Source organism: Bacillus sp. MSP13, assembly GCF_000815295.1.
Taxonomy (GTDB): domain Bacteria; phylum Bacillota; class Bacilli; order Bacillales; family Bacillaceae; genus Bacillus; species Bacillus vallismortis.
The window spans coordinates 57,407-115,077 of sequence record NZ_JXAQ01000008.1 but is presented as its reverse complement, the minus strand read 5'-3'; the positions used below and the strand labels follow the sequence as shown (position 1 = coordinate 115,077).

The window sequence follows — 57,671 nt, the reverse complement described above, 5'->3', positions numbered from 1 at the left end:
AAAATGCCTTCGTTTCGGGACAGTACTTTTTCTGTAAGCTGTGCTGCTGATAAATTATGACACACATTTGAACTTGTTAATAAAGCTTGTAAATCAGCGGTTAAATCAACTGAGTTCATATGAAACCTTCCTTTATCGTTTATTTGTGTTTTGCTAATTGTGAATTAGTATAACATATATTTTCGAATAGTCTATACTATTTATCGTTTTTTGTGTGTGCGTTTCCATTGTTTTCCCTTGATATAGGTGCCTATTTCTTCTGAATCATATTGACATTGCAAACCCTTTTACGATAAGATATTTCATTGAGCGGATACTCTTATCCCGAGCTGGCGGAGGGACAGGCCCTATGAAGCCCAGCAACCGGTTTCTCTGTTATTATTATGTTCACCCATGTGAGACAACCAAGGTGCTAACCTGTTGCAAGGTTGTATGATTCCTTGAGCGATAAGAGTGAAAGGCACAAAGACCAAACCCTTTCCTCGATGGAAAAGGTTTTTTTATTTCATAAATATGCCAATTAACATTCTCTAATATAACGTTACATTGTATAAGAGGGAGCGAGTTCCGTATCATATAGACAAGGTCTTTCGGGAGGCCTTGTGCAGGAGGAAGCAAAACATGAGTAAAAATCGTCGTTTATTTACATCAGAATCTGTTACGGAGGGACATCCGGATAAAATCTGTGACCAGATTTCTGACAGCATCTTAGATGAAATTTTAAAGAAAGACCCTAATGCGCGTGTTGCTTGTGAAACATCAGTGACAACCGGGTTGGTTCTTGTCAGTGGGGAGATCACAACATCTACGTATGTTGACATTCCAAAAACGGTTCGCCAAACCATTAAAGAAATCGGATACACACGTGCGAAATACGGATTTGATGCGGAAACTTGTGCGGTTTTAACATCAATTGACGAACAGTCTGCTGATATCGCGATGGGTGTAGACCAAGCGCTTGAAGCCCGTGAAGGCACAATGAGCGATGAAGAAATCGAAGCGATCGGTGCCGGTGACCAAGGTTTAATGTTCGGTTATGCGTGCAACGAAACGAAAGAGCTTATGCCTCTTCCGATTTCACTTGCCCATAAATTGGCCCGCCGCCTAAGTGAAGTCCGTAAAGAAGATATTCTTCCGTACCTTCGCCCTGACGGCAAAACACAGGTAACGGTTGAGTACGATGAAAATGACAAACCTGTCCGTATTGACGCGATTGTTATTTCAACTCAGCACCACCCTGAAATTACGCTTGAGCAAATCCAGCGCAACATTAAAGAACATGTCATCAATCCGGTTGTTCCTAAAGAGCTGATTGATGAAGAAACAAAATATTTCATCAACCCTACAGGACGTTTCGTTATCGGAGGCCCTCAAGGGGATGCGGGACTTACAGGGCGCAAAATCATCGTTGATACGTACGGCGGCTATGCTCGCCACGGCGGAGGCGCGTTCTCAGGCAAGGATGCGACAAAGGTAGACCGTTCTGCTGCTTATGCAGCGAGATACGTTGCGAAAAACATCGTTGCGGCTGAGCTTGCTGATTCTTGCGAAGTACAGCTTGCTTACGCGATCGGTGTTGCACAGCCTGTGTCAATCTCAATCAACACATTCGGTTCCGGAAAAGCTTCTGAAGAAAAACTGATTGAAGTTGTTCGCAATAACTTTGATTTACGACCTGCCGGCATTATCAAAATGCTTGATTTACGCCGTCCGATCTACAAACAAACTGCTGCGTACGGCCACTTTGGACGTCACGATGTTGATCTTCCGTGGGAGCGCACAGACAAAGCGGAGCAGCTGCGCAAAGAAGCGTTAGGAGAATAATTTTATAGCCGCTTACTGGTTAAGCGGCTTTCCTTTTTTGTTGTTGGATTCATGTTTGTTTTTTTATATAACTGTGAAACCAAATCCTATTCACAGCGTCTATAAATAGGGGTTCAATGATGACAATTTTAATTATGGAGGCAATACTATGTGTGGATTTGTCGGGGTTTTTAACAAGCATCCGTTAGCTCAAACCGCTGATCAAGAAGAACTAATCAAACAAATGAACCAAATGATCGTTCACCGCGGTCCTGACAGTGATGGATATTTCCATGATGAGCACGTTGGATTCGGATTCAGACGGCTCAGCATTATTGATGTAGAAAATGGCGGACAGCCTTTATCATATGAAGATGAAACCTATTGGATTATCTTTAACGGAGAAATCTATAACTATATTGAACTTAGAGAAGAACTAGAAGCAAAGGGGTATACATTCAATACAGATTCGGACACAGAAGTTCTTCTTGCGACTTATCGCCACTACAAAGAAGAAGCGGCGTCCAAACTCCGCGGGATGTTTGCCTTTCTGATTTGGAATAAAAACGATCATGTGCTATATGGAGCCAGAGATCCGTTCGGCATTAAGCCGTTGTACTACACAACGAGTAATGATCAGGTTTATTTTGCCTCAGAGAGAAAAAGTTTAATGGTTGCTCAGAATGAGATTGAAATAGACAAAGAGGCATTGCAGCAGTACATGTCTTTCCAATTTGTTCCTGAACCAAGCACGCTTGATGCTAATGTGAAAAAAGTAGAGCCGGGTTCACAGTTTACAATCCGCCCGGATGGCGATATCTCATTCAAAACGTATTTCAAAGCGAACTTCAAGCCTGTTCAGACAGAAGAAGACAAGCTAGTGAAAGAAGTCAGAGACGCGATCTATGACTCTGTAAACGTTCATATGAGAAGTGATGTTCCTGTCGGTTCATTCCTGTCTGGCGGAATTGATTCTTCCTTTATTGTATCCGTTGCGAAGGAATTGCATCCGAGCTTAAAAACATTCTCTGTCGGTTTTGAGCAGCAGGGCTTCAGTGAAGTTGATGTAGCGAAAGAAACTGCCGCGGCATTAGGTATTGAAAATATCAGCAAAGTCATTTCCCCTGAGGAATATATGAACGAGCTTCCGAAGATCGTATGGCACTTTGATGATCCGCTTGCTGATCCGGCAGCGATTCCATTGTACTTTGTTGCAAAAGAAGCGAAAAAACATGTAACGGTTGCCTTATCAGGAGAAGGTGCGGACGAGCTCTTCGGCGGATATAACATTTACCGTGAACCGCTATCCCTTAAACCGTTTGAACGCATTCCGTCCGGCCTGAAAAAGATGCTTCTGAACGTTGCGGCTGTTATGCCTGAGGGTATGAGAGGAAAGAGCCTGCTTGAACGCGGCTGCACGCCGCTCCAAGATCGTTATATCGGTAACGCGAAGATCTTTGAAGAGTCTGTCAAAAAACAGCTCCTGAAGCATTACAATCCGAACCTTTCATATCGCGATGTGACGAAGACTTACTTTACCGAGAGCAGCTCCTACAGCGATATCAACAAAATGCAGTATGTCGATATCCACACATGGATGCGCGGGGACATTTTGTTAAAAGCCGATAAAATGACGATGGCGAATTCCTTGGAACTCCGTGTGCCATTCTTGGATAAAGTTGTATTTGATGTGGCTTCAAAAATTCCTGATGAGCTGAAAACGAAGAACGGCACAACGAAATATCTTCTTCGCAAAGCCGCTGAAGGAATTGTGCCTGAACACGTATTAAACCGCAAAAAGCTTGGTTTCCCTGTACCGATCCGTCATTGGCTGAAAAACGAAATGAACGAATGGGTGCGGAACATCATTCAGGAAAGCCAAACGGATGCTTATATCCACAAGGATTATGTCCTTCAGCTTCTTGAAGACCATTGTGCGGACAAGGCTGATAACAGCCGTAAAATCTGGACTGTACTGATCTTTATGATCTGGCACAGCATCAATATCGAAAAACGCTATATGCCTGAAGAGCTGAACCATCAGCCTAAAGAAGTCATCTTTGTATAAACAGACAAGGCTTTCGATTCGTCGAAAGCCTTGTTATTATTCCTATATTTTTTCATCATCATTGATTACCCAATCCACACAAAGAATTCAGAAAAATAATTTATTTACATTTTTTTCGAGCGGGAAAGGCAGCAGGCAAAAACAAACCTGCACCGCTGACTCGAAGAAAGGCACAGTCCTTTAATGTCTTTAGAAACTGCCTTAATGTGGGGGGGCATGTTTGGCATTTGTCGTTATTCTGATGGCTTACAGTCCCGATACAAGAGTAGCCGTCATTGTCGGACTTGGTTTCTCATTTTACTTGCCGTTTATTATGCTAAAGGTTTCCACAAGAAAAATGCGGCTGCTGCCAGCGAGCGAAATATCAGTTGACCAAAAGAGCTCCCAGTGAGCTCTTTTTTTGTGTGTTCATAGAAAATCAAGAACAGGAAAGAATAGGCATATGTTTTTAACAGGTTGGCTAACGTTGCGAATCTTGTTTTATGATAAGATAAAAGTCATACGTTTGATCCCATATGTGAATGTTTTATGGAAAAATCAATACCCGAACTCTCATTACATCCGGGTCAACGATGGTTATTGCTTTCAAACATAATTTGAAAAATGGTAAAGTAAGACGAAGCAGGTCTTATGTTTGTTGAAGTGATTTATAATATTGGCCCTTCGCTACATATTCCGACCGTATTCTTTGCATATCTTGCCGGTCTTCTTCCGTCAAAGGGCGGATGACTTTTGCAGGACGGCCAAAGGCGAGATGGCCTGGCGGAATGGTTTTTCCCGGCGGGACAAGACTCCCGGCACCAATAAAGGCGCCTTCGCCAATTTCGGCTCCGTCTAAGATGATTGAGCCCATGCCGATTAAGGCGTTTTTGCGGATAACAGCGCTATGAAGTGTAACCTGATGGCCTATTGTGGCGTCATCTTCAATGAGAAGCGTCCGATTCGGGCTTTGATGGAGACAGCTTAGATCTTGGATATTGACTCTGTTTCCGATTCTGGTAGGCGCGACATCTCCCCTTATGACAACAGAAAACCAAATGCTGGACTGTTCTCCGATAATGACATCTCCGGTTATTGCTGCATTATCAGCTATAAAGGCTGTTGGGTGGATATCTGGCGTGTGTTCCTTATAAGGGTAGATCATAGTATTCATCCTTCTTTCTCTATTTAAATTTCGTATGAGGTGAAGAGCATGTGGACCTGGAAAGCAGATAGACCTGTTGCCGTGATTGTGATGATCCACGGAGCAAGTGAATATCACGGACGATATAAATGGCTGATTGAAATGTGGAGATCTTCGGGTTATCACGTTGTCATGGGCGACTTGCCGGGCCAGGGGACAACCACAAGGGCCAGAGGTCATATTCGCTCATTTCAAGAATACATTGATGAAGTAGATACTTGGATAGATAAAGCACGAACCTTTGAGCTGCCGGTTTTTCTTCTCGGCCACAGCATGGGCGGCCTGATTGCGATTGAATGGTTTAAACAGCAAAGAAATCCCCGCATTACGGGAATTATTTTATCATCACCGTGTCTCGGACTGCAAATGAAAGTCAATAAAGCGCTTGATATTGCATCAAGAGGTTTAAATGTCATCGCCCCGTCGCTTAGGGTTGATTCAGGTTTATCACTTGATATGGCGACGCGCAATGAGGACGTCATCGAGGCCGATCAAAATGACTCGTTATATGTCAGGAAAGTTTCTGTCAGATGGTACAGAGAGCTTTTAAAAACAATTGAGGCAGCAATGGTGCCGACAGAAGCGTTTTTGAGAGTGCCGCTTCTTGTGATGCAGGCCGGTGACGATAAGCTTGTTGACAAAACAATGGTCATCAAGTGGGTTAATGGTGTAGCTTCCCATAATAAAGCGTACAGAGAGTGGGAAGGGCTTTATCATGAAATATTTAATGAACCCGAAAGAGAAGATGTCTTTCAAGCAGCAAGAGCGTTTACTGATCAATATATTTGAATAAATTGGGGGTGCATGTGTTGACAGTACCGGAACATCCTTTTGGACTGATGGCAAAAGTATATCGAGATATTTTTCCGCTCGTTCATCAAGAGCTGGACATATGGAAGCGAAAATCAGAATCTATTCATAACAGTGAATTAAAAGCACAGGCAACCGCAAGTATTCGAGACAAAACGTTTCACTGTGAAGGCGGCGGCATACTGGCGTTATTGTCAGGCGATCAAAAACAGAAATGTGTCGAGTTTATTATCGCGTACCAAACGATCAGTGATTATCTGGACAATCTGTGCGACCGCAGCACATCGCTTGATCCGCGGGACTTTCGGATGCTCCACGCCTCAATGCAGGATGCGCTGACAGTGGGAGCGGAGCCGCAAAATTATTATCAATTCAGAGAAGAACAGGACGACAGCGGATATTTACATGAACTGGTCAAAACGTGTCAGCGTGTTCTTGGTTCCATTGAGCACTATGACATGATAAAACCGTATCTGCTGGAACTGTGCGGCTATTATTGCGATTTGCAGGTGCATAAGCATGTCATTGAGCACGAGCGTGTTCCGAGGCTTGAGAAGTGGTTTACTCAATATGAATCAGGGCTGCCTGAGATGGAATGGTATGAGTTTTCGGCTTGTGCAGGTTCTACATTAGGCATTTTCTGTCTTGTTGCGTATTCGTTCCAGCCTGATTTTACAGAAAACACCGCTAAAAAAATCCGCAATAGTTATTTTCCTTATATACAAGGCCTTCACATTCTGCTCGATTATTTGATTGATCAGGAGGAAGACTTGCTGGAAGGGGACTTGAATTTCTGCTCGTATTATGAGTCGCATGAAGAAATGATGAAGCGGCTTGAGCATTTTATCCAAAAAGCCGATGAACATTTGCACGGCATTCCGCATGAAAACTTCCATCGTTTAATCAATCGCGGCCTTTTGGGCGTTTATTTGTCAGATGATAAAGTGGCGGGCCAAAAGGAAATGGGGCGGCTCGCGAAGAAGCTGATCAAAGCAAGCGGAAAAACCTCCTTTTTCTTTTATATCAACGGCAGGGCCTACCGAAAATTTCAAAAAATGGCCTGGGTGAAAAACTCAAAGAAAAAAGCTCAAATCATTTGCTGATTTGAGCTTTTTTTTCGATGGCGACAATAAATGGCGGGTCATTTTGCTGATTGATAAATCCATATGTCAGCACACGGGCTGCTTGCTGATCCAAGCTTCGGCAAAAGTCGAGTACATCGTTTTTTTCAGCTTTGCCTTCAGGGTGGCCATGATAGACGACCAGAACAATCAAGCCCTCATCTTTCATAACGCTGAGAAGCTGTTCGATCGCTTTAATGGTTGACTGGCCGTTCGTCGTAACTGATTTTTCACCGCCCGGGAGATAGCCGAGGTTAAACACAGCGGCCGCCACTTTGCCGTGTGTTTCCGGCGAAAGGGATTCAGCGATTTTGTCATGGCTTTTGTGAAATAACGTTGTTCTCGCTTGATATGTCTCGCCAAGCCGTTCCTTCGTATTGGCCACGGCTGATTCTTGGATGTCGAATGCGTACACATGGCCGTTTTCACCGACGAGATCCGCTAAGAACTGCGTATCATGTCCGTTGCCCATCGTGGCATCTACGACGATATCTCCTTCTCCGGCAGCCATTTTCAGCAGTTCTTTGCTGTAAGGAAGGATTTTTTTCAATATCATAAAGCTGATTCCTCCTGAACTCGTTGAAACAACTTTCCTTGATAGCTGCCGCGGTTTTCAAGCTCTTTATGAATGGCGCCGAGCACTTCCCATTTGTTGACGCTCCACATTGGCCCGACCATCAATTCAATCGGCCCGTCACCTGTAATGCGGTGCACGATCATTTCCGGAGGAATGATTTCAAGCTGATCGCAGACGAGCTGGACATATTCATCTTGTGAAAGGAATTCGAGTTTTCCCTTTTCATATTGCTTGACCATCGGCGTGCCTTTCAATAGGTGCAGCAGATGGATTTTAATGCCTTGGACGTCCAAATCTGCGACGGCCTTAGCGGTTTCCATCATCATGTCCCGATCTTCCAACGGCAGTCCGTTAATAATATGCGAGCATACACGTATGCCGTGTTTTCTTAACTTATTGACGCCTTCCACATAGCAGTTAAAATCATGTGCGCGGTTGATGAGAAGAGCAGTCCGTTCATGAACTGTTTGAAGCCCAAGTTCGACCCACAAATATGTGCGTTCGTTCAGTTCCGCCAAATAGTCAACGACATCGTCTGGCAGACAGTCCGGACGTGTGGCGATCGAAATGCCGACCACATCATCAAGCGCGAGGACGGATTCAAATTTCTCACGAAGCACCTCAACCGGGGCGTGCGTGTTTGTGAAAGCCTGGAAATAAGCGATGTACTTGCCGTCCTTCCATTTTTCGTGCATGCGGTTTTTGATGTCGTGAAATTGCGTCATTAAATCATCGGCCCGGTTTCCGGCAAAATCGCCTGAGCCTGCTGCACTGCAAAATGTACAGCCGCCGTGGGCAACGGTGCCGTCCCGATTCGGACAGTCAAAGCCGCCGTCTAGCGCCACTTTAAACACCTTATGGCCGAAATGTTCTCTAAGATGATAATTCAATGTATGATAGCGTTTTTCCGTATTTGAATAAGGAAAAGGATTGTTCTGCATCACAATTCATGTGCCTCCTTGCGTACAATTGCATCCTAAAATTGTAGCACGAAAGAAGATACGGGACAAACTAATCCCATACATAAACGTTATAAGGAACTTGTTTTTTCTTGCTTCACTCTTTGTTTTCTTGGAGATATATCACTGAATAGAGAAAAAATAATTCCAAGTACAAGAATAATGCTGCCAATCTTAAACGTAAAGTTGAAGCTGTCACTGATTTTCTCGTTATAAAGTCCTGCTATTTTGTCCTGAAGAATGATGACTTGCTCTCTTTGCTTTTTAAACGTTTCTTTAACTGTATCTTTGTATGGCTTGGGTGTTTTAGAGAGAAGTTCTTCTTCTTTTTGATTTAGTTCTTTCATTGTTTTTTCCTGGTCAAATGTGTTACTGTCTGACTGGCGCAAATGGGCGATCATTTCTTTTTTGGCCATTTCATCAAATGCAGGATTATCTTCAGTAATTTTTACAGCTTCTTTTGTCGCGGAATCTACATGATGATTGATGCTTGTTGTTAGGACACTAGTAAGAATAGCGATCCCAACTGCTTGTCCTACAGTCCTCATCATATTTAAAATCCCTGATGCGATACCGATTTTTTCTGTGGGAATTAACCGAATTCCTGAACCCATAGCAGGCCCAATGATAAGTCCTAAAGCTAAGCCGGATATACATAGAAGAATGATTACAAATGAAATAGAACTGTCATATCTTATATAACTATAGAAGTAAGTAGATATTGTTAACCCCGTCATACCTAAACAAGAAAATAAAGCGCCTCCTAGTTTATCCGATAACTTTCCAGATAGAACAGAGGTAAACATAGAAGATAAAGCTAAAACAGATACAATTAGACCTGCCTCTAATTCTGTTTTTCCCATTAGATTAGTAAGCAGTAAAGTGATGATAAGAGTTCCACTCGTTAGTCCTAGCCCTTGCATAAAAAGTGTTAATGAACTAAAAGTGAATGTCTTTACCTTTAGCATTGATAAAGGGACCATTGGGTATTTTATTTTTGATTCAATATAGAAGAATAATATAAGTAATAGCATTGATATACTTATAAAAATAAGAAATGTGAAAGATGTCCAGCCTAAATCTGATACTTTAGCAAAACCAAATGTTAAACAGAATAGAGCTCCAGACAAAATGAGCATACCAATATAATCAACTTTTTTATTGGCTGAGTTATCATAGCTTTCCGTTATGAACATAGCAGCAAAAAAGATAGCGATCATGCCTAGAGGAATATTGATGAAAAATATAGATTGCCAATTAAAGTTTTCAGTTAACAATCCGCCGAGAACAGGGCCTAATGTCGCGGCAAGCCCTGAAAAAGCTCCCCAAATTCCAATAATCATTCCTTTTTTTTCTTCGGGCACAATTTCGAGAGCAATTGGCATTGTTACTGGAACAATAAAAGCGGCTGATAAGCCTTGAATGACTCGAACTGCAATCAGCATTTCAATGGATCCACTTATACATGCCAGAAATGATGTGAAAATAAAAAGGCCTAATCCAAATATAAACGCTTTTTTTCTTCCAAAATGATCAGCTAGTTTAGATGCAGCAACTAGCATAACAGCGAATGCTAGTGTATAGCCTGTAGCAACCCAGGCCACTTGAGATAGTGTGCAGGAAAAATCAGATAACATTTCAGGTAGTGCGATGTTTACTATTGTTGTATCCATTACAGAAATAAATGTACCTATCAATAAGGATAGTAATGATAATTGATTTTTAAATTTCATCTTTGCCTCCTAATTAGATGACGATCTAACTATTGTTTTATGTTCATCTAATAATAGTTCAATCTCCTTGTATTTGTCAATCACTCGGAATAACCGTTTGAATCATTTATAATAATATAACTGGGTTCGAAAGGAGTTTTACACATGGAGGTAAAAGTGAATGACGCAGTGTCAGGGTTTTTAGATAAAATATCTGCTTTACTTTTTGTTAAACATGAATCTTTTTATAAGGAATACTGGCAAAAACTAAATGTGAAAGTAGAGGTTGAATATTTTCAAGCATTAGAAGAATTAAAAGGAATTAAAAAAGATTACAGTGATTTTTTGGACTTTTATTTCAATAGTTTTCGTCAGTATGGGGATGTTGTAAACGGCAATATTTTTTGTTTAGCAACAACGTTTTTTAGAATTTCTGATCTTTATGATAAAAACTTTTATGACATTATTCAGATGCTGAGAGAAAGCCCTGAAGAAAAGATAAGGATCAATATCGCCGAGTCACTCTTATACTTAGAGGGACAGTCAAATCGAGGTGAGGAGGGATATGCGGAAACTGAAGAGGAATTTTTTATTTTGCTAAAAAAACTGGCAATTACCAGTGAATCAAAATGGAATGTATTTGAGGTGATAAAGCAGCCAACAGCCTATATACAATCTTTTTGTGAAACATTATTGAAAATCAATGAACAGCTTGATAAAGCTTTATCAAAATTGAGCTCTCAACAGAAAAAGTGGATTGCTCAGTTAAACAAAATGGAAAAGGACCTCCCGATACATATTATTGAGACAATCAAAGGGAAGCATTATTTGGACAATTGTGATGTTTACATCTATCCTATTCTCAATCCTTATACAGCGGTTATTACAAAATCTCGAAATGTAATTTATTTAGGACTAGGATACTCAGCTGATAAATTTTTCATGACCCAACATGATGAACGTATTGATAAAATGAGTACATTTTTAAAATTGCTTTCAGATAATAGCAAATTTAAAATTCTCATGCTCCTGAAAAATAAAAAATTATACGCAAATGAAATAGCTGACATCTTAAAGTTGTCAAACGCAACAATTTCGCACCATATGAGAATATTGGCTCTTCATGGATTGGTTCACACGACAAGAATCCAAAATAGAACTTATTATTATTTAGACGACCAAACCATTCGTTTGATGTTGGACAATTTGTATCATAGCTTGATGGTAAATGATTAATGTTAGGGTATCCAGAAAACCATAATCAATTCGTTTTATGCAAATAAAGAATTGGATTGTTTACCTAGAAAAACTGCTCATGACAATATCTTTGGGAAGCAAACTATAGGTGATTCTTCTTCTTAGGAGGGGTTACTGTGGCAACAAGGCAATCAGTAGATGAACATCTCCAGCAATGTATGCAGGTGTATGATTATGCTGAGGAACAGATAAAAATCGCTTCTAAACAAGAGCATTATAACGATCAAGAATATAGTGAGGCGCAAATGCAGCTTGAAAATGCGGTAAACGCCTTAAACAAGCTGTGGCTGTCGTCAAATGACCAGCAGAGAGAACAGCTGTACAGAATGAGGCTTCAGCTTCAAGCTTTGCAAAATCATATGATCCTGCAGCACCCTCTAGATGTGTAGGAAACGGACCCTTTTGATAAGGGTCCGTTTTTTGTAAAAAAGGATTGACTTTGTATGTCAAAGTGCTTATTGTATTAAGTGTACTAATTGAAGTAATACACTACAAACACTGATGAAAAAGTCATTTATATATGGAAATAAAGGGAGGCAGTTATGAAGCATAAAAAACGAAACAAACGTGACGTGCCAATGCTGATCGCGGCATCTGTGATCGCTTGTTCTGTTTTTCTAGTCCTTGTGATGATCGGTTTTGAATGGCAAAAAAGCATAATCGATTCGTTTTATCTATAAAGGCTCAGATCGTATAGAAAGTAGGGAAGTAAATGATTCAAATCGATCCAAGAAGCTCAACACCTATTTACGAACAAATCATTCAGCAAATGAAAGAGCTTTGTTTGAAAGGGATCATGAAGTCTGGTGATAAGCTTCCTTCTGTCAGAGAATTGGCGACGATCATTATTGCGAATCCGAACACTGTCAGCAAAGCGTACAAAGAGCTTGAACGTGAGGGGATTATCGAAACGCTGCGTGGCAGAGGGACCTATATTTCGGAGCAAGCAAAAACGACTTTGGTTGAAGGGAAGATGACGATGATTAAAGAGCAACTGAAACAGCTCATCATCGATGCCCATTATGCAGGGGTTGAGCTGGAAAAACTGCAGGAATGGATGAAGGAAATCAGCGCTGATGTGAAAGGAGGCCGACGAGAGGATGATTGAATTACGGAAGCTGTCAAAAACGATTGACGGCAATCAAGTATTAAAAGATGTTTCGTTAACGATTGAAAAAGGAGAAATTTTCGGGCTGCTCGGCCGCAATGGTTCAGGCAAAACGACGATGCTTCGCTTAATCCAGCAAATCATTTTCGCAGACAGCGGGACAGTTTTTTTTGACGGCGTAGAAATCAAAAAGCATTCGAAGGTCAAACAGAATATCATCTACATGCCTGTTCAAAATCCTTTTTACGACAAGTATACATATAAGCAGCTTGTCGACATTCTGAGAAGAATATATCCGAAATTTGATGTTACGTATGCGAATGAGCTCATGAATCGATACGAAATTCCGGAATCGAAAAAATACCGCGAGCTGTCGACGGGTTTGAAAAAACAGCTTTCTCTCGTTCTGTCGTTTGCGGCGAGACCGGCATTGATTCTCCTTGATGAACCAACGGACGGAATAGACGCGGTGACAAGACATGATGTACTCCAGCTGATGGTCGATGAAGTGGCGGAGCGTGATACGAGCATCCTGATCACTTCCCACCGCCTTGAAGACATAGAACGGATGTGCAACCGAATTGGTTTTCTCGAAGATAACAGGCTGACGAATGTGATGGATCTTGATGAGCTAAAAGAAGAATACATCAAAATTCAAATGGCGTTTGATACAGATGTCAACTTGGAGATCAGAGAACAAAACATTCCGTTGCTCGATCAGGCCGGCGTGTTTTATACGGTGCTGATTCCGAAAAGCGACGAGGAGAAAAAGAGCTTTTTGAGAGAGCTGAAGCCAAAAGTATGGAATGAGCTTCCTGTCAACTTAGAAGAAGTGTTTATTGCGAAGTTTGGAGGGAAGCGGAGATGGTAGACCGTGGTCTCCTCTATCGAGAGTGGAAACAGAATCAAGTGGTGATTTTGCTAAGTATTGTCTTTTTAGTGCTGGCAAATCCGCTCACTATTGTGAATACGTATTTGTCTTACCAAGGGTGTCTTGCGCATCAAGACCCGCAATATTGTGATTTTATTGTCAATTACAAAATAAGCAATCTGATAGATATCAACTGGTTGCCGGGTGTCATCTTGGCGGTCTGTTTTCTGGGAATGGAGCGTTCGAAAGGCACCATGGATTTTATACTAAGCCTTCCGTATAACAGAATCCAAATTTTTCAAACGAAATTTTGGTTAGGCGGTTTTGTGATTGTATTATCGCAATTGATTGGCTTTTTGCTGGCATGGCTGCTGATTCTAGTTTATCAACCTGAGCATGTCTACTTTTTCGAGCACAGCAGCGTTGGAGTGATCGTGATTAGCTTTATGGCCTACTCATTAGTGATGGCCGCCGGAGCGATAACTGGAAATGCTTTTGCCCAACTGTTAACAGCGTTTTCTGCAGCTATCTTGCCGTATTTAATTGTTGCATTGCCGCTCGCCAATTTAGAGATCGTTTTTAATTTCCATATATACGAATTTTTCTCTTCCGTAGAAGGTTATTATGAGATGGAAAACAAACTTATGTATCTATTGCCTATGGTTTTTGTTGGGGATGACTGGCTTTCCGATAACAGATATATTTTATTGATTCCGGCTGCCATGAGCATTCTGTTTTACTTGGTTGGTTATATAAGCTTCAAAAAGCATCCAAGTGAGCGAAACGGACACTTTTTCCTTTGGAACAGATTAGACCGTCCTGTACAAATTCTGGTGATGGCTTTCGGCATCCTTGGATTTGGTTTATTTGGATATTCTACCGGACATTCCATTATTGGTTATATTTTTGGAATGATCATTGGAGCTGTAGTTGGATTCTTTGTGAGCTATTTCTCTATTTATAAGAAAACAAAATATTAAGAAATACTTTCGGTTTGGAGGGAAGTGATGTGCCGGATTCCGGGTTGTTTTATAAAGAGTGGAAGCAAAATAAAGCGCTGCTACTCATGATTTTTTTTGTATTTATGCTTAGCAATCCTTTTACTATTTTAGAGACGTACATTTCATATCAAGGCTGCGTTGCTCATCAGAACGATTGGAGCGGATCCTGTGTATTTACGATTAACTATTTAAACGGCACATTTATCTCATTGTTTTGGATTTGGGGTGTCGTTTTGGCGGTCAGCCAGCTTGGGATTGAACGAAGCAAGAGCTTGTTTGATTTTACATTAAGCCTTCCCTATACACGCGGGCAGATATTTAACGCGAAGTTTCTCACCGGCGGAATGGTGATTGTGATGCCGCAGCTCGTAGGTTATCTTTTATCTGTTTTGATGCTGGTGCTTTTGAAGCCTGACCAGGCTGTTTATTTTCATCACTACAGCTTGGGAATGATCATTGTCAGCATGTTGGCATATTCTTTGGTTATGGCTGGCGGAGCGCTGACAGGCCATATTTTTGCACAGCTTTTGGTTTCATTTACCGCTACTATTTTACCTTTTTTATTCATTACTTTGCCTGCGATGAATATCGATATCCTTTTTGGAAGGAATGCGGCATTTTTAGACTTCCCTATACCAGAATGGATAAAGTATATATTTCCCATTACGTATGTTGTTCCAAACTGGGTTGATGATTCACCATATTATTTAGTGATTCCGGCTGTTATGAGCATGATTCTCTACATCATCGGGTACATCAGCTTCGTCAAACTGTCTAATGAACGTAATGGATATTTCTTTTTGTGGAAAGCATTGGATCGCCCGGTGCAAGTGATCGTCATTATTATTGGCATTTTAGGCTTCGGCTGTTTTGGATACGCAGTAAGCGAGAGCTTTGCCGGCTACCTATTTGGCATGGCTGCAGGTGCTGTGATCGGTTTCTTCATCAGTTATTTTGCGATTTATAAAAAAACAAAACATGTGTAAGGGAGAGAGAAAATATGATTGATGTTCAGCATATCGACCATTCTTTCACGATCGGTAAAAAGGGCCGTGAGAATGAAGTTCCAGTATTAAAGGATGTGTCATTAAGCGTGGCCAAAGGTGAAATCGCCTGTATTGTCGGGCGAAGCGGTTCAGGAAAATCAACGCTTTTGAATTTAATTTCCGGCTACATATCGCCGACGAAAGGGCGGATTGTCATTAATGGCACTGATGTGACGGGCTTTAATGAAAAGGAATGGGCTCAGTTCCGCCTTGAACATTTTGGGTTCATTTTTCAAAGCTTTCAGCTTATTCCGGGGCTAACGACGTATGAGAATGTTGAAATGCCGCTGGCGTTAAAAGGGATCAAACCGTCTGAGCGCAAGCAAAAGGTGCAGGACATGCTGAAACGCGTCGGTCTGGAAAATCACGCCGCTCATTATCCGAATGAACTGTCAGGCGGCCAGCAGCAGCGTGTCAGTATTGCGCGGGCATTGATTTTAAACCCATCTATCATTTTAGCCGATGAGCCGACGGGAAGCCTCGATTCAGAAACGGAGCAGGAAGTATTGGATTTGATTCAGCAGCTGAACCGCGAGCGGGGCATTACATTTGTGATCATCACCCACGATGATGAAGTCGCTTCTATCGGACATTCAAAATTTCAGCTTCATGACGGTGTGTTAAAAGGGGGAATTACTGTTGAGGTTTAAGGATCAGGTTCATTTTATCAGAAGAAATATGAAGAAAAACAGGCTCCGCGTCTTTATGACCATTCTTGCGACAACAATGGCGTGTGCGTTTTTGGTTGTGCTCTCGTCGGTTGGATTCGGGATTCAAAAGACGATTACGGATATGACGATGAGCCAGCAGGTTGTAACGGAAATCCGGGTGTACGGAAAATCAGATGGGAAAGACGTTAAAAAAGCTGATTTAGAGAAATATGATAACGTAAAAGCAGTAGTGGAAAGAACGACGGTAAATGAACCAATTGAAGTGAAGCTTGGGGATCGAACTAATTCAAATTCTACTTTGGTTTTTACAAATATGGATGATGAATTAAAGTCGAATATGGAGCTGGAGAAAGGACGTACGGCAAAATCAGAAAATGAAATCGTAGTAGGATATAATTTTGCTAAGTATTTATGGACGAAAAAAGAGTCCGAAGATTATGAAAAAGAGCTTAGCAAAACTCAAGTGAATTATGATGAGATCAAAGAACCTAAAGGGTTTACAAAAGAAGCGCTGAACAAAACGATTCAACTTAATGTCTCCAAAACAAACGCAGAAACCGGCAAAGTTGAGGGAGAAAAGTCGTATGATTTTAAAATTGTCGGCATCACAAGAAAACCAAATACAGATTTTCAAGAAGACAACAGCATTTATGTAAGCAATAGCTTTAAGGGTGATTTTTCAAAGTTTCTTGATATGTCAAAAGACAGCACCTCTGTTGAAAAGAGCATAAATGTGTATGCTGATAAATTTGAACATGTTGAGCAGCTGTCAAATGATTTAATGGATGACGGTTATCAGGTGATTTCCGTGACAACGCAGTTAAAAGGAGCCAACACCTTCTTCATGGTCTTCAAAATCGGCTTGATCTTTGTCGGATGTATCGCTGTTATTATTTCAGCAATCGGCATTTTTAACACGATGACGATGGCAGTTACTGAAAGGACGCAGGAGATCGGGATTATGAAAGCGATTGGGGCAAGTCCGTCCATCATTCGCCGAATGTTCTTGATGGAAAGCGCGTATATCGGAATTTTAGGCTGTGTGATTGGGATTATCATTTCTTACGGCGTAAGCTTCCTTGTCAACCTGGCTGTTCCAATGATACTCGCGGCGACAAGCGGAAGCGATGCGGGCGATTTGAATTACACATTCTCCTACATCCCGGCCAGCCTTGTGATCATCGCAGTTGTGATTTGCGGAGGGGTAGCGGTGATTTCCGGGATGAACCCGGCGAGAAAAGCGACCAAAACCAACGTGCTGACAGCGTTAAGAAGAGAATTATAAGATGTGTGAGCCGGCTGAGACAGCCGGTTTTCTCTATAGCGCATGATGGTTTTTTGCTATACACTTGATAAAAAAGGAAAAAGTGCGGTGAGTCGATTGTTTACATTATTGCTGATTGAAGATGATGAATCGCTGTTTTATGAAATGAAGGATCGTTTAACGGGATGGTCCTATGATGTATATGGCATACAGGATTTCGGCCAAGTACTCCAGGAATTTGCGGCGGTTAAGCCTGATTGTGTCATTATTGATGTCCAGCTGCCTAAATTTGACGGGTTTCATTGGTGCCGGCTGATCCGCTCCCGGTCAAATGTTCCGATTCTTTTCCTATCGTCTCGTGACCATCCTGCTGATATGGTGATGTCGATGTCGCTCGGAGCCGATGACTTTATTCAAAAGCCGTTTCATTTTGACGTGCTGATTGCGAAAATCCAAGCGATTTTTCGGCGCGTGTATCATTATAATACGGAGCCAAGCGCGGTCAAAACATGGTGCGGAGCTGCCGTAGACGCAGAGCAGAACCTCGTCAGCAATGACAAAGGCTCTGTTGAACTGACGAAAAACGAAATGTTCATTCTGAAACAGTTAATAGAACAAAAAAACAAGATTGTCAGCCGGGAAGAGCTGATCAGAAGTTTGTGGAATGATGAGCGTTTTGTCAGTGATAATACGCTGACGGTCAATGTCAATCGCCTGCGGAAAAAACTGGACGCCCTGCAGCTCGGCACCCATATCGAGACGAAAGTCGGCCAAGGCTACATGGCGAAGGAAGAGGATCAATTCTATGATGAAAGCATTCCTCACTGAAAGGCGAAGCTGGATTGCCGCGTTTTTATTCCAGCAGGTTTTGCTATTGTTCGTTGCTTTTGTGGATCCCTCCATTTCATTTCAAAATGTTCTTTATATGGTGTATTTGTCTATCTTGTTTTTTATCATCTTCCTTTGGTTCCGCTATTGGAAAGAGACGGCGTTTTATAAAAGCTTGAAGACGTGGGAGAACAATCTTGATGTGACAGCGATAAATGAACCGGAAACGCCGTTTGAATCAATGGTTGAACGAAGCATTACCGGACAAACGGAGCATTTGAAACAAACCGCTGCCCGGCATCGCTTGGCATTAGAAAATGAAAAAGATGAGCTGATGGCATGGATTCACGAGGTCAAAACTCCATTAACAGCGATGCATTTACTCATCGATAGAATGGAAGACCATGATTTGAAATCCCAGCTGTCATATGAATGGCTGCGTATTCACCTGCTTCTTGACCAGCAGCTTCATCAAAAGCGCATGTCATTTATTGAAAATGATCTGTCTGTAGAATGCATTCAGCTTCAGCCTATCCTTTTTAAGGAAATCAAAGATTTACAGTCGTGGTGTATCCAAAAAGGGATCGGCTTTGACATTCAGCTGGAGGCTGAGGAAGTGCTGAGCGACGCAAAATGGCTGGCGTTTATCATTAGGCAGCTGCTGACAAACGCGGTGAAATACAGCGGAGCCTCCGACATTGAAATCAAAAGCGTTCAAAAAGGGGAACGGACACAGCTTGAAGTGAGGGACTTTGGCAGGGGCATTGATCTCAAAGATGTGCCCCGCATTTTTGATAAAGGATTTACATCCACGACGGACCACCATGATCAAGGGTCCACTGGCATGGGGCTGTACTTGGCGAAAAAAGCCGCGGCCCCGTTAATGATCCATATTGATGTGCGTTCGGAGTCCGGTGCGGGAACGGTTTTTACATTAACTTTCCCCCAACGGAATCAATTTGAACGAGTCATAGGCGTGTGACGAAAATGTCACATGCTTTTCTTTTTTGTTCGCCATATCGAAGGAAAAGCCCGGCAATCCTTTTTATAATGAGAGTATCCAATATAAAGGAGATTATAGGAATGATGATCTTACAAGCGAATAAAATTCGAAAAAGCTATGGAAACAAGCTGAATAAACAAGAAGTGCTCAAAGGCATTGATATTCATATTCAAAAAGGTGAATTTGTCAGTATTATGGGGGCGTCAGGTTCTGGGAAAACCACCTTGCTCAATGTTCTGTCCTCCATTGATCAGGTCAGTGACGGGACCATTCATATTAACGGAAATGAGATGACGTCAATGAAGGAAAAGCAGCTGGCTGAATTCAGAAAACAACATTTAGGCTTTATCTTTCAAGATTACAATCTGCTGGATACGTTGACAGTAAAAGAGAATATCCTCCTGCCGTTGTCGATTACAAAAATGCCAAAAAGCGAAGCCGTTCGCAAGTTCGAAGAGGTGGCGAAAGAGCTGGGCATTTATGAGCTCCGTGATAAGTACCCAAATGAAATTTCCGGCGGCCAGAAGCAGCGCACATCTGCCGCGAGAGCGTTTATTCATGAACCGAGCATTATTTTCGCAGATGAGCCGACGGGCGCGCTTGATTCAAAGTCAGCTTCTGATCTATTAAACAAGTTAAGCCAGCTCAATCAGAAACGCAACGCTACGATTATCATGGTCACTCATGATCCTGTCGCCGCCAGCTACTGCGGAAGAGTGATTTTTATGAAGGACGGGCAAATGTATACACAGTTAAATAAAGGAGGCCAAGACAGACAAACGTTTTTCCAGGACATCATGAAAACGCAAGGCGTGTTAGGCGGGGTGCAGCATGAACATTAATCAGCTCATCCTAAGAAATTTGAAAAAGAATCTCCGCAATTACTATTTGTATGTGTTTGCGCTGATCTTTAGCGTGGCGCTTTATTTCGCCTTTGTCACACTCCAGTATGACCCTGCGATTAATGAAGTAAAGGCTTCAATCAAGGGAGCCGCGGCCATTAAAACCGCTTCGATGTTGCTTGTGTTCGTGGTGGCGATTTTCATTTTATATGCCAATACGATTTTTATTAAGAGACGGAGTAAAGAAATCGGGCTGTTTCAATTAATTGGAATGACCAAACATAAAATCTTTCGGATCTTAAGTGCGGAAAATATGATGCTGTATTTCGGTTCCTTAGCGATCGGGGTATTGGCCGGATTTTCGATATCAAAGCTAGTCCTGATGATTCTGTTTAAAATTGTCGATGTCAAAGCCGATGCGAAACTCCATTTTTCCGGGCAAGCCTTGATCCAAACGATCATTGTGTTCTGCGGCATTTACCTTTTGATTATGATCATGAATTATACGTTTATCAAAAAACAAAGTATTTTATCTTTGTTTAAAGTGACCTCTTCGACTGAAGATCAAGTGAAGAGAATATCATTTTTCCAGATGCTGATCGGCGCTTTAGGCATCGTGCTGATTTTGACGGGATACTATGTGTCTTCTGAGCTGTTTGGCGGTAAATTTAAGACCATGAATGAACTGTTCGGCGCGATGAGCTTTATTCTGGGGGCCGTCATTGTCGGAACGTTCCTCTTTTATAAAGGCTCGGTGACCTTTATCTCGAATATCATCCGAAAAAGCAAGGGCGGCTACTTAAATATCTCTGAAGTTCTGTCACTGTCATCGATCATGTTCAGAATGAAATCAAACGCGCTGCTATTGACAATTATTACAACCGTTTCAGCGCTCGCCATTGGGCTGCTCTCACTTGCTTATATTTCGTATTACTCAGCCGAAAAGACCGCTGAACAAAATGTGGCCGCTGATTTTTCATTCATGAATGAGAAAGATGCCAAAACATTTGAAAGCAGTTTGAATGAACGCAACATTTCATATGTGAAGAAAGAAACCCCTTTCCTACAAGCGAATGTCGACATTGCAAATATAATGGATGGAGACCCGAAGGAGCTGCAGAGTGATCCCCATAATATGCAGCTTGCGGTTGTGAGTGACAAAGAGGCGGAACAGGTCGATGTGCCAGAAGGGGAAGCCTTTTTATCCGGATATAACGATCTTCTGCAAAAAATCATGGGATTAAAAGATTCAGGCAGCATGAAAGTGAAAAGCAAGCATAAGACGACATCTCTACAATACAAAGGGTTAAGAAAAGAGTTTCTTCTCTCCTTTCCGTTTACAAGCGGGGGATTGCCCGCTGTCATAGTGGATGACAGCCTGTTTCAATATCTGAACAAAAATAAAGATCCCCGTATTCAGCTGGCGCAATCTGAATGTATTGCCATCAATGTCAAGCATGAAGACCAGCTGGAAAAAGCGAATGAGCTATTTCAAAAGGTGAACAAAAAAGACCAGCATTTATCAAGGCTGGATGCAAGCATCGCGCAAAAATCACTATTTGGTATCGTGATGTTCATCGTTGGCTTCTTAGGATTAACGTTTCTGATTACATCTGGCTGTATCCTTTATTTTAAACAAATGGGTGAGAGTGAAGATGAAAAACCAAATTATACGATTTTGAGAAAACTCGGGTTTACGCAAGGTGATCTGATGAAGGGGATACGCATCAAACAAATGTACAACTTCGGCATTCCGCTTGTTGTCGGCCTCTTCCACAGCTACTTTGCCGTTCAATCCGGCTGGTTCTTATTCGGATCAGAGGTGTGGGCGCCGATGATTCTGGTGATGGTGTTATACACCGCGCTCTACTCCATTTTTGGTTTTCTGTCCGTTCTTTATTATAAGAAAGTGATTAAATCGTCGTTGTGAAACAGGAAAAGCTCCAGAGGTTCTGGAGCTTCAGATTGTTGACAAAATCCTAAAACGGTTTTCGTTTTGGGATTTTGTCATCTTTACTCCTCCTTTTTCTATTTATTGTCCATTTTTCAAACCATATTTGTTAGATTTTTTCACGCTCATCAGTTGAAAAAAATGAGATAGACAGCTAGAATAAATGTGCTATGATTACTCGATTCGTACGGAGCCGTTTTAGGTTTCGTTTTTTTCATGAGCTTTTTTAGGCGAGAAAGGGGGATGAGTATGCCGCGTGCTCTTAAAATTTTAGTCATTGGAATGTTTATTAATGTGACGGGTGCTTCTTTTTTATGGCCGCTTAATACGATTTATATCCATAATCATTTAGGAAAGTCATTAACAGTAGCCGGGCTTGTTTTGATGCTGAATTCAGGCGCCAGTGTGGCTGGGAATTTAAGCGGCGGTTTTTTGTTTGATAAAATCGGCGGCTTTAAATCGATTATGCTTGGAATTGCGATTACGTTAGCAAGCCTGATGGGCCTTGTCTTTTTTCATGAGTGGCCGGCTTACATTGTGCTGCTGACGATTGTGGGTTTTGGTTCCGGTGTTGTTTTTCCGGCCAGCTACGCAATGGCTGGATCGGTGTGGCCTGAAGGGGGAAGAAAGGCGTTTAATGCGATTTATGTCGCGCAAAACGCGGGTGTGGCTGTCGGCTCAGCGCTTGGCGGTGTCGTGGCTTCTTTCTCGTTTTCATATGTATTTTTGGCGAATGCTGCATTGTATCTGGCCTTTTTCTTTATCGTATATTTCGGATTTCGAAACATTCAGACGAAGGATGCGTCCCAAACGTCTGTGCTTGACTATGATGCTGTGAACAGCAAAGCGAAATTTGCCGCGCTCATCATATTAAGCAGCGGGTATGTACTCGGATGGCTGGCTTATTCTCAGTGGTCAACGACCATTGCTTCGTATACGCAAAGCATTGGAATCTCTCTTTCCTTATACAGTGTGCTGTGGACGGTTAACGGAATGTTAATTGTGTTTGGCCAGCCGCTTGTCAGTTTTGTGGTGAAAAAATGGGCGGAGTCGCTGAAAACGCAAATGGTCATCGGATTTATCATTTTTATTGTATCCTTCAGTATGCTGCTGACGGCAAAACACTTCCCGATGTTTCTGGCTGCAATGGTGATCCTGACCATCGGGGAAATGCTTGTCTGGCCTGCGGTGCCGACGATTGCCAACCAGCTTGCCCCTAAAGGAAAGGAAGGATTTTATCAAGGCTTTGTCAACAGCGCGGCGACAGGCGGCAGAATGATTGGTCCGTTGTTCGGCGGTATGCTTGTCGATCACTTCGGCATTCAAGCTCTTGTGTTATCTCTTTTGGTTTTGCTGTTGATCAGTATTGCCACCACGCTTTTGTATGACAAACGAATAAAATCGGCTAAAGAAACAAATAAGCAAGCATCAATCTCTTCATAATAAAAGATCCCGCTGGATGAGCGGGATCTTTTTACATAATCGGAAGCACGCTAACGGCATCCTTTACATTTGAGTATGTTTGCAGTGATGAAAAATTGACATCCAGTTTATTCATTTTTATGGCCAATTCGGGTTTAATGCCTGTAATGATTAATTCGGTTCCGGTCAATTTCAGCAAATGGCTCAGCTTGAAAATCTGATCGGCGGTTTGTTCATTTACTTGGGCCAGCCCTGATAAATCAATGATCAAATAATCATCTTTGGATGTTGATAAGATATTCGTCAATGTGCAAACGATGGAATTAAATCGTTCCTCCGTCAGGTTGCCGACTAGCGGAAGAGCCGAAATGCCGTTGCGAATCGGGACAATAGGCGTTGAAAGTGCAGTGATTTCTGTGAGGGAATCCTCGAGAAGCTTCTCATACTCTTTTTGCCGGGTGATGTCTTTTTGAATGCCGACAAAATAGGTCTTGCCTTCAATTTCTAGCGGGTCAATATTCAATTCATTCCAGAACATCGTCCCGTCTTTTTTGTAGTTTTGGATTTGGACGGTAACCGGCTCTTTATTTAGTAAAGCGGTTCTAATGTTTTTTACTTCAGCGGGGCTTGTATGTTTCCCCTGTAAGAAGCGGCAGTTCTTTCCTAAAATCTCATCGGCCTCATAGCCGGTCATTTGAACAAAGCCTTGGTTTACGTAGACAATCGGATTATCTTCAAGTGCGGGATCTGTAATGACCACACCGACTCGCGCGTGATCAAGCGCTTTTTTGATGACCTCCAGCTGTCCTTGTATTCCAAATGATTGAAAACTAGCCATATAATTCCCCCTTAGGCTGCCAGCTAACTGTGCGAAAGCCTGATATTCCCCTTTTTTAATGAATTCTACAGTAACCGTAGCACAACACATGTTCTGATTCAAGCAAGCGCAGTTTGTTGTTTGTCATCAAGGCTTGTCCTCGTATACACTAAAAATAAGAACAGAAATTGAACATATGAACGGAAGCAGCTAAATGAGTGACTAGGTCAATGTCACTGGGTGAAAAATGAATCTAATGCATCAAGCTTACCGATCATGTGTTCACATATAATGGAAGAAACAAGCTTTTTTCAGATTTGCCAGTATGTAGATATCGAAAATCATCGGAATCGTTTAAGGGGGCTGGATGGCCTGAAGTCGCTTTACGAAATAAGGGCTTTAGGAAGGTGATGATGAAGATGCTGCATCAGGTACTCATTGCTTGTGTAATTGGAGGAATTATGGGGATTCTCGGTCATGTGAAAAAGAGAGGCAGGCTGGAGAAGCCCAGAATGACGAAGCGGTTTATCTATCTTGGATTTTTGGAAGATTGGTTTATCGGAATGACGGCTTCCATTTTACTTGTATTATCCGCTGACCCCGATTCAGGAATTCAACTTGTCATCTTATCCATTATCTCAGGCTACGGCGGTGAAGCTGTTCTCAGAAGTTTTGACTTTGTGAGAGAACTGAACAGCGGCGGCGAATCGGCCGAGTCCAAACGTCAAACCAAAACTCCACCCGAATAATTGTCCTCAATCTTCGCCCGTTCAGGGTACATTCCCATTGTATACAAACCTGCTTGCACTTATGAACAGAATTCTATAAAATACAGTTAAGATTACGGTTGCGATAAGAACAATGAAGAGGAGCAGTAAGAAGCAGATATTGTTGCAGAGAGTTGACGGCTGGTGAAAGTCAATCAAATTTGTTTCCGAACTCACCTCAGAGTTGCAGCGGTGAAAAGCCGCTGACGCATAACTGCGTTAAAAGTATCAAGTGAGTGCGGCGTATGCCGCGCTAACGAGGGTGGTACCGCGGGAAAACGAAAGTCTCTCGTCCCTTTTAGGGATGAGGGAGTTTTTTTTAGTTTGGGAATATTCTGAATATAATTCTCTCCTTCCCGTCAATACTTGAACCATAAACGCCGTATTCAATCAGAAGGAGGTTTTTACTTTGAGTTTTCAGCACAAAGAGATAGAAAAGAAATGGCAGACATACTGGCTTGAAAACAAAACATTTGCCACTCTTGATCATAATGAAAAACAAAAATTTTACGCGCTGGACATGTTTCCTTATCCGTCTGGAGCGGGTTTGCACGTCGGCCATCCTGAAGGTTATACAGCCACGGATATCCTGTCTCGTCTGAAGCGCATGCAGGGCTATGATGTCCTTCATCCAATGGGCTGGGACGCATTCGGCTTGCCGGCTGAACAGTACGCGCTCGACACAGGGAACGATCCCGCTGTATTTACGAAGCAGAATATCGATAATTTCCGCCGCCAAATTCAGTCGCTTGGTTTCTCATATGACTGGGATCGTGAAATCAATACGACTGATCCTGAATACTATAAATGGACACAATGGATTTTCTTAAAGCTGTACGAAAAAGGCCTTGCTTATGTTGACGAAGTGCCTGTCAACTGGTGTCCTGCCCTCGGTACGGTTCTTGCCAACGAAGAAGTCATTGACGGCAAGAGCGAACGGGGAGGCCACCCGGTAGAGAGACGCCCGATGAAGCAGTGGATGCTGAAAATTACCGCTTATGCGGACAGGCTTCTTGAAGACTTGGAAGAGCTTGATTGGCCGGAAAGCATCAAAGATATGCAGCGCAACTGGATCGGCCGTTCAGAAGGCGCGCACGTTCATTTTGCTGTAGATGGATATGATGAGTCCTTTACGGTGTTTACGACTAGACCAGATACGCTGTTTGGCGCTACATACACTGTACTTGCCCCGGAACATGCGTTGGTGGAAACCATCACAACGGCTGATCAAAAAGAAGCTGTCGAAGCATATGTCAAAGACATTCAATCAAAAAGTGATTTGGAGCGGACTGATCTTGCGAAAACAAAGACAGGCGTTTTCACGGGAGCTTATGCGATCAATCCTGTAAACGGAGAAAAATTGCCGGTCTGGATTGCCGATTACGTTCTTGCGTCTTACGGAACAGGTGCTGTTATGGCGGTTCCTGGGCACGATGAGCGTGATTTTGAATTCGCCAAAACGTTCGGCCTTCCGGTGAAGGAAGTTGTGAAAGGCGGAAATGTTGAGGAAGCAGCGTACACTGGCGACGGCGAGCATGTGAACTCTGATTTTCTGAACGGCCTTAACAAGCAGGAAGCGATTGAAAAAATAATCGCTTGGCTGGAAGAAACGAAAAACGGCGAGAAGAAAGTGACGTACCGTCTGCGTGACTGGCTCTTCAGCCGCCAGCGTTATTGGGGCGAGCCGATTCCGGTCATTCATTGGGAAGACGGGACATCAACGGCTGTGCCGGAAGAGGAGCTGCCGCTGATTTTGCCGAAAACGGATGAAATCAAACCGAGCGGAACAGGTGAATCACCGCTTGCGAACATAAAAGAGTGGGTGGAAGTCACAGACCCTGAGACTGGAAAAAAAGGTAGAAGAGAAACGAACACAATGCCGCAATGGGCGGGAAGCTGCTGGTATTTCTTGCGCTATATTGATCCGCACAACCCGGATCAGCTGGCATCACCAGAGAAATTGGAAAAATGGCTTCCGGTTGATATGTATATCGGCGGTGCAGAGCATGCCGTGCTTCACCTTCTGTATGCCCGCTTCTGGCATAAGTTCCTTTATGATATCGGTGTAGTGCCGACGAAAGAACCGTTCCAAAAGCTGTACAACCAAGGAATGATTCTCGGCGAAAACAACGAAAAAATGAGTAAATCTAAAGGGAACGTTGTCAACCCTGACGACATCGTTGCTTCTCACGGCGCTGATACACTAAGATTGTACGAAATGTTCATGGGACCGCTTGATGCTTCAATCGCTTGGTCTGAATCAGGATTAGACGGCGCGCGCCGCTTCCTTGACCGTGTATGGCGCCTGTTTGTCGAAGAAAGCGGTGAGCTTAATGGCAAGATCGTTAAAAGCGCAGGTGAAACATTAGAGCGCGTGTATCATGAAACGGTCATGAAAGTTACAGATCATTACGAAGGCCTTCGTTTCAATACGGGTATTTCCCAGCTGATGGTCTTTATTAACGAAGCTTATAAAGCGTCAGCGCTGCCAAAAGAATATATGGAAGGCTTCGTAAAGCTTCTTTCGCCAATCGCGCCTCACTTAGCGGAAGAGCTTTGGGAGAAGCTTGGCCATTCCGGTACGATTGCGTACGAAGCTTGGCCTGTATATGATGAAACAAAACTTGTGGATGATGAAGTTGAAATCGTTGTTCAGCTGAACGGAAAAGTAAAAGCGAAATTACAGGTTCCTGCCGATGCGACGAAAGAACAGCTGGAACAGCTTGCTCAAGCAGATGAAAAGGTCCAAGAGCAGCTTGAAGGCAAAACGGTTCGAAAAATCATCGCGGTGCCTGGCAAGCTAGTCAATATTGTGGCAAACTAAGCCTGAGAAAAAATCCCCTTTGCCAAAAGGGGGTTTTTTCATCAGTCTCTAAATAGCAATCGCCCGGCTGACTTTGCTATACTGAACATGACCATTGTGAATAGGAGTGTTTTCTTTGGAAATAAAAGAAATCAGCACAGCCGCTTTAAAAGAAAAAATTGAGGCGGACGAAGAATTATATTTGATTGATGTCAGAGAAGATGAAGAGGTGGCGGAAGGCATGATCCCGCAAGCCGTTCATATTCGCATGGGGGATATTCCTGAAAAAATGGACACCCTTGATAAAGACAAAGAGTACGTGTTTATCTGCCGCTCAGGAATGCGCAGCATGAATGTCTGCAGGTACTTGGATGAGCAGGGCTTTAAAACCGTCAACGTTGAAGGCGGCATGATGGCCTGGGAAGGCGAAACAAAGCCAAAAAACTAGGGGAGAACGGTCCCCTAGTTTTTTATTTATATTCCGGAATCCAATCGCCGTGTGCCGCGAATAAATCGTCACACATGGAGATGATGTCATTCATGGAAAGCTCCGCGCTTGTATGCGGATCAAGCATTGCGGCTTGGTAAACCGCTTCTTTTTTACGTGTGACAGCGGCTTCAATTGTCATCAGCTGTGTATTAATATTCGTCCGGTTTAAGGCTGCAAGCTGCTCAGGCAGTTCTCCGGCGAAGCACGGAGTGATTTTTTTTCTGTCGGCGACGCATGTCACTTCCACAACCGCTTTGGAAGGAAGATTGGTGATGAGTCCCGTATTCAAAACGTTTCCTCCGAAAGTGAACGGCTCGTTCGTTTCCATTGCTTCTATTATTCTTGAACCATATTCCTTTGAGCGTTCGTGCGTAAGGTTTTTATTATTGACGATATCATCCCGCATTTTCTCCCAATGTTGAATCTGTTTGACGCACCTTCTCGGATATTCGTCGAGCGGGATTTGCAGCTCGCTGATCAGCTCGGGATAGTTCCGCTTAATAAAATATGGATGGTACTCTGCGTTGTGTTCGGACGATTCCGTCACATAATAGCCGAACTTATCCATCAATTCAAACCGCACCATATCACGATGCTTTGTTTTTTGTTTTTCCTTCGCTCTCCTTTTGATTTCCGGATAGAGATCTGCGCCGTCTTTTTTGACCTCTAGAAGCCAAGCCATATGATTGATGCCTGCGATGCGCTCCTCGATTCCGTCATGCGCCATTCCGAGTGATTTGAACAAATCCTTCGTACACACTTGAACACTGTGGCAGAGCCCAATGGTTTTGATATTCGTATAGCGGAGCATGGCGCCTGTAAGTGAGGCCATTGGATTTGTATAATTTAAAAACCACGCATCCGGGCACATGTCCTCCATATCTTTTGCGATATCAAATAAGACCGGAATGGTTCTGAGTGACCTGAAGATTCCGCCGATGCCGACTGTGTCGGCGATCGTCTGTCGCAGCCCGTATCGTTTAGGAATGTCGAAATCTATGACTGTGCTCGGTTTATATCCTCCAACTTGAATCGCATTGATGACGTAGCTTGCGTTCTGCAAGGCGAGTTTTCTGTCATCATAGTTATTGATCGCCACGCTTGGGTTATAGCGGTCTCTCAGATTTTCGAGCATGAGCTGTGATTCCTGCAGGCGTTTCGGATCAATGTCGTAAAGGGCGAATTCAAATCCATTCAGCGCTTCTGTTAACAAGCAGTCTCCCAAAACATTCTTGGCAAAAATAGTGCTCCCTGCACCGATAAATGTAATCTTTTTCATACTGATTCCTCCTCAAGCGTTATCCTTTTACTGCTCCGGATGACAGGCCGGCAATAAAGTATTTTTGCAGCGCCAAAAACAGAATAACCATCGGGAGCATCGACATTAGCGCGGCTGCGGCAACTAAATGCAGATTGTTGGCGTTTTCTCCGAAAAACCCTGCCATGGCTACTGTTAATGTTTGAACCTTTTGATCTTGTAAAAAGAAAATCGCAAATTGATAGTCGTTCCAAATGAAGACACAGGAAATAATACAGATGGTCGCGGTGATGGGTTTCAGCAGAGGAAACACAATCGTAAAAAAGATTTTCAGCATGCCTGCGCCATCCATTCTTGCGGCTTCTTCAAGCTCTTTCGGAATGGTCGAACGGATGAAGCCAGAATACAAGAATACCGTTAATGGCATATAAGCCGCTGTATTGATCAAAATGGCGATGGCGTGGGTATTGACCATTCCGGCATCCACCACCATTCGGTACAGAGGCACCATCGATGTTAATGGAGGGATGATCATGATGGAAATCAGCAAGACGAAAACGGCTCTATTCAGCTTCGTTTCCCGCCGGGCAAGCGGGTAGGCGGCAAGAGAGCCGAATATTATTAACAGCAAGGCAGAAAAACCTGTGATGATGATGGTGTTCATAAAAGAGTTTGCTAACGAAGCGCGCTCCCACGCTTCTGAAAAATTGTGAAAGGAGATGTCAGCTGGAAACAGCCATTTTGAACTGTAGTCTCCTTTTGCTTTTAATGAAGTAGTCAGCAGGATGTAAAAAGGAATAAAATGCGCACAGGCCACTATGGCGGCAAGAATCGTAATCATCCGCCATTTTTTTGAACGGACTGCATTCATGACATTTCCGTCTCCTTTCTTTTAAAGTACGCAAGCGCGCAGAAACTGATGATCAAAATGACAAATGCCATAAATATGCCTTGTGTTGCGGCATAGCCGGCATCTTGCCGTTTGAAGTACAAATCATACATAAACGTGGACATGGATTGCGACGCATTTCCGGGACCGCCTGCGGTAAGAGCGATAATGACATCAAACAGCTTTAAGCCTCCGATAATGTTGATGACCATATTAATTGTGATCGAGGGCATTAACAGCGGCAGCGTAATGCTGAAAAACTGCTGGCCTTGTTTCGCGCCATCCATTTGCGCAGCTTCATAGTAGTCTTTCGGAATGCTTTGCAGGCCGGCTAAGTAGACAACCATACTAATCCCGACATATTGATACGTGTTAATCATGACAATGAGCCACGGGTTGAGCGATGGACTGGCGAGCGCATTGATCGGGCTGATGCCGAATACACCGAGCAAATCGTTGAGTGCGCCTCCGTCATAGGAGAAGAAAAAGTACCAAATATAGCCCATAATGAGCGGGCTGATCATCACCGGCAAATAGACAATTGTTCTCGTTATCGCTTTCATTTTGATGCTTTGATTCAAAAGCAGGGCGTACAAGAGCCCAACCACATTTTGAAAAAAAGTGCTGCCGAGCCCGTAAAGCAGTGTGTTTTTTAAGATGTGCCAAGTGTCGGGATCAGAAAACAGCCTTTCATATTGCGCGAATCCCACCCATTGGTAGACTTGTGAAAAGCCGTTCCAGTTTGTAAAGGTGATCAATGTCCCTTTCATAAACGGATAAATCATAAAGATCAGAACGGAGAGCAAAGCAGGAATATACATCCACCAAAGGGAGGACTGCTTTTTCGGCTTAACCTGTTTCACATGAACGTCTCTTGCGATCTCACTCATTGCTCTTCAGCTCCTTGTGTTTGCGATTGCTCCCGGAGTCGTTTGTATTCTCTTCCCAGCTTTTTTGAAATCTCTTGGGGCGTCAAAATGTCAGCCGCAAGCTCCTGCCCGACCGTGCCTAGGACATCCCACATTCCGTTTGGCAAGTATAAACGGTCGAAGTAAGGCTCGACTTTGACGTCTTGATAATGCTCGTAGTCGTTTGCGTAGAAAATATCAGCTTTCACATTGGTCAGCCCTGCTGGAAGCGATGTGGCTTCAGCCATTTGTTTGGCATTGGCGGGACGGGCCATAAATGCGATGAATTCTTTTGCTTCCTTTACGTGAGGGGAGTCTTTCCAAGCTGCAAGCGTGTAGCGTTCACCGCCAATCCATATCGGATCATCTCCGGCATGTATGGCAGGTGTCGGGATAATGCCAACCTTGACGTTCGGATTAATCTGGGCAACGTCTTGGCCAAGTGTGCCGCCTTGCATTGTAAAGGCGATTTTGTTTTGGGCCATTAATTCAATGAGCTGTGATTTTTTTGCGGTTACAGCGTCAATATTGATTAATTTTTCTTTCTGCATTTGTTTAAGGATGCCTGATAAATGAGTGAATTTGTTCCATTGAAACGTGCCGTTGATGAGCTGTTTTTTTTCATTATGGGCAGGATCTGTGATGAGAAGAGGTGTAGCGAATTGGTCGTAATATTGGGCGAATGAGCTTTTGTCATAGCCGGCAAACCAGAAGGGGACAATGCTGCCCTTGCTCTTTTCTTTAATCGTTCTCAGCGCTTTGATAAAGTCATCCATGGTTTCCGGCGGGTTAATGCCGTAACGGTCTAACATATTGCGGTTATACGCCAGCCCGTCTTTTGCCTGATTGATCGGATAAGCATACACCTTTCCGCTTTTATTTTTGAGGATGCTGTTTAAATTTGGATCGAGGTTTTGAGTCCATTCCATATCCCGGAGATCCGCTGTATATTCTCCGTACCTGATTTTTCCCCAGCCATGTGTATCGAATAGATCAGGCAAATCATTGGCTGCCATTCTGACACGCATCATATTTTCATAGTCATTGCCTGGGAAATGAAGGCTGACACGGATGTCTCTGTGTTCCTTTTCAAACGCTTCCGCCAGTTTTCTGAACGTAGCTCTTTCACTGTCCGTTGACATTGTAGAATAAATGGTTAACGTCTTTTTTGCGGGATTTGCTGAGCTTTTTTCTGCTGAGCAGCCGGGCAGAACAAGCAGAATGAGAGAGAGAAATAAAACAAAAGTGAGTTTCATCTGTTCCTCCTTATGATCGTGATGAATATGTTCTTATGTCACCTCCTTAGCTGAAGATCCTCTGTGGGCAAGGTAACGCGGTGAGGAAGCGTCCGGCCATTGAGGCGGTCAAGCAGCAGTTTTACGCCTGTACGGCCCATTTCCTCTGTGTATACCTTCACCGTCGTTAAAGGCGTGCTGGCAAATTCAGCTTCTTCAATGCCGTTAAAACTGACGATCGCTGTATCGCGCGGCACTTGCAATCCGGCTTCCAGAAGCGCTTTTAACGCGCCGATCGCCACCGAATCACTGGCGATAAAGAATGCGTCCGGCAGATTGCCTGAAGCGATTGCTTGCTTCATCAGGCGATAACCCTCTCGCATGCAGTATTCTCCAACCAGCACATGCTCGGGCTGGGGGGCGGCGGACGCTAAAAAGGCGGTCAGGCGTTTATCTTCAATGACTCTGCGAATGCTTTGGCCGTTCTTCAGCGTATGTTCTTTTTCCTGTCCGCCAATGTAGCCTAACCGTTTGTAACCTAGGCCGAAAAGGTGATCAATTGCTTAGCGTGAAGCGAATTCAAAATCAATACTGATAGAATCATATGCTTGCGGATCGGGTGAATGATTGATAAATACGGCATGCTCCAGCCTTCCGCTGATATGCTTAACCGCTTCATCATGAACACGGCCGATGACAATGACACCATCCAGTTCCCGAAAGATATGCTCCTGAAAGGAACCGAGATGAATCCAATTCGTGATGAAAATTTCCTGTTCAAAGCATTCCTTTTCAATGCCTTTGCGAATCGAGAAAAAATAAGGGTCCTGCCATTCTTGATCAAGGGGCAGACAGCTCAGCACGCCGATCAGCGGATGGGCCCGCTGTTTTTGCCCGCGGGTTTTCCGGCGTTTAGCAACCGTTTGATAGCCGAGCTCTTCTGCGATAGCGATGACCCTTTGCCTTGTTTCGGCTGCCACAGAAAGCGACCCATCTTCATTTAAAATTCTGGAAACAGTTGCACTGGAAACATTAGCTTTCATAGCGATATCTTTAATCCGAACCATAGGTATCCCTCTCATCTATTTAATAAAATGTTAACCCATCTATTTAGATAAATTGTGCTATCACATGATAGTAAGCGATTACAACAGTTGTTTTCAGAATATTTAATTATAATCACTAAATATTTAGTAAATGATTCAATTTGTTTTAGGAAAATAAAGGGGAATCAAGATTCGTCTCGTACATGTGAAGTAAGCGAATAAGGAAGGGTGAGAGAATGAGTAGGGAAAGAAGAAAGCAGCTGTTTCGATTGCTTGGAGATTTGCCTGACCGGAGCGAAATCAGAACGGAGACATTGTGTATTGAAGAAAGAGAAGGAAACATCATTGAAACGCTCCTGCTCGATCTAAACGGACATGAAAAAGTGCCCGCTTATTTTGTGAAACCGAAGTCCGCAGAAGGGCCGTGCCCTGCCGTATTGTTTCAGCATTCGCACGGAGGCCAGTATGACAGGGGAAAAAGTGAACTGATAGAAGGAGCAGATTATTTGAAAGCACCTTCTTTCGCCCGTGAGCTGACTTCTCTCGGGTACGGCGTACTTGCGATTGATCATTGGGGTTTTGGAGATCGGCGGGGAAAAACGGAAAGCGAGATATTTAAAGAAATGCTTCTTACCGGAAGAGTGATGTGGGGCATGATGATTTATGACAGTGTAAGAGCGCTAGATTATATGCAGTCTCGTCCTGATGTTCAGCCTGACAAAATCGGGACCATCGGCATGTCTATGGGAGGGTTGATGGCATGGTGGATAGCAGCGCTTGATGATCGGATTAAGGTGTGTGTGGATTTGTGCAGCCAGGTAGATCATCATGTCCTGATGAAAACGCAGAATCTTGACCGGCATGGTTTTTATTATTACGTCCCGTCGCTTGCAAAGCATTTTTCTGCCTCGGAGATTCAAAGCTTGATCGCGCCGCGCCCGCACCTTAGCCTTGTGGGTGTACACGACCGTTTAACGCCGGCTGAGGGTGTGAACAAAATTGAAAAAGAATTGGCAGCTGTGTATGCAGGACAGGGCGCTTCTGATTGCTATCGGGTGATTCGTTCCGCTTCTGGCCATTTCGAAACGGCAGTGATGAGGCATGAAGCCGTCCAGTTTTTGCAAAAGTGGCTGTGACGTTTAGTGGAACTGGCAGAAAGGCGCAGATTTGAGCGAAGGAAGTGGAACCGATGGAATTGCAAGACATTTTGGATTGGGCTTTCCGGCGGCATCTCAATCCATTAAGCTGGTATATTCGTCCCCTCTTTTTACTCGTATTGGTTTATGCTGCGTATCAGCGCAGCTGGAAAGGCATCATCATCATTTTTGTATTGATGATGAGCAGTATGTTCTGGTTTCCGGAACCTAAGAAGATCGATCTGCACATGCAAAAAGTGCTGGAATTCGAGCAAAAGCTGTTAGGCAGCCCGGTCTCGGCTGTTTTAACAACTGCTTTCATGATGGTTTTTCTCGGTTTGATTTTGGCTGCTTTCTGGAAGCGGTCGCTTGTATATGGTTTCATCCTATTGAATGTGACACTTGTTGGGAAGGTGGCTCTGTCCTTATTTTTCACAGGTGAAAATGGCTGGGCGCCATTAGGCAATACGGTTTTTGGGCTGTTGATGATAAATGGGATTGGCTTGTTTATCAAGTGTAGAAATCGAAAAAAACGCAGAGAAATAGACATCTAAGGCTAGGACCGTTTCCTGTAAAACGGTTTTTTTGCTCGTTTCAAGGACCAGCCCCAAAACAAAATGAAGATTTCCTGTATTGACAGAATCATATGTGAATAATAATATTTTAATTGTTAACTTTTATTCATACTTGGTTAACAATATGAATAGGATGTGAGAGACGTTCTTCAGTGAAAGGGCGAGAAGAGATGCAAGAAGAAATATTTTATAGTGTCAGAATGAGGGCTTCTATGAATGGAGCTCATGAAGACGGCGGAAAGCATATATCCGGCGGAGAACGGCTTATTCCTTTCCGTGAGGTGAAGCGTACCATCAATGCCTTATTAGAAAAAGGGCTATCCCATTCAAGAGGAAAGCCCGATTTTATGCAGATTCAGTTTGAAAAGGTTCATGAACCGTTAAAAACCATTCAGCCATTGCCAGTGCATACGAATGAAGTGAGCTCCCCGGAAGAGGGACAAAAGCTTGCTCGATTGTTATTGGAAAGAGAAGGCGTCTCGCGAGAAGTAATTGATAAAGCATACGAACAAATCCCTGAATGGTCGGGTGTCAGTGGAGCGGTTTTGTTTGATATTCACTCAGGCGAGCGGATGGACCAAACAACAGGAAAAGGGGTGAGGGTCTCCAGAATGGATTGGCCGGACGCTAATTTTCAAAAATGGGCGCTTCGCTATCACGTGCCGGCACATTCAAGAATAAAAGAGGCCCTTGCACTTGCTTCTAAGGTTGGCGCGCATCCGGCAGCCGTCGCAGAATTATGCTGGTCAGATGATCCTGATTACATAACAGGCTACGTTGCAGGCAAGAAAATCGGCTATCAGCGTATTACAGCAATGAAAGAATACGGGAATGAAGAGGGCTGCCGCATCTTTTTTATTGATGGCTCCGAAGATGTCAACGCGTACATACATGAACTGGAGAAACAGCCGATTTTGATAGAGTGGGAGGAAGACCATGACTCATGAGTTGATAGAAAGCAGTAAAAAACACCTCTGGCTGCCGTTCACCCAAATGAAAGATTATGATGAAAATCCCTTAATCATTGAAAGCGGCAATGGAATCAAAGTCAAAGACATAAACGGCAAGGAATACTATGACGGTTTTTCTTCTGTTTGGCTTAATGTCCATGGGCACCGCAAAAAGGAATTAGATGACGCCATAAAAAAACAGCTCGAAAAAATCGCGCACTCCACGTTATTGGGCATGACCAACGTTCCTGCAACCCGGCTTGCCGAAACATTAGTCAACATCAGCCCAAAAAACCTCACGCGAGTGTTTTATTCAGACAGCGGTGCAGAAGCGATGGAAATCGCCCTGAAAATGGCGTTTCAATATTGGAAGAACATCGGAAGGTCTGAGAAACAAACATTTATCGCCATGAAAAATGGCTATCACGGTGATACGATTGGCGCCGTCAGTGTCGGTTCAATTGAACTGTTCCATCACGTATACGGGCCGTTAATGTTTGATAGTTACAAAGCGCCGATTCCTTATGTGTACCGCTCTGAAAGCGGCGATCCTGACGAGTGCCGTGATGAATGCCTGCGAGCGCTTGAACAGCTGCTAAAGGAACATCACGGGGAAATTGCCGCGCTTTCCATTGAATCAATGGTTCAAGGAGCGTCTGGTATGATCGTAATGCCGGAAGGATATTTGGCGGGCGTGCGAGAGCTATGTACAACATACGATGTCTTAATGATCGTCGATGAAGTCGCAACAGGCTTTGGCCGTACTGGGAAAATGTTTGCGTGCGAGCACGAGAATGTCCAGCCTGATCTGATGGCTGCCGGCAAAGGCATTACAGGAGGTTATTTGCCAATCGCCGTTACGTTTGCCACAGAAGACATCTATAAGGCATTCTATGATGATTATGATAACCAAAAAACCTTTTTTCATGGTCATTCCTATACGGGGAATCAGCTCGGCTGTGCGGTTGCCCTTGAAAATCTGCGGTTATTTGAATCTGAAAACATTGTGGAACAAGTTGCGGAAAAAAGTGAAAAGCTTCATTCCCTTCTTCAACATCTTCACGCTCTTCCCCACGTCGGCGACATTCGGCAGCTGGGCTTTATGTGCGGCGCAGAGCTTGTTCAGTCAAAGGAGACCAAAAAGCCTTACCCTGCTGATCGGCGTGTTGGTTACAAAGTTTCGCTGAAAATGCGGGAGTTGGGCATGCTGACAAGGCCGCTGGGCGACGTGATTGCATTGCTGCCCCCTCTCGCCAGCACAGCAGAAGAGCTCGCGGAAATGGTTTCCATTATGAAACAAGCGATCGAAGAGGTTACCAGTCTTGAAGATTGACGCCTGGTTAAACGAGCGGTTAGACAGAGTAAAGGAAGCCGGCATATACCGCAACCTGCGGACAATGGATGGGGCTCCGATTCCGGAAAGGAACATTGAGGGAGAGAATCAAACGGTCTGGTCTTCAAACAATTATTTAGGACTGGCAAGCCATAGCCGCTTGATCTCCGCAGCCCAAGAAGCACTGCGGCAATTCGGGGCAGGAAGCAGCGGCTCCCGTTTAACGACAGGCAATTCGGTTTGGCACGAAAAGCTTGAAAAAAAGATCGCCGCCTTTAAACGGACGGAAGCGGCTTTACTGTTCTCGAGCGGTTATTTAGCCAATGTCGGTGTCCTTTCATCATTGCCGGAGAGGGAAGATGTCATTTTAAGTGATGAACTCAATCATGCAAGTATCATCGATGGCTGCCGTCTATCTAAGGCCGATACAATGGTTTATCCGCATATTGATATGGGCGATCTTGAAAATAAGCTGAAAGAAACACAGCGCTATCAGCGGCGTTTTATTGTGACAGACGGAGTCTTCAGCATGGATGGCACGATTGCCCCTCTTGATCAGATCGTCTCGCTTGCGAAACGCTATCATGCCTTCGTAATCGTTGATGAAGCCCACGCCACAGGTGTTTTAGGTGATTCGGGAAGGGGAACGAGTGAATACTTTGGCGTTTGTCCTGACATTGTGGTTGGCACCTTAAGCAAAGCTGTTGGCACAGAGGGAGGGTTTGCCGCAGGTTCAGCTGTCTCCATCGACTTCTTGCTGAACCATGCCAGAACATTTATTTTTCAAACCGCTATTCCGCCAGCCAGCTGTGCAGCCGCTTATGAGGCTTTTAACATCATTGAAGCCGGCAGAGAAAAACGGAAGCGTTTATTTTCTTATATCAACATGGTTAGAACGGGTTTGACGAACATGGGCTACCTGGTGAAAGGGGCGCACACGCCGATCATTCCTGTGATCATCGGAGATGCCCGAAAAACGGTCACATTTGCTGAAAAGTTGAAGGACAAGGGGATCTATGCCCCTGCCATTCGGCCGCCGACCGTTGCGCCTGGTGAAAGCCGGATCCGATTAACCGTCACTGCTGACCACAGGATGAGTGATATTGATCATTTGCTGACATCATTTCATTCAATTGGAAAGGAGCTGCATATCATTTGAGGGGTTTTTTTGTGACAGGAACAGATACAGAAGTGGGGAAAACTGTTATATCCAGCGGTCTCGCCGCTTTAATGCGAGAACATAATAGAGATGTCGGGGTGTTTAAACCATTTTTAAGCGGTATTTCTCGGCATCATCCGGAAAGTGACACTAGTATCCTGAAAGAAACGTCACAGACGAGTCTTTCTCATGAAGATATTACGCCTTTTGCCTTCAAAGCGCCGCTTGCGCCGTATGTCGCGGGGAAGCTGGAGGGAAAGGCTGTCACCATGGAAGAGGTCTTAAGCCATTGGGAGCGGATAAGAGAAACACATGAATGCTTCATCGCAGAAGGTGCGGGCGGTATTTCTGTGCCATTGGGAGAGGGTTTTTTAGTCAGCGATGTCATAAAAGCGCTGCAGCTTCCCATGGTCATTGTGGCACGTCCTCATCTCGGAACCATTAACCATACCTTTTTAACGGTCCAATATGCAAAAAACATGGGGCTCCCAATCGCCGGCATTGTCATCAATGGAATCAGTGATTCTCTTCATGATGATGAAAAAACCAATCCTGAGATGATTGAGCGCTTATGTGGTGTGCCGATTTTAGGGATTACGCCAAAGCTTGTCAACGTGACGAAAGAAACGGTTCTACAGATGGTAAAAGACCATATCAATCTATCATTATTGATGAATCAAGTGGGGGTATGAGAATGAATCAATGGATGGAACTCGCAAACCGGGTGCTTGCTGGAGCAGAAGTGACCGATGAAGAGGCGCTTTCGATATTAAACTGTCCAGATGAAGACATCTTGCTTTTGATGCACGGGGCTTTTCAAATCAGAAAACACTTTTATGGAAAAAAAGTAAAGCTCAATATGATTATGAATGCGAAATCAGGACTCTGTCCGGAAAATTGCGGCTATTGTTCCCAGTCTTCAATCTCCAAAGCCCCGATTCAGTCTTACCGGATGGTGAATAAGGAAACGCTTCTAGAAGGCGCAAAACGGGCGCACGATCTGAATATCGGCACATATTGCATCGTGGCAAGCGGCAGGGGGCCGTCCAACAGAGAAGTGGATCAGGTCGTAGACGCGGTGCAGGAAATAAAAGAGACATATGGACTGAAGGTTTGTGCGTGTCTCGGGCTGTTAAAGCCAGAGCAGGCGAAACGCCTGAAAGAAGCTGGAGTAGACCGCTATAATCATAATTTGAATACGTCACAGAGAAACCATTCAAACATCACGACTTCGCATACATACGATGACAGGGTCAATACGGTTGAAATGGCGAAAGAATCAGGGTTGTCTCCGTGTTCAGGCGCCATTATCGGAATGAAAGAGACGAAACAGGACGTCATCGATATCGCAAAAAGCTTGAAGGCTCTTGACGCTGATTCCATTCCGGTGAATTTTTTGCATGCGATTGATGGCACACCGTTAGAAGGCGTCAACGAATTAAACCCGCTGTATTGTTTAAAAGTGCTGGCGCTGTTCCGTTTTATCAACCCGTCTAAAGAAATTCGCATTTCCGGAGGTAGAGAGGTCAATCTCCGCTCATTGCAGCCATTAGGGCTTTACGCCGCTAACTCCATTTTTGTCGGAGATTACTTAACAACTGCCGGCCAAGAGGAGACGGAGGACCATAAAATGCTGAGTGATCTAGGCTTTGAAGTGGAGTCTGTCGAAGAAATGAAGGCCAGTTTAAGCGTGAAAAGCTGAAAGAATCGATACAAGCAATCGGTGTGATGTCGATTGCTTTTTATTTTGAAAGAGAGAGGAAAGGTACACATGACAATTGCATCTTCTGCGTTTTTGAAAAACCCATATCCTTTTTACGAAACATTGCGCGCTGTCCATCCTATATATAAAGGGAGTTTCTTGAAATATCCGGGCTGGTATGTCACAGGATATGAAGAAACGGCAGCCATCCTGAAAGATGCCAGGTTCAAAGTCCGGCCCCCGCTCCCTGAGACGTCAATCAAATATCAGGATCTTCAATGTGTGCAAAGGCAGATGATGCTGTTTCAGAATCAGCCTGATCATAGGCGATTGCGGACGCTGGCCAGCGGAGCGTTTACCCCGAGAATGGCAGAGAGTTATCGCACGTATATCGATGAAACGGTCCATCATTTGCTAGATCAAGTGCAAGGTGAAAAAAAGATGGAGGTCATTTCAGACTTTGCTTTTCCTTTGGCGAGCTACATCATCGCCAACATGATAGGTGTGCCGGCGGAAGATAGGGAGCAATTAAAAGAATGGGCTTCAAGTCTCGTCCAAACGATTGATTTTACCCGGTCAAGGAAGGCGTTAACAGAAGGCAATCATACCGCTGTGCAGGCTACGGCATATTTTAGAGCGTTGATTCAAAAGCGAAAACGGCATCCTAAACAGGATATGATCAGCATGCTTTTGAAGGGGGCAGAAAATCATAAGCTGACGGAAGAGGAAGCGGCATCTATGTGCATATTGCTGGCGATCGCCGGACATGAGACAACGGTGAATCTCATTAGCAATTCAGTTCTTTGTCTGCTGCAGCATCCAAAACAGCTTATGATGCTGAAAGAAAATCCTGATCTGATCGGTAACGCAATTGAGGAATGTTTACGCTATGAGAGCCCCACGCAAATGACAGCCAGAGTTGCCTCAGAAGATATTGACATCAGCGGGGTGACGATCCGTCAAGGAGAACAAGTTTATCTTCTGTTAGGGGCTGCCAATCGAGACCCAAACATATTTACGAACGCCGATGTTTTCGATATAACGAGAAGCCCTAATCAGCATCTTTCATTCGGTCAGGGACATCATGTTTGCATAGGGTCTTCGTTGGCACGATTAGAGGCCCAAATTGCGATGACTATCCTCCTGCAGCGGATGTCCGGCCTCAAGCTTGCTGATTCGGAATTTCAATACCGGCCGCTTTTTGGCTTTCGGGCGCTTGAGGAGCTGCCGGTGACTTTTGACTAAACCAGAAATGTGAGTGCCAAAAAAAGTGTCAGCTCCGCCGAAAATGGGCAATCTATAAAAAAGGGGAGTGAACACTGTGAAAAAAGTGCTGATTGCCGGCGGAAATGGTGTAATTGGGAGACTGCTGGTCGAAGGGCTGAGAGCAGATTATGAAGTGACAGTGCTTGATAAAGATCATTTTGAGGGCACAGCCTCTTCCATTCAGGCTGACGCGGCAAATTATAGGGAGCTGTTGAAGAAGATTCCAAAAGATACAGATGTGATCTTGAATTTATTGGCTGTCAATATCAAATACGATGTCATGGACATCCATGAATTTGAGAAAATGACGGATGTTTTCTATCGGGCAAGCTATTACTTGTGCCGCGCAGCTGCGGAGCTCGGTATTCCAAAGCTCGTGTTCGCCAGCAGCAATCATGTTACAGATGTGTATGAGAAAGACGGGCGTTCGCTTTTAGGACGTGAGATTACAACCAGTGATTATCCGCTTTCAAAAAACTTGTACGGTGTATTAAAGCTGACCTCGGAACAGATCGGCCATTTATTTTATTTGGAAAATAAGCTTTCAGTAATCAACCTTCGAATCGGAACAGTCGTCACAGATGAACTGGATACGCTGCATGAAAAAGAACGGACGAAAAAGACACTGCTTTCTCATCCCGATCTGCTGTCGATTTTCAAAGCCGCTATTGAAACCAATATCCGGTACGGTACGTATTACGCCGTATCTGACAACCAGGGCCGGCCATGGTCGATTGAATCCGCTGTCAGCGAACTCGGTTTTTCGCCTCAAACCAATACAGCCGAACTTCTGGAAGAGGAAGAGAATGGAGCATAATCATTTTCTAAGATGATGCTCTTTTTCTTTTATCATCGGCTTTCATTTGAACAGAGTCCCCGCCAAGCCGGGGACTCTGTTCAAATGATTATAGACGCGGCCATCACAGATTTGCTACATTTTAGACACGATATCGTCACATGCTGCAGCTCGTTTAACAAAGAATGATAACGCTTACAAAAGAGAGGTGGGAGCTATCGCACATTCACTGAAAAATCGTTTGTTTGACATGTTAATTTACGGGTTTTTGCTGATGTTCGCTTTAATATGCGTACTTCCGTTTATTCATGTGATCGCGGCATCCTTCGCCACAGTAGAGGAAGTCGTGTCGAAAACATTCATTTTAATACCGTCTACTTTTTCGCTGGATGCTTATCGTTACATTTTTTCAACAGACATTATTTATAAGAGTTTGTTTGTTTCTGTGTTTGTGACAGTGATAGGCACTGCGGTCAGCATGTTTCTTTCTTCCTTGATGGCTTACGGGTTATCCCGCCGTGAGTTAATCGGCCGGCAGCCGCTCATGTTTCTCGTCGTATTTACGATGCTCTTCAGCGGCGGCATGATTCCGACTTTCCTTGTCGTCAAATCGCTTGGATTGCTCGATTCATACTGGGCGCTCATTTTGCCGACAGCCATTAATGCCTTTAACCTGATCATTCTCAAAAACTTCTTTCAAAATATCCCGTCAAGCCTGGAAGAGTCCGCGAAAATCGACGGGTGCAATGACCTGGGCATTTTCTTTAAAATTGTGCTGCCGCTGTCTCTTCCTGCGATCGCAACGATTTCACTATTTTATGCGGTCACGTATTGGAACACGTATATGACGGCGATTTTGTACCTCAATGACTCGGCAAAATGGCCGATTCAGGTGCTTTTGCGCCAAATCGTGATTGTATCAAGCGGGATGCAGGGGGATATGTCCGAAATGGGATCTGGCAGCCCGCCGCCTGAGCAAACCATCAAAATGGCGGTCATAGTGGTGGCAACCATTCCGGTTCTGCTTGTTTATCCATTTATACAAAAGCATTTTGCAAAAGGAGCTTTGCTGGGATCTGTCAAAGGGTAAAGAATATGAAACGGAGGGGTACGATGGGAAACAAATGGAGGGTGCTTTTGATTGTGCTTGTACTTGCACTTGCACTTGGCGGTGTGCTGGCGGGCTGTAAAGGGGCTGATCAGTCTTCGGCTGAAGGGAAAGCTGACTCTGATGCAAAGGTGAAACTGTCTTGGATGGCGATTTTGTATCACCAGCAGCCACCGAAAGACAGGGCGATTAAAGAAATTGAAAAGCTGACAAATACAGAACTGGACATCACCTGGGTTCCAGACGCGGTGAAAGAAGACAGGCTGAATGCGGCGCTTGCAGCCGGCAATCTTCCGCAAATCGTGACCATCCAGGATATTAAAAATTCGTCAGTCATGAATGCTTTCAGATCAGGAATGTTCTGGGAAATTGGCGATTATATCAAAGATTACCCGAATTTAAACAAAATGAACAAACTCATTAATCAAAACGTAACGATTGACGGCAAGCTCTACGGGATATACAGACAACGTCCGCTTTCCAGACAGGGGATCGTCATTAGGAAGGACTGGCTGGACAATTTGAATTTGAAAACGCCAAAAACGCTGGATGAGTTTTATGAAGTCGCCAAAGCGTTTACAGAGGACGATCCGGATAAGAATGGGAAAGACGATACATTTGGGCTGACAGACCGCAATGACTTAGTTTATGGCGCGTTTAAAACGCTTGGCTCGTATGAAGGCATGCCGACAGATTGGAAGGAATCAGGCGGCAAATTCACGCCTGATTTCATGACGCAGGATTACAAAGACACGATGAACTACATGAAAAAACTGCGTGACAATGGCTATATGAATAAGGATTTTCCCGTCACAAGCAAAACCCAGCAGCAGGAGCTGTTTTCTCAAGGAAAAGCCGGCATCTACATTGGGAATATGGTAGATGCGGTTAATCTGCGCGACCATGCCTCCGATCAATCGATGGAGCTTGAAATCATCAACCGCATAAAAGGCCCGGATGGGAAAGAGCGGGTATGGGCATCGGGAGGGCATAATGGCTTATTTGCTTTTCCGAAAACTAGTGTGAAAACGGAAGCTGAGCTTAAACGGATTTTGGCGTTTTTTGACCGAATTGCCGAGGAAGACGTCTATAGTCTGATGACTTACGGCATTGACGGTGTTCATTACAACAAAGGAGAGGGCAAAACGTTCACACGCGAAGAAAGCCAAGTGAAAGACTGGCAGACTGATATTCAGCCGCTGTCCGCCTTAATCGCCATTGATAATGCCTACTTAAAAAACACGGGGGACCCGCTTCGGACGGCGTACGAGGAACTGACGGAAGATAATGAAAAGATCATTGTCTCAAACCCTGCTGAAAGCCTGTATTCCGCCGCGGAATCGGAACGGGGAGATGAACTGAAGAAAATCATAGATGACGCGACCTATAAATATATGATTGGAGACATCACAGAATCCCAGTTTGATAAAGAAGTGGAAAAATGGAAGTCAAGCGGCGGAAAGCAAATTATTCAGGAATACGAAGAAGCGTTTAAACAAGCAAAATAACACTGGAAAAACCCAAAACGCAAGCGGTTTTGGGTTTTTTACATGCTTCTTTTTTGCTGGCGGTAGGTACCCGGTGTTATCCCTTCCAGCTTCTTAAATGATCTGATAAAATTTTGCGAGTTTTTATATTTCAGCTTTTCGGCAATGTCTTTCACCGCCATGTCGGTTTCAGCAAGCCAGCTTTTCGCCATATGATGGCGGTAGCCGGAGACATATTCGCTGAATGAAATGCCCATTTCTTTTTTGAAAATGCTGCTTAAATAGTTTGGATTGTAATGCAGCCTGCGGGCGATCTCGTCCAGTGTCAAATCGGATTCAAACTCATGGTGGATGATATGAATAATGTTGTCGGAAATATTTTTGTACTGGGCACCCGCACGGGCGTTCACTTTGTCTGTCATTGGATGAATGAACTCATTCTTGAGCCAGTTTTCGGTATCCTCAAACGTTTTCAGCTCGAAAATTTGGTCATACAGCATTTTGTTTTCTTCAAGCTCAAACAACTCGATCCCGAGTACGTGCATCAGTTCAATCACATGGTTCAAAAAGCGGGCGATGGCGATTTGGAATTGGTATGGATTGGTGTTTTGGGTGAAGATCGCTTTTAAAATTGTGTGCAGGCATTTGTCCGCTTTCTCCTTGTCCCCCGCTTTTACGGCATCAAACAGCTCATGCTGAAGCTGTTTTGGAAAATGGGTTTTGAAGGTTTTTTTCTGGTCGAGGTCTCCATAAAAGATGATTGATTTGTTTTCCGCTTTGAGCCGGTATTTCAATGCCTCGGAACCTTCCACATAGGCTGTTTTCGCCTTTGCCAGCGCATCAAACGGCTGGCTGATGCCGATGCTGACAGACAGCTGCAGCTCCGTTTCCGCCTTTTCTTGAATCATCCTGGCAGTCTCATTCAGCTCAGCCATGAATGCTTCTTTTGTTCCACTCTGATTGATCAAAATGGTTGCCTGCTGTTTATCCACGACGGCGGGGGCAAGGTGTTTGTCTGCCGGGATGTTGCGCTCGATCAGGCTGTTGACGGCAAACAAAAGCAGATCCATATCCTTTTTCTCATAAGGCGTATGATTCAGCGTATCAATTTGGAGCACGAGCAGGGCGAGATGCCGCCAATTTTGCTTTAAACCGAGGCTTTCAAAACGATTATAGACCTCTTCATCCGTCAGTTTTCCAAGCATGAGCCTGACCATAAAATAGTGCTGCAGATGAGTTGCCTGCTGTTTCATCGTTTCTTCAAGATCGTCATTTCTGTCCTTTAGCTGCTTAAAGCTCTGCTCGATTAACTCAAATTCATTTTGAGGCGGCTGTTTCTCTTGTATGGCACCATGTTTTGCGAAAGATTCGTAAAGCAGCCGGATCGGTTTGTAAAAATGGCGGGAGCCAAGCCAAGAGAATAATAATGAAAGCGCTAACAAAATAAAGCATACCGTAACCGTGATCCAGCCGATTGATTTGGCTTCTTTTTTTAATTCAGGCAAGGAAACGAGAGAGAAATAAATCCATGTGTTATAGTCGGATTTTTGATAGGTGACTTTATAATGAACCCGGTCAATAACGGTTTCAAACTGACCGCTATTGGCGGTCTGCGCCAGCATTTTTTGGACAAAGTCGTCGTTTTGAAGAGATTCGCCGATGTCAGACATGTTGTTATGCAGGATGATGCGGCCTTTTTCATTAATGATAAACAGGTTGTTGGCGTTTGAATAATCAGGCATGTTTTTGACAAGCGAACAGCTCGGGATGCTTGCGGCGGCCAATCCCTTCGTAATCGTGCTGTTTAGAGGAAGCTGTTTAATCAAATTAATATTGTAGCGGCAGTTGTCTGATGTCCCTTCTTTTGTCGAAATCAAATGATTGTTTTCTTCAAGCGTCCAATACGAGCGGCTTGCTTTGTGTGTCGTATATGCTGCGGCTGCTTCGTGAAGAGAGTTTGTATTCAAACGGTATAAGCCGGAATTGTTCATGTACCATTTTTTCATATAGCTGACTAGCGTTATGTTGGACAGGTCGGTATCGAAGCTTTGCAGGTAGTTGAGCTCTTGGTTCACTTGGTTATAGATTTGAAATTGGTCAGAGTGCAAAGGCTTGGACAGTGTGCGAAGGAGAGGCGGCGAACTCACATAGTGGGTTAAAGAGTGATCGACGGTTTTTAATATATGCTCGATGCTTTGCTGGGTCTGCTGGAGTGTGTCGAGTTTTTCCTCCGATACATTGGAGATAGCCGTTTTCTGAGAATGCTCGTACGAAAACAATCCAACTAGAATGACAGGAATGGTGCTGAGCAGACAGAAAAACGTGATGAGTTTGTTATAAAACTTGTATTGGCTTCTTTTCATAAAATCCCCCATTTCAGAACATCCACTTTCACCTTAATACAATTAATCCAAAGATTGATAGATATTGTCAATAATCATTTTCTAATATCGGTGTCTTTTTTTCAGGTGGAACGGCTGAACCCTTGATTACAAAGGGATTAGGCAGGATGTGATCATATGATTGTAGACGGACTTTTGCCTGCTGCGCTACAGTGAATGCAAGAACCTGTGAAAGGAGGCTTGGAAAGATGAAAACAGCAGAAGCGCAAGCGCCGGCTGTTGATGCAGTCATTTTAAAAAAAGAAAAAAGAAAGCGCTTACTAAATAAGCTGGTCCAGCAGAAATATTTGTATTTGATGATTTTGCCGGGTTGTATTTATTTTTTGCTTTTCAAATATGCCCCGATGTGGGGAATTGTGATTGCGTTTCAGGATTATCAGCCGTTTCTTGGCATTTTGGGCAGTGAATGGGTCGGGCTGAAGCATTTTATCAGGCTGTTTACAGAGCCTACATTTTTTCTTCTGTTAAAAAACACGCTCGTGCTATTTGCTTTGAACCTGGCTATATTTTTCCCGGTGCCGATTCTGCTGGCGCTTCTATTAAACGAAGTGCGGATCGCTCTCTTTAAAAAATTTGTTCAGACACTGATTTATATCCCGCATTTTATGTCTTGGGTTATCGTTGTATCGCTTTCGTTTGTGCTTTTGACGGTAGACGGAGGCTTGATTAATGAACTGATTGTGTTTTTTGGCGGCGAAAAAATCAATTTTCTGCTGAATGAAGAATGGTTCCGGCCCTTGTATATTCTGCAGGTCATTTGGAGAGAAGCAGGGTGGTCGACGATCATTTATCTGGCGGCCATTACAGCGGTCGACCCACAGCTGTATGAAGCGGCGAAAATGGATGGAGCGGGACGGGTGCGGCAAATGTGGCATATTACACTGCCCGCCATTAAAAGCGTCATCATCGTTTTGCTGATTTTAAAAATCGGAGACACACTGGAGCTTGGTTTCGAGCATGTGTATTTACTGTTAAACGCGACAAACAGGGAAGTGGCGGAAATTTTTGACACGTACGTTTATACTGCGGGGCTGAAACAGGGCCAATTCAGCTACAGTACAGCAGTCGGCGTATTTAAAGCGGCAGTCGGGCTGATTTTGGTCATGCTTGCAAATCGTTTGGCGAAGAAGTTTGGCGAGGAAGGAATCTATTAAGAAAGGGATGGGATCAATGGATCAATCAATCGCTGTAAAATCGCCTCTTACGTACGCGGAGGCATTGGCAAAAACCATTATGGATACGTACACAGTGGGGGAGCTGCCGCCAGCAAACCGCTGGCACTACCATCAGGGTGTTTTCTTATGCGGTGTATTGCGGCTGTGGGAAGCAACCGGGCAAAAACGGTACTTTGAGTATGTGAAGGCTTATGCAGATCTTTTAATCGATGATTATGGCAATCTATTATTTAGAAGAGACGAGCTGGACGCCATTCAAGCGGGTCTTATTCTTTTTCCATTATACGAAACAACGAAGGATGAGCGGTATGTCAAAGCGGCAAAAAGGCTGCGCGGCTTGTATGGAACGCTGAACCGGACGTCAGAGGACGGCTTTTGGCACAAGGACGGCTATCCTTACCAAATGTGGCTTGACGGTTTATACATGGGCGGGCCGTTCGCGCTGAAATACGCCAATCTGAAGCAGGAACGGGAGCTGTTTGATCAGGTCGTGCTTCAGGAGTCGCTGATGAGAAAGCATACGAAAGATTCCAAAACCGGACTCTATTATCACGCTTGGGACGAAGCGAAAAAAATGCCTTGGGCCAATGAAGAGACAGGCTGTTCACCGGAATTTTGGGCGCGTTCCATCGGCTGGTACGTGATGTCTCTCGCCGACATGATTGAAGAGCTGCCGAAAAAGCATCCAAACCGTCACGTGTGGGAGAAAACGCTGCAGGACATGATAGAAAGCATTTGCCGCTATCAAGACAAGGAGACCGGATTATGGTACCAGATCGTTGACAAGGGTGACAGGTCCGACAACTGGCTGGAAAGCTCAGGGTCCTGCCTGTACATGTACGCAATCGCGAAAGGAATCAATAAAGGCTATCTAGACAGAGCTTACCAAACAACACTGTTCCAAGCGTATCAAGGTTTGATTCAGCAGAAAACCGAAACAACAGAAGACGGTGCGTTTCTCGTCAAAGATATATGTGTCGGAACATCGGCCGGTTTCTATGACTATTATGTCAGCCGGGAAAGAAGCACAAACGACCTGCACGGGGCCGGCGCGTTTATTTTGGCCATGACAGAGCTGGAGACTTTTTTTAGGTCAGCGGGGGAATGACAACAACTCTACGTAAGGCTTTGTGTGTGATCGTCTCAGTGCTCTTTTTGGAATCATGCTCAAGCAGGCCGGACGGAATGTATGTCATCCTCTTTTCCGATATGCAAGAAGACGTACAGGAACACATAAAAGAGGCTGCTGAGCAGAAGGCCGGGAAGGTTGATATCTTTCCGGTGATTCCGGAAAAACTGCTGACGGAAATCACCGCTCATGAGGGAGATGTTTTCATTGTGCCTGAAGACATGTTTCAAGCGTACGATGACCCGGACAATTTTCAGCCGTTAGACGGATTGCCACCTGACAAAACATCTTCCTATACAACTGTTGATCAAAAAACGGGAGAAAAAACAGTCTATGCCGTTCAGATCGAAAAAGGGGAAAAACAGCTGAACGGTTATTCTTTTCGATTGAATCGCAATATGGCGGCGTTTATCCCTGTGTACGCTAAAAAAACAGAGGAAGCGCTGCAGCTGATTACCCAACTAACTGAAGCGCGATAGAGGTGAGAACATTGAAGAACATTGTCATTTGCGGATTGAGCAGCAGAGCTCTCAGTATGTTTATCAAACCGCTGATGGATCGGTTTTCAACACAATATGAGATTACGGGATTGCTGGATGCCGATCCAAAACGTTTTGCCGTTTGTAAGAAGAGGTTTCCGGAGCTTGTCCACGTGCCGGAGTACAACGAAGACGCTTTTGATGAGATGATGCGTGTTTCAAAGCCTGATATCGTCATTGTGACTGGCAGGGATGACACACATGTCACTTACATCTTAAGAAGCCTTCAGTGGGATACAGATGTGATTACAGAAAAACCAATGGTGACGACGGTACGGGATGCGAACCGGGTGCTTGAGGCAGAGGCGAAGAGCAAAGGAAAAGTCACCGTCGCGTTTAATTACCGCTACAGCCCGTTTCATCGGAAAATAAAAGAAATGATACTGAACGGAAAAATAGGCAGGGTAACCTCTGTTGATTTGAATTGGTATATTGATACGTATCATGGCGCCAGCTATTTTAAACGCTGGAACCGGTCGAGGCCATTTTCCGGCGGCCTTTCTGTTCATAAATCAACACATCACTTCGATCTCGTCAATTGGTGGCTTGGGCAAAATCCGGCGGAGGTATTTGCTTATGGCGCCTTGAATTACTATGGCTCAGACAGTGAGTGGAATCCGCTGCCGGAAGAAGACGGGCGTTTTTGCGGAACATGCCGGGTCAAAGAAACATGCCATTACTATTCAAGATGGCATCCCCGCTCGTCCGCTGCTTCTGTAAAAGATGATCATCTCCAAGCGGGAGACCAATCCAGCTTGTATACAGCATACAGGCCTGACGCGTGTATTTTTGACAAGGAGATTGACATCGAGGACACGTACGTTGCGACTGTCAAATACGACGGCGGCGCGCTTTTGAGCTACTCGATCATATTTTCTGCTCCGTATGAAGGCTACCGGCTGACGATCAACGGAACAAAAGGGCGTATCGAATCAAATGAATTTCACGAGCCTTCCAGAATTCCATTTGCATTTCCTGAGCAAACGATTGAATATTATCCGCTTTTTGAATCAAAGCAGACGATACAAGTTGTCAAAAACGAGGGCGGGCACGGCGGAGGCGATCCGCTATTGCTTGAGGATCTTTTTTTAGGAAAAGACCCGCTGCGCCCCTATGATATTTTAGCAGGTGCCGAAGCAGGAGCTTACTCTATCGCGGTTGGTGAGGGGATGTGGCGCTCGGTTGCCGAAAAGAAGCCGATCGATATTCAGAAGTTGTTTCACATACAAAATGTGTAATCCGAAAAGGAGGGTGCGCCGTGGAGCATGATGGCTCAATGGGGCGGGTGCTGCGCTTTTGCGAGTGGATGATGAGATTTGCGTATACAAACTTGCTTTGGCTGTTTTTTACGCTGATCGGTCTCGGGCTGTTCGGCATCATGCCCGCGACCGCAGCTTTATTCGCTGTCATGCGGAAATGGGTTCAGGGGCAGGATAACGTTCCTGTCTTACAAACGTTTTGGCGAGAATACAAGGCTGAATTTCTCCGTTCCAATCTGATCGGCGCTGTGTTGGCGCTCATCGGTTTGATTATTTATATCGATTTGGTATTTATTTATCCGAGCCATTTCCTTCTGCATGTCCTCCGTTTTGCCATTATGATATTTGGATTTTTGTACGTATCCATGCTGTTTTATGTGTTTCCGCTGCTTGTTCATTTTGACTGGAAAAAACGTTTGTATGTGACATATTCGCTCTTGCTCAGTGTGGCGTATTTGCAATATACACTCGTGATGCTTGCGCTGACTGCCGCTCTTTTTTTCTTGCTTGCGTATCTGCCCGGCATTGTCCCTTTTTTCAGCGTCAGCCTGGTCAGCTACTGCCATATGCGAATCGTTTATGCCGTCTTGCTCAAAGTGGAGCGGCAAGACGATGAGCCGCAAAAGAAACGCCAAACAAGGGAAGCTTTTTATCCGAAGGCGAGGTAATCAAGATTTCTCTATCATAACGCTGTTCCATGCGGAATAGATTGATAGAGAAAGGAGAGCGGATAAGATGCTGAAGGTGGCGGTATTTGATGAAGAGCATGAAAAAGATTTGCAGACGGAAATCAATTCATTTTTAAAAGGGATATCGGAGGAGCAGCTGATTGATATCAAATATACCGTTTCGGCGGCATGCGACCCAGACGGCGAACAGCTTTACTGTTTTTCCGCCCTTATTTTATATCGCAAATAAAAAAGATCTTCCCGCACAAGCGGGAAGATCTTTTTTGTGATTAAGCCTTTTTCACTCTCGGACTTCTCGGTTTCTGCAGCTTCTCTGCTTGTCTGATCTCTTTTCTTTCTTTTGCCAAAGATTTATAAAGAGCGACAATCATCAGCAGGATGACGATCGAAAACGGCAGCGCCGCGAGTATCGCCGTGTTTTGCAATGCGGAAAGTCCGCCGGAATATAGGAGGACAGCAGCTACGGCAGATTGAATGACACCCCAGCTGAATTTTACTGAAGTGGCCGGGTTCAGTGAACCGTACGTCGTCTGCATGCCGAGCACAAATGTTGCGGAGTCGGCAGACGTGATAAAGAACACAGCAATCAGGATCAATGACATAATAGATGTCAGCATCGTCAGCGGATAGTGGTCGAGTGTTCCAAACAGCATCGTTTCACTTGATAACTTCGCGACATCGAATATGCCTTTTTGCTGAATATCCATAGCCGATACGCCAAAGATAGAGAACCATAGGAACGCAAGAATACATGGTGTTACCAAGACGCCGATCAAAAATTCACGAATCGTCCGCCCTCGGGATACCCGGGCAATGAAAATGCCCACAAATGGAGACCAGGAAATCCACCATGCCCAATAGAAAATCGTCCAGCCGTTAATCCATTCACGTTTCTCAAGTTCGTACGGCGTCAGTCTGAAGCTCATTTGCACGATGTTTTGAATATACTGTCCGATAGAATCTGTAAAAGAGTTCATAATCAATACGGTAGGACCTGCAAACAGCACAAACAGCATTAACAGTCCAGCCAATACCATATTGGTGTTGCTTAAATACTTAATGCCTTTTCCGAGTCCGGTCCATGAAGAAGCCAAGAAAAGGATCGTAACAACAGTTATCAAAATAAATTGAACGAGAAAGTTATTTGGTATCCCAAATAAGTAATTCAATCCGCCATTGATTTGAGTTGCCCCGATACCTAGGCTTGTCGCTACCCCGGCGACTGTGGCAAAAACAGCGATACAGTCAATCAGTTTTCCGATCGGGCCGTTCACTTTATCACCGAGAATCGGTGACAAAGTGCTGCTGATTAATCCAGGAGCGCCTTTTCGGAATTGGAAATAGGCAATGCATAATGCCACAACGGCATAAATGGCCCAAGCGTGCAGACCCCAGTGGAAAAACGTATAACGGAGCGCATCTCTGAAGGCTTGGGGGGTTTCTGTTTCACCTGATGGAGAGCTAATTGCGTAATGGCTGATCGGTTCAGCCGCACCATAGAATACTAAGCCGATTCCCATGCCTGCGCTGAACAGCATGGCAAACCATGATAATAACCCGAATTCCGGTTTTTCATCGGGCCTACCGAGTTTAATTTTTCCAATCGGGCTGAAAATCAAAAACAGACAGAACCCGACAAACAACGAAACAACTAAAAGATAATACCAGCCAAACGAATTGGTGATAAAAGCTTGCGCGGATTGGGATACGTTTTGCAGGCTGGCAGGAGACACTACGCCCCACAATACAGCAGCTGCTGTGATCACAATCACAATCCAAAATACACTAGATATATTTTTCAAATATTCTCACCCTCTAAATTTTTTGTGTACGCCTATATCTTGCTCGCAGGCTTAGTATGGTCGTACGATGGCAGATCATTCCTCTCTTAAAATTACCCCGCAATCAGGTGAAACAAAACAAGTCTCACAGTACCATGAATGCGGAGAATTTTCAAATGTTCAGCGTTTTGTAAAAATTTGAAAAGGCTAGTCAAGAGCGGACAAAGTGACCGGCATTGAGCCCCGCAAGCCTTCCTGTTACAAGGGCGGAGGTAATATTGTAGCCTCCTGTGTATCCGTGGATATCGAGAATTTCACCGCAAAAATACAGCCCCGCCATTTTTTTAGAAGCCATCTTTTTCGGGTCAATTTCTTTTACAGATACCCCGCCGCCTGTGACGAATGCCTTGTCGAGTGACAGTGTGCCGTTAGCGAATACGGTAAACTGTTTGCAGTCCTTGACAAATTGTCTGAAAGGCTCCTTCGGCAGCTCAGAAAACGATACGTCCGGAGTGATGCCGTTTTTTTCGAGCAAGAATAGAAGATAGCGCTCTTGCATCCAGGGCTTCAGTACGTTTTTAATGGTTTTTTTCGGTGCTTCCTGCAGTTCTTTATACATCTTTTGGAATAACGTTTCTTCATTGATATCCGGATACAAATCAATTTTGATCGGGACTTGCGGCTGTTTTTTCAGCTCTTTCACGACAAATTGGCTGCATCTGAGAATGGCCGGTCCTGAGAGGCCGAAATGGGTAAACAGCATGTCCATTTTATGTGTGATAACCGGTTTTCCTTTTTTATTTAACACACTGACGGCAACATTTCTTAGTGATAAGCCCTGAAGTGTTTTTTGCTTGATGAACGGCTCGGCAGATGTGACGGGAACTTCTGTCGGGAACAGCTCTGTAATGGTATGGCCCGCAGCTTCAGCCCATTCATAGCCGTCTCCCGTGCTTCCGGTATGAGGAACACTTTTCCCGCCGACAGCGATAATGACTGCCTGGCTATGGATCATTTCGCCGTTATTCGTCACAATCCCTGCTGTTTGTCCATCTTCATAGATAACAGATTTAATTTTCTCATTCGTTCGGATGGTTACGCGGAGCTGTTTCAGCCTGTTTAACAGCGCGTCGACAACACTTTGCGCTTTGTCCGTCACAGGAAACATCCGGCCGTGATCCTCTTCCTTCAATTGAATGCCGAGCTGTTCAAAAAACTTGATAATGTCTTCATTGTTAAATTCAGAAAACGCGCTGTACAAAAAACGGCCGTTGCCTGGGATATGCTTAATGATTTCTTCGACAGGAAGGCGGTTCGTCACATTGCAGCGGCCGCCTCCGGAAATCGCGAGTTTCCGGCCTAGCTTAGTTCCTTTATCTATCAGCAACACATCAGCGCCCTGTTCTCCTGCAGCAATTGCGGCCATCAATCCTGAAGGGCCTCCGCCGATTACGATTACGTCAAACTGTTTCATCTTTATCATCAACTTTCTTTTTCCATTTCGTCTGCGGACACCCCGTCCTCAATACTATTATAGCGGAAGAAAGCCTCTCCTTAAACGTCTTTTGCCGGGAACCTGAATCATTCACAAGATTGCTTTTGTATTTATTACCGTCTAAATGCCTAGTTGTGGTAAAATAGAAAAGTTGAATCTTCGTAGAAAATGGTGATGAAGAAACATGTCAAGCAAACTGTTAAGAGGCACGTTTGTGTTAACGCTCGGTACATATATATCGCGAATTCTTGGAATGGTCTATTTAATTCCTTTCAGCATTATGGTCGGTGCGACAGGCGGTGCATTATTTCAATACGGATACAACCAATACACATTATTTTTGAATATTGCCACGATGGGCTTTCCGGCCGCCGTTTCTAAATTTGTTTCTAAATATAATTCCAAAGGGGACTATGAAACAAGCAGAAAAATGCTTAAGGCGGGCATGTCGATTATGCTTGTCACCGGAATGATTGCCTTTTTCATTTTGTATTTATCCGCGCCGTTTTTTGCGGAAATATCGCTGGGAGGCAAAGATAATAACGGCCTGACAATTGACCATGTCGTTTATGTCATCCGCATGGTCAGCTTAGCGCTTTTGGTCGTGCCGATTATGAGCCTTGTCCGCGGATTCTTTCAAGGGCACCAAATGATGGGGCCTACGGCTGTTTCTCAAGTCGTTGAACAGATTGTTCGCATCATCTTTTTATTGAGTGCGACATTCTTGATCTTAAAGGTTTTGAACGGCGGCCTTGTGATCGCTGTAGGGTATGCGACCTTCGCAGCGCTGATCGGCGCCTTCGGTGGACTGATTGTGCTGTATATTTATTGGAATAAACGGAAGGGCAGCCTGCTGGCGATGATGCCGAATACGGGGCCGACAGCAAACTTAAGCTATAAGCAAATGTTTTTCGAACTGTTCAGCTATGCCGCTCCGTACGTTTTTGTCGGACTGGCCATCCCTTTGTATAACTATATTGATACAAATACGTTTAACAAAGCGATGATCGAAGCCGGCCATCAAGCCATCAGCCAGGACATGATGGCGATTCTTACCTTGTATGTGCAGAAGCTCGTGATGATTCCGGTTTCTCTTGCAACAGCTTTCGGATTGACATTAATTCCAACGATTACTGAATCGTTTACAAGCAGAAACTATAAGCTGTTGAATCAGCAGATTAATCAAACGATGCAGACGATCCTGTTTTTAATTATTCCGGCAGTTGTCGGGATTTCAGTATTGGCGGGACCGACATATACGTTCTTTTACGGATCAGAGAGCCTTCTTCCTGATCTGGGAGCAAATATTCTGTTTTGGTATTCGCCAGTCGCGGTTTTGTTCTCTTTATTTACAGTCAACGCAGCCATTCTGCAGGGCATCAATAAACAAAAATTTGCGGTTGTCAGCCTTGTGATCGGCGTTGTGATCAAGCTTGTGCTGAATATTCCGCTGATTAAGCTGATGCAGGCTGACGGCGCGATTTTAGCAACAGCGCTTGGATATAGCGCGTCGCTTTTGTACGGATTTATCATGATCAAACGCCATGCGGGCTATTCGTATAAGATTCTCGTCAAACGGACTGTGCTGATGCTCGTCTTGTCAGCCATTATGGGTATAGCCGTGAAGATCGTACAGTGGGTGCTAAGCTTTTTTATTTCTTACCAGGATGGTCAAGTGCAAGCTGCGATCGTTGTCATGATTGCGGCTGGTGTTGGCGGCGCTGTCTACCTGTATTGCGGCTACCGGATAGGTTTTTTGCAGAAAATATTAGGCCGCCGTTTGCCCGGGTTTTTAAAGAAAGGCAGACATGCCGGCTAATGAACAAGATCATCAAGAAACAGAGGGCTCGCATGCTGCGGGCTTTCTTTTATAAAGGAGAGATTTAGGAATGAGACTTGATAAGCTGCTTGCCAACAGCGGATATGGCTCCAGAAAAGAAGTCAAAGCTGTTGTGAAGGCGGGGGCCGTCATGGTCGACG

General features: G+C 44.2%; 53 protein-coding genes, 2 pseudogenes, 1 riboswitch and 1 other annotated feature (2 of these 57 running past the window's edge). Of the genes and pseudogenes, 41 read left to right on the top strand and 14 right to left on the bottom strand.

Annotated elements, in window-relative coordinates; all coding sequences use genetic code 11:
• Window positions 1-119: the start of a phosphoenolpyruvate carboxykinase (ATP) gene (pckA, locus tag SC79_RS09490; RefSeq protein ID WP_039074833.1), read on the bottom strand. 1,465 nt of this gene lie to the left of the window's left edge; the window shows 119 of its 1,584 coding nt (coding positions 1-119); the start codon lies at window positions 117-119; its stop codon lies off the left edge, out of view.
• 197 nt (window positions 120-316) lie between these two features.
• Window positions 317-454, top strand: a riboswitch (SAM riboswitch).
• Window positions 455-621: 167 nt separating this feature from the next.
• On the opposite strand from pckA, the gene metK reads away from it, so the two are divergent.
• The 3 genes and pseudogenes from metK to SC79_RS20530 form a co-directional block, all read left to right on the top strand.
• On the top strand, window positions 622-1,824 hold the full coding sequence (metK, locus tag SC79_RS09485; RefSeq protein WP_039074832.1) for a methionine adenosyltransferase: 1,203 nt from the start codon (window positions 622-624) through the stop codon (window positions 1,822-1,824).
• 148 nt (window positions 1,825-1,972) lie between these two features.
• On the top strand, window positions 1,973-3,871 hold the full coding sequence (asnB, locus tag SC79_RS09480; protein ID WP_039074831.1) for an asparagine synthase (glutamine-hydrolyzing): 1,899 nt from the start codon (window positions 1,973-1,975) through the stop codon (window positions 3,869-3,871).
• Window positions 3,872-4,085: 214 nt separating this feature from the next.
• Window positions 4,086-4,243, top strand: a pseudogene (locus SC79_RS20530) (amino acid permease); the annotation flags it as partial.
• A 256-nt stretch (window positions 4,244-4,499) separates the two neighbouring features.
• Here the strand turns inward: SC79_RS20530 and SC79_RS09475 are convergent.
• Window positions 4,500-5,015, bottom strand: coding sequence for a gamma carbonic anhydrase (locus tag SC79_RS09475; RefSeq protein WP_039074830.1), 516 nt, complete (start codon window positions 5,013-5,015; stop codon window positions 4,500-4,502).
• 48 nt (window positions 5,016-5,063) lie between these two features.
• Between SC79_RS09475 and ytpA the strand changes: the two genes are divergently transcribed.
• A complete protein-coding gene (gene ytpA / locus SC79_RS09470) occupies window positions 5,064-5,843 on the top strand; it encodes a phospholipase YtpA (protein WP_039074829.1) in 780 nt (259 codons plus the stop codon).
• A gap of 20 nt (window positions 5,844-5,863) precedes the next feature.
• Window positions 5,864-6,967: a tetraprenyl-beta-curcumene synthase gene (tbcS, locus tag SC79_RS09465; protein WP_039074828.1), complete on the top strand. Its 1,104-nt coding sequence runs from the start codon at window positions 5,864-5,866 to the stop codon at window positions 6,965-6,967.
• Here tbcS and SC79_RS09460 read toward each other — a convergent pair.
• From SC79_RS09460 to SC79_RS09450, 3 genes are all read right to left on the bottom strand, one after another.
• Window positions 6,957-7,541 (bottom strand): class I SAM-dependent methyltransferase, encoded by a 585-nt coding sequence (locus SC79_RS09460; protein WP_039074827.1) that lies wholly within the window; start codon window positions 7,539-7,541, stop codon window positions 6,957-6,959. The two genes, tbcS and SC79_RS09460, sit on opposite strands and share 11 nt — an antisense overlap.
• Window positions 7,538-8,506 (bottom strand): TIGR01212 family radical SAM protein, encoded by a 969-nt coding sequence (locus SC79_RS09455; protein ID WP_039074826.1) that lies wholly within the window; start codon window positions 8,504-8,506, stop codon window positions 7,538-7,540. Before SC79_RS09455 ends, SC79_RS09460 begins: the two co-directional genes overlap by 4 nt.
• A gap of 86 nt (window positions 8,507-8,592) precedes the next feature.
• Window positions 8,593-10,254 carry an MFS transporter gene (locus tag SC79_RS09450; protein WP_039074825.1) on the bottom strand — a complete coding sequence of 554 codons (1,662 nt, stop codon included), beginning with the start codon at window positions 10,252-10,254 and terminating at the stop codon, window positions 8,593-8,595.
• A 144-nt stretch (window positions 10,255-10,398) separates the two neighbouring features.
• On the opposite strand from SC79_RS09450, the gene SC79_RS09445 reads away from it, so the two are divergent.
• The 14 genes from SC79_RS09445 to SC79_RS09385 all read left to right on the top strand — a co-directional run bounded on the left by SC79_RS09445 (window position 10,399) and on the right by SC79_RS09385 (window position 23,518).
• Window positions 10,399-11,469, top strand: a complete 1,071-nt coding sequence (locus SC79_RS09445) for an ArsR/SmtB family transcription factor (protein ID WP_039074824.1) — start codon at window positions 10,399-10,401, stop codon at window positions 11,467-11,469.
• Window positions 11,470-11,606: 137 nt separating this feature from the next.
• A complete protein-coding gene (locus SC79_RS09440; protein WP_010329522.1) occupies window positions 11,607-11,879 on the top strand; it encodes a YtzC family protein in 273 nt (90 codons plus the stop codon).
• Window positions 11,880-12,032: 153 nt separating this feature from the next.
• Window positions 12,033-12,170, top strand: a complete 138-nt coding sequence (locus SC79_RS20965) for a hypothetical protein (RefSeq protein ID WP_052245586.1) — start codon at window positions 12,033-12,035, stop codon at window positions 12,168-12,170.
• A gap of 32 nt (window positions 12,171-12,202) precedes the next feature.
• Window positions 12,203-12,598, top strand: coding sequence for a GntR family transcriptional regulator YtrA (gene ytrA, locus SC79_RS09435; RefSeq protein WP_039074823.1), 396 nt, complete (start codon window positions 12,203-12,205; stop codon window positions 12,596-12,598).
• Window positions 12,591-13,469, top strand: coding sequence for an ABC transporter ATP-binding protein YtrB (gene ytrB, locus SC79_RS09430; RefSeq protein ID WP_039074822.1), 879 nt, complete (start codon window positions 12,591-12,593; stop codon window positions 13,467-13,469). Before ytrA ends, ytrB begins: the two co-directional genes overlap by 8 nt.
• The gene (gene ytrC, locus SC79_RS09425; RefSeq protein WP_039074821.1) at window positions 13,463-14,449 is read left to right on the top strand and encodes an ABC transporter permease YtrC; all 987 of its coding nucleotides are present in this window, start codon (window positions 13,463-13,465) and stop codon (window positions 14,447-14,449) included. The genes ytrB and ytrC overlap by 7 nt, the downstream gene beginning before the upstream one ends.
• Window positions 14,450-14,478: 29 nt before the next feature.
• The gene (locus SC79_RS09420) at window positions 14,479-15,456 is read left to right on the top strand and encodes an ABC transporter permease (RefSeq protein ID WP_039074820.1); all 978 of its coding nucleotides are present in this window, start codon (window positions 14,479-14,481) and stop codon (window positions 15,454-15,456) included.
• Between the two features lie 14 nt (window positions 15,457-15,470).
• Window positions 15,471-16,166 carry an ABC transporter ATP-binding protein YtrE gene (gene ytrE / locus SC79_RS09415; protein WP_039074819.1) on the top strand — a complete coding sequence of 232 codons (696 nt, stop codon included), beginning with the start codon at window positions 15,471-15,473 and terminating at the stop codon, window positions 16,164-16,166.
• A complete protein-coding gene (locus SC79_RS09410; RefSeq protein WP_039074818.1) occupies window positions 16,156-17,472 on the top strand; it encodes an ABC transporter permease in 1,317 nt (438 codons plus the stop codon). Before ytrE ends, SC79_RS09410 begins: the two co-directional genes overlap by 11 nt.
• Before the next feature lie 96 nt (window positions 17,473-17,568).
• A complete protein-coding gene (locus SC79_RS09405) occupies window positions 17,569-18,279 on the top strand; it encodes a response regulator transcription factor (protein ID WP_039074858.1) in 711 nt (236 codons plus the stop codon).
• Complete coding sequence (locus tag SC79_RS09400; RefSeq protein ID WP_039074817.1) at window positions 18,257-19,261, top strand: sensor histidine kinase; 1,005 nt, start codon at window positions 18,257-18,259, stop codon at window positions 19,259-19,261. The genes SC79_RS09405 and SC79_RS09400 overlap by 23 nt, the downstream gene beginning before the upstream one ends.
• 101 nt (window positions 19,262-19,362) lie before the next feature.
• Complete coding sequence (bceA, locus tag SC79_RS09395) at window positions 19,363-20,124, top strand: bacitracin ABC transporter ATP-binding protein BceA (RefSeq protein ID WP_039074816.1); 762 nt, start codon at window positions 19,363-19,365, stop codon at window positions 20,122-20,124.
• Complete coding sequence (locus SC79_RS09390; protein ID WP_039074815.1) at window positions 20,114-22,054, top strand: ABC transporter permease; 1,941 nt, start codon at window positions 20,114-20,116, stop codon at window positions 22,052-22,054. Before bceA ends, SC79_RS09390 begins: the two co-directional genes overlap by 11 nt.
• Before the next feature lie 270 nt (window positions 22,055-22,324).
• Window positions 22,325-23,518, top strand: a complete 1,194-nt coding sequence (locus tag SC79_RS09385) for an MDR family MFS transporter (RefSeq protein ID WP_039074814.1) — start codon at window positions 22,325-22,327, stop codon at window positions 23,516-23,518.
• 31 nt (window positions 23,519-23,549) lie between these two features.
• Here SC79_RS09385 and SC79_RS09380 read toward each other — a convergent pair whose 3' ends face one another.
• Window positions 23,550-24,335, bottom strand: coding sequence for a blue-light photoreceptor (locus tag SC79_RS09380; protein ID WP_039074813.1), 786 nt, complete (start codon window positions 24,333-24,335; stop codon window positions 23,550-23,552).
• Between the two features lie 392 nt (window positions 24,336-24,727).
• On the opposite strand from SC79_RS09380, the gene SC79_RS09375 reads away from it, so the two are divergent.
• The 3 genes from SC79_RS09375 (at window position 24,728) to SC79_RS09365 (ending at window position 28,332) form a co-directional block, all read left to right on the top strand.
• Window positions 24,728-25,063, top strand: coding sequence for a DUF4257 domain-containing protein (locus SC79_RS09375; protein WP_026014487.1), 336 nt, complete (start codon window positions 24,728-24,730; stop codon window positions 25,061-25,063).
• Between the two features lie 103 nt (window positions 25,064-25,166).
• Window positions 25,167-25,381 (top strand) — a binding site (T-box leader).
• A gap of 109 nt (window positions 25,382-25,490) precedes the next feature.
• Window positions 25,491-27,905 (top strand): leucine--tRNA ligase, encoded by a 2,415-nt coding sequence (gene leuS / locus SC79_RS09370; RefSeq protein WP_039074812.1) that lies wholly within the window; start codon window positions 25,491-25,493, stop codon window positions 27,903-27,905.
• A gap of 115 nt (window positions 27,906-28,020) precedes the next feature.
• A complete protein-coding gene (locus tag SC79_RS09365; RefSeq protein WP_003237998.1) occupies window positions 28,021-28,332 on the top strand; it encodes a rhodanese-like domain-containing protein in 312 nt (103 codons plus the stop codon).
• Between the two features lie 22 nt (window positions 28,333-28,354).
• On the opposite strand, the gene melA is transcribed toward SC79_RS09365, so the two are convergent.
• From melA to SC79_RS09340, 5 genes and pseudogenes are all read right to left on the bottom strand, one after another.
• Window positions 28,355-29,653 carry an alpha-galactosidase MelA gene (melA, locus tag SC79_RS09360; protein ID WP_039074811.1) on the bottom strand — a complete coding sequence of 433 codons (1,299 nt, stop codon included), beginning with the start codon at window positions 29,651-29,653 and terminating at the stop codon, window positions 28,355-28,357.
• A 19-nt stretch (window positions 29,654-29,672) separates the two neighbouring features.
• The gene (locus SC79_RS09355; protein ID WP_039074810.1) at window positions 29,673-30,503 is read right to left on the bottom strand and encodes a carbohydrate ABC transporter permease; all 831 of its coding nucleotides are present in this window, start codon (window positions 30,501-30,503) and stop codon (window positions 29,673-29,675) included.
• Window positions 30,500-31,411: a carbohydrate ABC transporter permease gene (locus tag SC79_RS09350; RefSeq protein WP_039074809.1), complete on the bottom strand. Its 912-nt coding sequence runs from the start codon at window positions 31,409-31,411 to the stop codon at window positions 30,500-30,502. Before SC79_RS09350 ends, SC79_RS09355 begins: the two co-directional genes overlap by 4 nt.
• Entirely contained in the window at window positions 31,408-32,685 is a 1,278-nt protein-coding gene (locus SC79_RS09345) for an ABC transporter substrate-binding protein (protein ID WP_039074808.1), read from the bottom strand. The genes SC79_RS09350 and SC79_RS09345 overlap by 4 nt, the downstream gene beginning before the upstream one ends.
• 33 nt (window positions 32,686-32,718) lie before the next feature.
• Window positions 32,719-33,731, bottom strand: a pseudogene (locus SC79_RS09340) (LacI family DNA-binding transcriptional regulator).
• A gap of 215 nt (window positions 33,732-33,946) precedes the next feature.
• On the opposite strand from SC79_RS09340, the gene SC79_RS09335 reads away from it, so the two are divergent.
• The 11 genes from SC79_RS09335 to SC79_RS09285 all read left to right on the top strand — a co-directional run bounded on the left by SC79_RS09335 (window position 33,947) and on the right by SC79_RS09285 (window position 45,243).
• A complete protein-coding gene (locus SC79_RS09335) occupies window positions 33,947-34,846 on the top strand; it encodes a dienelactone hydrolase family protein (protein WP_039074807.1) in 900 nt (299 codons plus the stop codon).
• Between the two features lie 53 nt (window positions 34,847-34,899).
• Entirely contained in the window at window positions 34,900-35,400 is a 501-nt protein-coding gene (locus tag SC79_RS09330) for a hypothetical protein (RefSeq protein WP_039074806.1), read from the top strand.
• A 191-nt stretch (window positions 35,401-35,591) separates the two neighbouring features.
• Window positions 35,592-36,368, top strand: coding sequence for a 6-carboxyhexanoate--CoA ligase (gene bioW, locus SC79_RS09325; RefSeq protein ID WP_039074857.1), 777 nt, complete (start codon window positions 35,592-35,594; stop codon window positions 36,366-36,368).
• Window positions 36,358-37,704 carry an adenosylmethionine--8-amino-7-oxononanoate transaminase gene (gene bioA, locus SC79_RS09320; RefSeq protein WP_039074805.1) on the top strand — a complete coding sequence of 449 codons (1,347 nt, stop codon included), beginning with the start codon at window positions 36,358-36,360 and terminating at the stop codon, window positions 37,702-37,704. The genes bioW and bioA overlap by 11 nt, the downstream gene beginning before the upstream one ends.
• Complete coding sequence (bioF, locus tag SC79_RS09315; protein WP_039074804.1) at window positions 37,694-38,863, top strand: 8-amino-7-oxononanoate synthase; 1,170 nt, start codon at window positions 37,694-37,696, stop codon at window positions 38,861-38,863. The genes bioA and bioF overlap by 11 nt, the downstream gene beginning before the upstream one ends.
• A complete protein-coding gene (bioD, locus tag SC79_RS09310; protein ID WP_039074803.1) occupies window positions 38,860-39,555 on the top strand; it encodes a dethiobiotin synthase in 696 nt (231 codons plus the stop codon). Before bioF ends, bioD begins: the two co-directional genes overlap by 4 nt.
• 2 nt (window positions 39,556-39,557) lie before the next feature.
• Window positions 39,558-40,565 (top strand): biotin synthase BioB, encoded by a 1,008-nt coding sequence (gene bioB / locus SC79_RS09305; protein ID WP_039074802.1) that lies wholly within the window; start codon window positions 39,558-39,560, stop codon window positions 40,563-40,565.
• Window positions 40,566-40,634: 69 nt separating this feature from the next.
• Entirely contained in the window at window positions 40,635-41,810 is a 1,176-nt protein-coding gene (locus SC79_RS09300; protein ID WP_039074801.1) for a cytochrome P450, read from the top strand.
• A 76-nt stretch (window positions 41,811-41,886) separates the two neighbouring features.
• Window positions 41,887-42,648: an NAD-dependent epimerase/dehydratase family protein gene (locus SC79_RS09295; protein ID WP_039074800.1), complete on the top strand. Its 762-nt coding sequence runs from the start codon at window positions 41,887-41,889 to the stop codon at window positions 42,646-42,648.
• A 208-nt stretch (window positions 42,649-42,856) separates the two neighbouring features.
• Window positions 42,857-43,717, top strand: coding sequence for a carbohydrate ABC transporter permease (locus SC79_RS09290; RefSeq protein ID WP_082022639.1), 861 nt, complete (start codon window positions 42,857-42,859; stop codon window positions 43,715-43,717).
• 23 nt (window positions 43,718-43,740) lie between these two features.
• Window positions 43,741-45,243, top strand: a complete 1,503-nt coding sequence (locus SC79_RS09285) for an extracellular solute-binding protein (RefSeq protein ID WP_039074799.1) — start codon at window positions 43,741-43,743, stop codon at window positions 45,241-45,243.
• Between the two features lie 38 nt (window positions 45,244-45,281).
• Here SC79_RS09285 and SC79_RS09280 read toward each other — a convergent pair whose 3' ends face one another.
• The gene (locus tag SC79_RS09280; RefSeq protein WP_082022635.1) at window positions 45,282-47,597 is read right to left on the bottom strand and encodes a helix-turn-helix domain-containing protein; all 2,316 of its coding nucleotides are present in this window, start codon (window positions 47,595-47,597) and stop codon (window positions 45,282-45,284) included.
• A gap of 215 nt (window positions 47,598-47,812) precedes the next feature.
• Between SC79_RS09280 and rmgP the strand changes: the two genes are divergently transcribed.
• The 6 genes from rmgP (at window position 47,813) to SC79_RS09250 (ending at window position 52,644) form a co-directional block, all read left to right on the top strand.
• Window positions 47,813-48,778 carry a polygalacturonan/rhamnogalacturonan ABC transporter permease gene (gene rmgP, locus SC79_RS09275; RefSeq protein ID WP_039074797.1) on the top strand — a complete coding sequence of 322 codons (966 nt, stop codon included), beginning with the start codon at window positions 47,813-47,815 and terminating at the stop codon, window positions 48,776-48,778.
• Window positions 48,779-48,785: 7 nt separating this feature from the next.
• Entirely contained in the window at window positions 48,786-49,907 is a 1,122-nt protein-coding gene (locus tag SC79_RS09270) for a glycoside hydrolase family 88/105 protein (protein ID WP_156122666.1), read from the top strand.
• Window positions 49,904-50,407, top strand: a complete 504-nt coding sequence (locus SC79_RS09265) for a lipoprotein YteS (protein ID WP_082022633.1) — start codon at window positions 49,904-49,906, stop codon at window positions 50,405-50,407. Before SC79_RS09270 ends, SC79_RS09265 begins: the two co-directional genes overlap by 4 nt.
• A gap of 11 nt (window positions 50,408-50,418) precedes the next feature.
• Entirely contained in the window at window positions 50,419-51,705 is a 1,287-nt protein-coding gene (locus tag SC79_RS09260) for a Gfo/Idh/MocA family protein (protein WP_039074794.1), read from the top strand.
• A gap of 20 nt (window positions 51,706-51,725) precedes the next feature.
• Window positions 51,726-52,394, top strand: coding sequence for a YesL family protein (locus SC79_RS09255; RefSeq protein ID WP_039074793.1), 669 nt, complete (start codon window positions 51,726-51,728; stop codon window positions 52,392-52,394).
• A 67-nt stretch (window positions 52,395-52,461) separates the two neighbouring features.
• Window positions 52,462-52,644 (top strand): sporulation protein Cse60, encoded by a 183-nt coding sequence (locus SC79_RS09250; protein WP_003223398.1) that lies wholly within the window; start codon window positions 52,462-52,464, stop codon window positions 52,642-52,644.
• 40 nt (window positions 52,645-52,684) lie between these two features.
• On the opposite strand, the gene opuD is transcribed toward SC79_RS09250, so the two are convergent.
• A complete protein-coding gene (gene opuD / locus SC79_RS09245) occupies window positions 52,685-54,217 on the bottom strand; it encodes a glycine betaine transporter OpuD (protein ID WP_039074792.1) in 1,533 nt (510 codons plus the stop codon).
• Window positions 54,218-54,407: 190 nt separating this feature from the next.
• The gene (locus SC79_RS09240) at window positions 54,408-55,670 is read right to left on the bottom strand and encodes an NAD(P)/FAD-dependent oxidoreductase (protein ID WP_039074856.1); all 1,263 of its coding nucleotides are present in this window, start codon (window positions 55,668-55,670) and stop codon (window positions 54,408-54,410) included.
• A 205-nt stretch (window positions 55,671-55,875) separates the two neighbouring features.
• On the opposite strand from SC79_RS09240, the gene murJ reads away from it, so the two are divergent.
• Window positions 55,876-57,510 (top strand): lipid II flippase MurJ, encoded by a 1,635-nt coding sequence (murJ, locus tag SC79_RS09235; RefSeq protein WP_010329563.1) that lies wholly within the window; start codon window positions 55,876-55,878, stop codon window positions 57,508-57,510.
• Window positions 57,511-57,580: 70 nt separating this feature from the next.
• Window positions 57,581-57,671 carry the 5' end (the start) of a pseudouridine synthase gene (locus tag SC79_RS09230; RefSeq protein WP_010329564.1) on the top strand. The gene runs 629 nt beyond the window's last position, so 91 of the gene's 720 nt are visible here — the first part of the coding sequence; it begins with the start codon at window positions 57,581-57,583; its stop codon lies off the right edge, out of view.

Coding starts and splice junctions, on each gene's coding strand:
- ytrB (WP_039074822.1), top strand. CDS start 12,591: ATGATTGAATTACGGAAGCTGTCAAAAACGATTGACGGCAATCAAGTA.
- SC79_RS09335 (WP_039074807.1), top strand. CDS start 33,947: ATGAGTAGGGAAAGAAGAAAGCAGCTGTTTCGATTGCTTGGAGATTTG.
- SC79_RS09450 (WP_039074825.1), bottom strand. CDS start 10,254: ATGAAATTTAAAAATCAATTATCATTACTATCCTTATTGATAGGTACA.
- rmgP (WP_039074797.1), top strand. CDS start 47,813: ATGAAAACAGCAGAAGCGCAAGCGCCGGCTGTTGATGCAGTCATTTTA.
- SC79_RS09445 (WP_039074824.1), top strand. CDS start 10,399: ATGGAGGTAAAAGTGAATGACGCAGTGTCAGGGTTTTTAGATAAAATA.
- SC79_RS09350 (WP_039074809.1), bottom strand. CDS start 31,411: ATGAGTGAGATCGCAAGAGACGTTCATGTGAAACAGGTTAAGCCGAAA.
- SC79_RS09270 (WP_156122666.1), top strand. CDS start 48,786: ATGGGATCAATGGATCAATCAATCGCTGTAAAATCGCCTCTTACGTAC.
- SC79_RS09330 (WP_039074806.1), top strand. CDS start 34,900: ATGGAATTGCAAGACATTTTGGATTGGGCTTTCCGGCGGCATCTCAAT.
- SC79_RS09240 (WP_039074856.1), bottom strand. CDS start 55,670: ATGAAACAGTTTGACGTAATCGTAATCGGCGGAGGCCCTTCAGGATTG.
- bceA (WP_039074816.1), top strand. CDS start 19,363: ATGATGATCTTACAAGCGAATAAAATTCGAAAAAGCTATGGAAACAAG.
- SC79_RS09300 (WP_039074801.1), top strand. CDS start 40,635: ATGACAATTGCATCTTCTGCGTTTTTGAAAAACCCATATCCTTTTTAC.
- asnB (WP_039074831.1), top strand. CDS start 1,973: ATGTGTGGATTTGTCGGGGTTTTTAACAAGCATCCGTTAGCTCAAACC.
- murJ (WP_010329563.1), top strand. CDS start 55,876: ATGTCAAGCAAACTGTTAAGAGGCACGTTTGTGTTAACGCTCGGTACA.
- SC79_RS09400 (WP_039074817.1), top strand. CDS start 18,257: ATGATGAAAGCATTCCTCACTGAAAGGCGAAGCTGGATTGCCGCGTTT.
- SC79_RS09285 (WP_039074799.1), top strand. CDS start 43,741: ATGGGAAACAAATGGAGGGTGCTTTTGATTGTGCTTGTACTTGCACTT.
- melA (WP_039074811.1), bottom strand. CDS start 29,653: ATGAAAAAGATTACATTTATCGGTGCAGGGAGCACTATTTTTGCCAAG.
- ytrE (WP_039074819.1), top strand. CDS start 15,471: ATGATTGATGTTCAGCATATCGACCATTCTTTCACGATCGGTAAAAAG.
- ytrA (WP_039074823.1), top strand. CDS start 12,203: ATGATTCAAATCGATCCAAGAAGCTCAACACCTATTTACGAACAAATC.
- bioW (WP_039074857.1), top strand. CDS start 35,592: ATGCAAGAAGAAATATTTTATAGTGTCAGAATGAGGGCTTCTATGAAT.
- SC79_RS09280 (WP_082022635.1), bottom strand. CDS start 47,597: ATGGGGGATTTTATGAAAAGAAGCCAATACAAGTTTTATAACAAACTC.
- SC79_RS09385 (WP_039074814.1), top strand. CDS start 22,325: ATGCCGCGTGCTCTTAAAATTTTAGTCATTGGAATGTTTATTAATGTG.
- SC79_RS09355 (WP_039074810.1), bottom strand. CDS start 30,503: ATGAATGCAGTCCGTTCAAAAAAATGGCGGATGATTACGATTCTTGCC.
- SC79_RS09390 (WP_039074815.1), top strand. CDS start 20,114: ATGAACATTAATCAGCTCATCCTAAGAAATTTGAAAAAGAATCTCCGC.
- SC79_RS09380 (WP_039074813.1), bottom strand. CDS start 24,335: ATGGCTAGTTTTCAATCATTTGGAATACAAGGACAGCTGGAGGTCATC.
- bioA (WP_039074805.1), top strand. CDS start 36,358: ATGACTCATGAGTTGATAGAAAGCAGTAAAAAACACCTCTGGCTGCCG.
- ytpA (WP_039074829.1), top strand. CDS start 5,064: ATGTGGACCTGGAAAGCAGATAGACCTGTTGCCGTGATTGTGATGATC.
- bioB (WP_039074802.1), top strand. CDS start 39,558: ATGAATCAATGGATGGAACTCGCAAACCGGGTGCTTGCTGGAGCAGAA.
- SC79_RS09375 (WP_026014487.1), top strand. CDS start 24,728: ATGAAGATGCTGCATCAGGTACTCATTGCTTGTGTAATTGGAGGAATT.
- ytrC (WP_039074821.1), top strand. CDS start 13,463: ATGGTAGACCGTGGTCTCCTCTATCGAGAGTGGAAACAGAATCAAGTG.
- SC79_RS20965 (WP_052245586.1), top strand. CDS start 12,033: ATGAAGCATAAAAAACGAAACAAACGTGACGTGCCAATGCTGATCGCG.
- SC79_RS09265 (WP_082022633.1), top strand. CDS start 49,904: ATGACAACAACTCTACGTAAGGCTTTGTGTGTGATCGTCTCAGTGCTC.
- SC79_RS09345 (WP_039074808.1), bottom strand. CDS start 32,685: ATGAAACTCACTTTTGTTTTATTTCTCTCTCTCATTCTGCTTGTTCTG.
- metK (WP_039074832.1), top strand. CDS start 622: ATGAGTAAAAATCGTCGTTTATTTACATCAGAATCTGTTACGGAGGGA.
- SC79_RS09460 (WP_039074827.1), bottom strand. CDS start 7,541: ATGATATTGAAAAAAATCCTTCCTTACAGCAAAGAACTGCTGAAAATG.
- SC79_RS09250 (WP_003223398.1), top strand. CDS start 52,462: ATGCTGAAGGTGGCGGTATTTGATGAAGAGCATGAAAAAGATTTGCAG.
- SC79_RS09475 (WP_039074830.1), bottom strand. CDS start 5,015: ATGATCTACCCTTATAAGGAACACACGCCAGATATCCACCCAACAGCC.